Source organism: Westiellopsis prolifica IICB1, from assembly GCF_004323185.1.
Lineage (GTDB): Bacteria > Cyanobacteriota > Cyanobacteriia > Cyanobacteriales > Nostocaceae > Pelatocladus > Pelatocladus prolificus_A.
Genome location: NZ_NAPS01000001.1, coordinates 3,175,921 through 3,233,591 on the forward strand (window position 1 = coordinate 3,175,921; position 57,671 = coordinate 3,233,591).

Here is a 57,671-nt window from a genome sequence, read left to right on the forward strand (position 1 = left end):
TTCCACCAACGATAGCAGCAGAGTCAACTTCAGAAACTTCGATCATTTCGACGTTGATGTCAGAGATTGTAATTTTAGACATGATGTAATTCCTCTTGAGTTCAAGTTAAGTGTTTTGTTTTGGACTCAACTTTTGTTCGCTTCATCCATGTCTTTATTCTGCTATTTAAAACCATGAAACACAAGGGTTCAGCATGAAGGCTTTAGACAAAGTCACTGGAATTTTGTCTCAAAATTTTATTAAAGTAAATCAGCTAATTTTTGAAGATATTGTTAATAGTATTTATGAAGTAAAGATTAAGTAGAGCAATCAAAGACCTTTTATCTTAATAGCTTTTTTGAGATGTTTTGCCAGCAGTCAAATCAACCAAAATATTTAAAAATCAACCTATCTATTTATGTAGTAGTTTTTTAAGCAAATTTGAAGTAGCTGTAAAGCATGATTTTCAACTTAGACAAGATAAAATTAGGAGTTACTTATCCTTTTTTCATAGTTTATGATTTCAAATGCCAGGTCAAGTTTTTCTGAAGAAGTTTAAAGACAAAATTGCAGGAATTTTGTCTTGAGAAGTTGACTAATGGATCTGGTTTACCCGAAACCAGCGATCGCCGTATGCTTCTAATGGGATGGAAGAGAAATCACTATTGAGGGGTTCATATTGGCGATCGCTCGCTTGATGCATAAACTCGACAAAATCTCCCAACGTCCCTAGTCGCGGATCAACGTTGTAATTATCAAAATTGAGGTAATTTACATAGATCCCCGACTTTTTTAAAAAGTCGGGGATCTGAACAACTACAACTCGTCAATAATTAATGGGACAGACCACTAATTCAGAAATACCTGACCATTACTTTGAATTCTCAACGCACTCTTGCTGTTAGAGAAGTTAGCAGTTTCATCTAATGAAACTGTTAGTGTTCCATCTTCAGATGTAGATGTCGGTATAGCATTCATAAAACCTCCATCTTCACGTACCATTGTGATAGTCACAGGTGTTGGTAGATTTTGCAGAACGATTTCTTCTCTACCTGAAAGAATTCGAGGTTGGGTATAACCGATCGCTTGGTAAGAAATAGAAGTGTTCATGTTATTTTGTAATTTCACACTTACCTTACCTGCTGTTGGTGTAATAGTAGCGATTGGACTCTGTCTGCTTTCTGGTAAAGGTGGCTGTATAGGATTTACACCTCTGACGTTAGGTCTAACATTAGGATTAATGGGAACAACCACGCCGTTTTGTCCCCCAGATATTTGACCTTGCTGTCTGAGAGTTGCAGCATTCGGTGGACATCCCTGGGGAACCAAAACTTGATTATTGTGAGGTTCTTCGTAGAAAATGCTAGGACAGGGATTGATCGCAGAAGAAGAAGGGACTGCTGATGCAACAAGGGGAATAGCCGACAGACCTACTAATAAACTGCCAAAAATACTTCCCAATAACCCAGCTTTGTTTTTGCGATTCTGATTTGGTAGATTCATAGATGCCTCCACTAATGCAATATTAAATTTTTGAAAAATTAAAATTGAGTATGATTTTTCTCATCGTTCAATAATTGATTGAATAGTAGTAATAATCAATATTTCGTTGTTCAAAAACTATAGCTAGCGAACATAATTTTGAATAAATTTGAAAAAATTTGAACGGCTCAACTATTAGAGGAGTATTAAAAAACGTCTTTGATTTCAGCTTAATTTACAATTGTGGAAAAAACGTGAAGATTTTCAGTATTTTTTTTAAATTACTACTTACGAAATAGAATTGATCCGATTATGAGATTTTATCTTCTTCTTCTGATGGATAAGAAACTAAATCTATAGACTGATGAAAATATATGCTTGGAGAGAGAAGCTAAATAAAAATGTACCTAAACAAAACAAAGTTGTAATTTTTTTAGGAGACAAAAATGGTAATCCAACAACATAAGCGTGCAGTTGGTACATTCCCTAACCGCCGAACAGCAGAAGACGCGCTGAATAAACTCAGAGACTCAGGTTTCTCTATGAATCGAGTTTCTGTATTAGCAAAAGACACAGATCGCAATGAGCAAATAGGTGGAGCTACTGTCACAGATAAATCTGACATTAGAGATCGTGGTGACAATGAGGCTCAAGAAGGTGCTGGTATTGGTGCAGTCACAGGTACGGTTTTGGGTGGTCTTGGTGGTTTGCTCGTCGGTTTAGAAGCTTTAATCGTTCCCGGAGTGGGGCCTTTTTTGGCTGCTGGGACAATAGCGACGACCTTAGCTGGTGCGGGTATTGGTGCAGCAGCAGGTGGTTTAGTAGGAGCGCTGACTGGTTTGGGTATTCCTGAAGAAGAAGCCAGAGCTTATAGCCAAAGAGTATCCCAAGGTGAATTTTTGGTGATTGTAGATGGTAATGAGAATGAAATTGAGCGTGCTGCATCAATTTTGAGAAATCAGGATATTCAGAATTGGGCTGTATACGATGTATCTAGTGATGTAGCTTCTGCTGATATGTCTGGTATGAATAACATGGATCGGACTACCCAGAGGTATACAGGAACTACTACTGATGAGAGTGTAGTGGAAATTGTTGATCAGCGCGATGAGCAATCGCGCTAGATATCATTGAGCGATCGCATAATTTGGAGCGATCGCACTCCCTACAATTTAATTGTCAAGTTTTACCATTGCTGTCACCTTCTGGGGAATTCTCACCGTAAAAGTTGTTCCGACGCCTACCTCACTTTCTACAGAAATTTCTCCCTGATGTAGTTCCAGGCATTTTTTCACCACAGCCAGTCCGAGTCCAGTGCCAACAATTTTACCCACGTTATTACCACGATGAAAAGGCTCAAATAAATGCTGCTGAGATTCTAAAGGAATACCGATTCCACAGTCTTGAACTTGGAAAATTATCGTCTCTGGTGTACAACTAAGAATTAATGAAATTATTCCTTTTTGAGGTGAATATTTAATAGCATTTGAAAGTAAATTGCTGAGAATTGAATAGAGCAAATTTTCATCCAATCTGGCGTGAGTACAATTACTTTTACTGATAAATTTAATACTATGTTGTGGTTGAGTTGAAAACTGAAGATCTTCAATCAAATTAATACAAAATGCTTCTAAATCAATCAGAATTGGATGAAATTCAAGTTTACCTGCTTCTGCTCTTGTCAAAGTCAGAATATCCGTCAGCAATTGATTCATAGACCTAGCTGAAGATTGAATCCGATGTAGATTTTTGAGCTTCTTTTCTTTTGTCCATTGCTGTTCACTTTGAGCTAACAATTGAGCCGATCCCAAGATAATACTTAAAGGTGTACGAAATTCATGAGATACCATTGAAAAAAAGCGCAGTTTTAATTCGCTGAGTTCTTTTTCTTGAGCTAAAGTGCGTTGAACAGCTTCCGCTTGCTGACGCTTAACTAATTGTTGATAAAGCAAAGCATAAACACCTAACAAAATACTAAAACTCAGGAAAGCACCGAGGAATTCAATCAACATTCGGTTGCGGATATTGTCCTGGGAATGTCTGACTGAAATTTCCAGTAACTGTTCTTCCCTAGTTTGCATTTGCGCTAGTGTTTCGCGGATTTCACTACGATTTTGGTTACTTTGATTAACTAAAGATGCTTGAACAGCAAAAGTCAATTTACCTTGCTGCAAAATATTAATCGACTGCTGAGACAGTTCAACTCTTTGAGCAATTAGGAATTTTAGCCTTGTCAGCTGCTGCTGTTGAGAAGGGTCATTAGCTAATTGTTGTTGTAACTTTTTGACTTTGGCATCTAAACTTTGTATTGCCTGATTGTAACGTTTGAGTTCTGAACGCTCTCCATACAGAATATAGCCCCTGCGTCCTGATTCTGCATCAGTCAGTGTTGCAAAAATATCAATCAAGCTTTTCATTATCTCATGGGTGTGCTTGACTTTATTGCCACTCTCAATTAAATGAGTAGCATTTTGGTAAGAAATAAAGCTGACAATACCCATTAATAACAAAGACAAACCAAAGCCAGAGGCGATCCATTTCCCTTCCAGCGACCATTTCATAGCAAAATAATTTTAGTTATGATTTTGAAGTCAGCAGCTTTTGTTAGAAAAAAACCTTATACCAATTTAATTTGAAGCCACACTAAATAAATTATGAGCGCGTCTATGGCGGTTAATTTTTTAAGATTCTGTGCATCTTCATAAATAATTGGTATTACATTTAAAGTGAATTCAAAAATGTTCTAATCATGCGTATCTTGGTAGTTGAAGATGATGTCCAGCTAGCAGAGATGCTGATGGAAGCCCTCAGCGATCGCCAATATGTGGTGGATATAGCCCAAGATGGAGAAGAAGCATGGGATTTTGTGAGTGCGTTGGAATATGACTTAGTAGTGCTGGATATTACCTTACCCAAATTAGACGGTGTAAGTTTTTGCCAACGCTTGCGATCGCCTACAATGCGGCGTAGCCCATCGCGCAATACTACACTGCCTGTTCTTATGTTAACAGCGCGCGATACCCTAACTGACAAAGTTACCGGATTGGATGCTGGGGCTGATGATTATATGGTAAAACCTTTTGAAATGCCAGAGTTAATGGCTCGTATTCGTGCGTTGTTGCGTCGCAATAGTACCACAACATCTTTGTCTGATCTCAGTTGGGGAGGTCTGCATTTAAATCTCACCACTTATGAAGTCACCTATGTTGACCAACCCCTACACCTAACACCCAAAGAATTTGCTCTCTTGGAATTAATGGTTTCTAGCGGTCGGCGGGTGTTAAGTCGATCTGGAATTATAGAGCGTATCTGGTCACTGGAAGATCCACCTAGCGAAGAAACTGTAAAATCTCACATCAAGAGTTTACGACATAAACTTAAAGATGCAGGTGCTCCTGATGGTTTGATTGAAACAGTTCATGGACTAGGCTATCGCCTCAAGCAGCTTTAAGAAACTACCCGATTTCTACCCTATTTTTGCCCAATATCTCCACAATCTCTTGTTAGACTCCTACTGAAAATAACTTCCTTAACACCAGAATTCTCCAAATCAATTTAATTATTTGGTTTGGAGAATTTTAATTTTGACCGATTTTTACCCGATTCTTACCCGATATTTCGACTTCTAAGTCGTAACATCACCTGTATAGGCAAATTTAAAACATCATTTTACTTTTGGGTGTAATAATTATGTCTCATTTTTCAGTCAATATAGCTAACATCGTTCTTACTACTGAGCAGTATCGCAAACTCAAGTTTTATGCAGAAGCTCATGAAATATCAGTTCATGAAGCAATGCGGTTGATGATTGATTCTCTTCCAGAGTACTCCGAAACGGGCAAAAATTTAAATAAAAACCATCCATTTATATTCTCGCGAAGGTTTTTACATACTTTTTTTAATATGCATTAAACTGAATTTTTAGCAATCAAATCTTGAATAATTATTGGCATTTTATTATTTTGGTCTATCTTTTTTAATTTGCTGGTGGAAATTCAAAAAATGAATAATTTTGCCTATCAGAGTTTAGTTAAATCTCTGGAAAATTCTGCTACAGAAATACAATATTCTCAAACTACTTATGCACTTATTTCGGTTCAGGGTGATCCTACGACTGAAATTGGCATTAACAGAACAGGTGGACAAACATATGTGCGTGAACTAGGATTGGCATTAGCAAAACGAGGTTGTCAGGTTGATATTTTCACCCGACGCGAAGATCCTAATCAAGAGGAAATTGTGCAACTTGCGCCAGGATGTCGCACAATTCGTTTACTCGCAGGACCAACAGAATTAATATCTAGAAATAAATTATTTGAATATTTACCAGAATTTGTAGAAGCTTGGCTCAATTTTCAACAACGAACGAAACGCAACTACGCACTGATTCATACTAATTACTGGCTTTCTGGTTGGGTGGGACTGAAACTTAAAGCCAAGCTGGGTTTACCCCAAATTCATACCTATCATTCTATTGGAGCAGTTAAATACCGCGATGTGCAGAATCCACCCCAGATTGCTTCAATTCGCCATCATGTAGAGAAGGCTATTTTAGAACAAACAGATTGTGTAATCGCTACTACTCCCCAAGAAGCAGAAGATTTGCGTCACCTAATTTCACAATACGGACGTATCAAAATCATTCCTTGCGGTATCAATACCATACACTTTGGTTCTGTAAGTAAAGAAACTGCTCGCCAGCAGTTAGGAATTGCTCCTGATGCTCGAATAATTTTGTATGTAGGACGCTTTGATCCGTGTAAGGGAATTGAAACTTTAGTCAGAGCCTGTACCTATTTGCCTCATCCATTTAAACTCTATTTAGTTGGTGGTAGTCGTGAAGATGAAACAGATTTTCGAGAACAACAACGCATTCAAACTCTGGTAAAAAAACTCGGATTAGCACAAGTTACGGTTTTTACAGGACGGGTTTCTCAAGCGCTGCTACCTGCTTATTATGCCGCAGGGGATGTTTGTGTTGTGCCTAGTTATTACGAACCTTTTGGTTTGGTTGCGATTGAAGCAATGGCAGCACGAACACCTGTAATTGCTAGTGAAGTGGGAGGATTACAACATACAGTAGTGCATGGCGAAACTGGACTGTTGGTTCCTGCTTCCAATTCTAAAGCCTTGGCGATCGCAATTCGGAATATATTAGAAGATCCTATTCTTAGACAATCCAATGGTAATGCTGCATATAATTGGGTTCAATCTCGTTTCAGTATTCAAGCAGTCACAGCCCAAATTTACGAACTCTACCAATCTCTAACCCTTGGTACCTTTGTCCAAGAAATAATTCAAACTAAAAAGTTAACTCCGAACTTGGAAAGACAAATCCAAAATTTATTAAAATCAAAAGCTTTGAAGCCTCATGAAATTAAAGCTCTAGAAAAACTAATTGATTCTTTTTCTAATGGCACTGTGCAGTGGGTAAATGGCTGAATGCACTTTTGAAGTGAGAGGAAGAACTAAACATGAAAATGCTTATAATTATTGACATAGATCATACTTTGGTTGATAACGAGCAAGCTAATGCTGCTTTAAACCAACGGCTGGGAGCGATACACAATCATATTTACTTAGTCTATATTACTAGTAAATCTTATGCTTCTAGCCATGAGCAAATAGCACAGGCAAAGCTTTTCAAACCAGATTACTTAATTACGAGTTTGGGTAGTGAAATTTATCAACAAGGTATTCTTTTAGATCAAGATTGGGCAAATTACATTTCAAAAGACTGGAATCGGGATACCGTTTGGGCAATTGCTAGTCAATTTTCTGCACTCCAACCTAAATCTGAAAGAGAACAAACTCCTTGGAAATTTAGCTTTTGGCTGAATAAGAATGCGTCGCTTGATGTGATCAGTGATTTGCGAGCTTTATTAGAATTTGCTGGATTGAACACTCAAGTAATTTTCAGCAATGGAAGAGATGTTGATATCTTACCCCACAACTGTAATAAGGGAAAAGCTGCTGCCTATTTACAACAATTGCTGCAAATACAACCAGATGCAACCATTATCTGTGGAGGTTCTGGAAGTGACATTAGTTTATTTCAATTATCATCACCTGGGATTATCGTTGGTAATGCCCAAACGGAACTTCTTTGGTGGTATTACAACACACGTTATTCTCGTCATTATCTCACTCATTATCCTTATGCTGTAGGTATTCTCGAAGGTTTTATTTATTTTGATATGTTGCCATTTTCCCAGATAGATACTAGATGAGACAACTGACTATAAAGGCAAATAAATAGTGAATGTAGAGCCTTCATCAACCTTGCTAGTAACAATAATGCTACCGCCGTGTGCTTCGATAATGCGTTTGGCGATCGCCAAGCCTAATCCAACTCCTCGACCTTTACGAGAGCGATCGCCTGTGTAGAATTGCTCAAAAATTCGGGGGAGATCGCTGTCTTTAATCCCTTTACCTTGATCGCGGATTTTGACAACAGCTTGTTTACCTTCTTTGTACCCAGTGATAAATATTTGAGAATTAGAAGCTGAGTGCTTGATGGCGTTATCTAGGAGATTGAGAAGTGCTTGCAACAACCTTTCGGAATCACCCTGTATTTGTAACTCAGCTACATTTACCTGGGTGGAAATTTGCGAATTTTGCATTCGCGTTTCCACGGCTCTGACTGCACGGTTAATTAAACTAGAAAGCTGAAGACGCTGTTTTTCCAGGTGTGTCACTCCAGCTTCCAAGCGTCCTAAATCCAGTAAATCATCAATCAGGCGTGATAGCCGTTTGGTTTCGTCTTCTACAGTCTTCAAAAAGCGATCGCTCACTGCTGGTTCTGCAACAGCACCGTTACGCAAAGCTTCAACCGTCACCAACACATTACTAATGGGAGTACGAAGTTCATGAGACACGTTTGCTAGAAATGCTCGCCGTTCCTGATCCAACGAAGCTAAACGTTCGCTCATGCGATTAAGTTCTATTGCTAGCTGGTCTAATTCGTTACTTTGACGAATCTGGAGTTTATCACCAAAATGCCCACTACCCAGACGAATAGCAAAGTTTTTCATCATTTGAATGGGACGGGAAAGACTGCGCGCTAACCATTGACTGATGAAAGTGCAAACTAAAAGCGTAAATAAAAGTGTACCTAATACGGTCCATATAACTGTGGCGAACTGGCGTTGAAATTGCTGCAAGGTAATAGACATTCGCAACGCACCCAACAACCGACCGTTACGCATGATTGGTTGGGCGATAAATAGTCTATCGTCGTTGGATAAGACTCCTTTTGCTACACCTTGCACTTCTCGTTTTTCTAAAGCTGCATCTATTCCAGGTACTACCAGCCAGTCTTTTATTTGTTGGTCTTGTTGAGGATTAGATGAGGCTATAAGTAGACCCTTATTGTCGAAAACTCTTAATGTGATAGTCTCAGCTGCACCATAACGTTGCACAATCGTCTGTACTTGTTTGCGCTTATCGTCTTCTAGCACCTCAGCAATACTTTCATTAATCGCAGTACTCCAGCTCCGCATTTCTACCTGCCTCGCTTTCATAAAGTAGGCATAGAATGACCAAAGAATGTATCCTGCCATTAGCGAGGTTCCCAAAGCAGTCAGCAACAGGTAAGTAGCTAAAAGCTTGGTATGAATGGAATTCCACTTAATTTTTGCTAACCAACTCATCATTATATATTTACGATTACTTTTCAGCACGACGGCGCAACACTGCTTTAATACGTGCCAAAAGTTCGCGAGTATTAAAAGGTTTTGTCACATAATCATCTGCTCCCGCTTCTAATCCCCATATTTTGTCCACATCTTGGTCTTTTGCGGTCAGCATCACAATTGGCACATCAGAAAATGCACGAATCCGCCAGCAAACTTCCATACCGTCCACTTCTGGCAACATCAAGTCTAACAGAATCACATCTGGCACTTGCTTGTGGAACTGTTTGATTGCGCTTTGACCGTCTGCTGCTGTTGTCACCGTATAGCCTTCTTTTTGCAAACTATAAGAAAGACTTTCTCGCAAAGCTTCTTCATCATCTACTAGTAATACGTGAGGCATAGTTTCTCTGAGATTAATAGTTTCTTCTTATAAAATAACGAATAATATAAGTGTAGGACTTACGCACACTCTACGAATTCTTGGCGTTCTTGGCGTCTTGGCGGTTCAATAAATTAAGCTTTTCGGCAATTTTTGCGTAAGTCCTAAAGTGTTCAAGCGGACGTGATATCAAATGCTAGGATATCAACAAATATTGTGTTTGCCGAAACTCTTGTACTTAGTCGTATATAAGCCATGCAAAGCACAGAAACTCACTTTAATCTGCGTTTGTGGACAGTTCAGGAGTATCACCGTATGGCTGAGACGGGGATTTTAGGTGAAGATGAGCGAGTGGAACTGCTAGAAGGAAAAATTATTTGGATGAGTGCAAAGGGTACGGCGCATTGTTCTGCGGTGGGAAGAACTTATAAATTACTGGAAAAACTATTGGGTAATCAAGCCTGGATATCTATTCAAGACCCCATCGCACTCAACCAACGCTCAGAACCGGAACCAGATATTGCAGTTGTCAAAATAGACTCACTCGACTACGCAGACCACCATCCTACCCCCAACGAGGTTTATTTGATCATTGAAGTCGCCGATACCAGTTTAAAATTTGACTGTGAAACTAAAGGTAAAGCTTACGCACAAGCAGGAATTACAGATTATTGGGTACTCGATGTATTAAATCGTCAATTATATGTACTTCGAGAACCCAATGAAGATGGCTATCAAAGTCAAGTGATTTTGGCTGAGGATGGGACGATTTCACTCAAGCAATTTCCCAATGTGCAGATTAGGATTTTGGAAATGTTACCGCCAGCCCGCAAGTAAACTGCTCTATCGAACTCAAGTGACTTTACAACCTACATCCCCTTGAATCCAACTTTACTTTCAATTTCTCGTAATTTAGTTGTAGAAATTGTTTTGGAATTGGCAACATTATCCAATGATTGCTTGCGTTGAATACCAAATTGACTGACAATTACACCTATTAAAATTACAGTACCACCGATATATTGCGCTAAAGTAGGAACTTCCTGCAAAATTAAATAAGCTGCAACCACCGCCACAACAGGAGCAAACGAGCCAACCAACGATACTTGAGAAACACTAGAAACTCTCAAACCAGCTACCCAAAATGACTGACCAACTACTACAATCACTGGTCCATAAATTAACATCCACTTCCATAAAAATGGTGAAAGTGCATCCATAAAGTGATTTTCACCATAAAGCAGTAAAGCAGTAAAGAAAAATACTATTGTCCCCAAGAGTGTACGAAAAATGCTGTAAAAACCTAGAGGTATTTGAGAGAGTTTTGCTTTACCAATAATTGTTGATGCTGCTAAGATTATGGCTGCTATTGCTGTCAAAATTTCCCCTGTACCTAAACTAAAGTAGTTTTTCATCTCTGTCATGTCTTGGAGAGTAGAAGGCAAAAAAATAGTAAATCCCACGCCGATAAATGAGATGAGCGCGCCAACTATTTCCCAAAGATTTACGCGATCGCGCAACAGCCAGACAGATAATGCTAAAGTTAAAGGAGGTTCTAAGCGTCCAATTAAAACAACATTGTTCACATTCGTTAACGCCAGCGCTTGAAAAATCAAACCAGGTGCTACAGCGCCACCAATAATCGCTAATAATGTCAGATTAAGCCATGTATTTTGGGAAATTTTTTGTAATTTCCAAGACTTAAACTGCTTTCCGTATATAAGTATTAGCACTATCAACGCACAAAGATTACCTACAAATAAAACATTGCACAATGAAATGGGATTGCGACCATCGACAAAGTGTTGAGCGCCGATTTCGGTGAGTTTGCGCGTGACAGAGTTTGCAGCACCAAAGATAATCACAGCAAACCATAAATAAAGTTGTCCTGGTATGCTGTGTACAAGTAAACGACGTTGTAGTCTCATTAATTCTATATAAAAACCGATTTCAGCTTATTTCGTGATATTTGATTCAGGACTTACTTGAATCGTACAAGGCTTTATATTACATTGCAGTTCGTAAAGCTTGTAAACATATTTTTCTTGCCAACCAAGAGGAATTTCCAATAAATCTCGTGTCCCTGTAATTCCTTGTCCAACAAACAATAACAAAGCAACACAATTAAGAATAATGTGAACTATCCGCCAACGATTACTTTTATCCTTATAAATATCTTGGACAATTGCCAAGGAGAAAATCATTAACATTGCGGCGATGATACCATAATAATAATGCGATACGTACCACTCATTACCTCGGCGAAATACCTCTGGTTGACAACCCAAAAGAATTAGCCCTGCTCCTGTTAGTGTTGCAAATGTTGCTCGCCATGTCGGTGTTTTTGCAATGTAAAGAATGAATAGAGAAATCACAGTTGCAATACACATCGCCATCACAAAAACGACCCGGAAGGGTTCTTTTGTCCATACCTGATTTTCCAACATTTTGGACAAAATGGAGAAAACCAGCCCTAAAAGACTAATTCCCACAACTGCACCTGATAGCCAACGTCCCAATCGCAGGTGTTCTTGTCCAACCACAGGTGGTATTTTACTTTTTCCTCCCGTAGTAGTTTGTAGACGACGCTGACGTGTAGACCATGCAAAATTTACGACAATACCAATCAGAGGAAATACGAAAGCAGCAGCGATCGCAGGATGCAACAATAAAAAAAAGTCTTTGAGTTGCATAAAAACCTTTATTGATTCATTTCATTTCGTTGTGATTGAGCATTTCAATACCAAGTAGGTTCATCAACCGTTTTGGTAATTTTTGCTGCATATTCTCCACAAGAGAGCCTATCTTTATGGCTGATAAATTCAAATGATTAGAATCAATTTTCCAGAAAAAGTTAATAAACAGAAATATTAATCAACATTAATATTAACTAGTTCAAATATTACTCACGAAAGATAATTTTGCGTTTGATCCGTGTGATAACACCATCACTTTGTAACTGAGTCAGAGTTCGCGATAGAGCTTCAGGAGTGATACCGATATCATTAGCAATTTCTTTGAGTGGATGCTCTAAAACCAGAATTTTTTCATTTGCAGGAGTAATGACACGCAGGTAATGCAATACTCGTTCACGAGCAGAGCGCATTCCCCGTAACTCTAGTAATAACTTTGTATAATGCAATCGCCGCGCTAGCTGTTCGGTAAAAGTTTTTGATAAGTTGAAATCTTGCTCTAATGTATTTAAAAATACTTCTTTAGGAAAGCAAATGATTCGAGAGGGGAGTTCTGCTACTGCTGTACAAACATAAGTTTCATTAAATAGAGCCACTTCTGCAAAATACTCTCCAGGTCTTACTGAGTAGTGATTAACAGTTTTTCCCACATCTGTGTAGTGAATGAGCTTAATCCGTCCAGAATCAATTGCAAAAATTGCTTGTGAAGGCTCGTTTTGATAAAAAAGTACCTCTCCATGTGCTAAATCTTTGTAGGTAATGGCAGTTTGTAAGCTAGTTGGTAGTTGATCGATTTTGAACGAACTCATAAATCAGGATACATTGATTGATATTCATTGATATCATGTCCTTTGTCAGGGGAGTGTCAATCTTTCCCAACCAGAATAAACATTGAATTTTTTTCCCCGCAAAAATCCGATTAAGGTAACTTCAAATTCTCTGGCTAGAGAAACTGCTAAACTACTAGGAGCGGAAACTGCACAGATAATTGGTACTCCAGCAACTGTACACTTTTGTAAAATCTCAAAACTAGAGCGTCCACTCACCATGACAATATGATTATGCAAAGGTAAGCGATCGCTCAATAAAGCTGAACCAATAAGTTTATCTAGAGCGTTGTGACGTCCAACATCTTCTCGCAAACTGATCAACTGCCCTTGAGTATCGAATAAGGCAGCAGCATGTAAACCACCTGTAGCTTTAAATATACCTTGAGCTGCTCTTAGTTGCTCTGGCAAACTATAGAGAATTTCTGGTGTCACTTTTGGTTCTGGGGGTATGCTTGCAATACCTCGCAAACGCAAAGCTTCCAGACTAGCTTTACCACAAACTCCGCAGGCGCTGGAAGTATAGAAGTGACGTTCCAAAGGCTGTAAATTAGGATGTAAATCTTCTCGTAGTTCGACATTGACAATATTAAGACGTTGTTCGCCATCAATTTCTGTATCTACGCAATAACTCAAACGTTGGATATCCTGTCGGTTGCTAATCACCCCTTCGGTGTAAAGAAAACCAGCAGTTAGTTCAAAATCTGCGCCTGGGGTTCGCATGGTGATTGCAACTGTCTGATGTGGAGACATCAGACGAATTTCTAAAGGTTCTTCTGTGGTGATATAGTCGGAGCGCGATCGCATTTTACCATCTTCCACTACCCAAACTCTAGCTTGAGTTTTACTGCTTTTAGATTTGTTCATGATATTTTGGATTTTGGGTTGGCTACAGCTATCAAAACATATTGGGAGTGTTTCAACCCCTACTCTTTAGAGAGGGGATGAAACACGACTTCTTCGAGATTTATCCCCTTGTTTCCATTTCTAAGTATTCACGAATTGCCTCTCTAATTAAGTCATTAATCGAGCGTTCAGTGTCACTAGATTTCTTTTTTAATCCCTCATATTCTTTGTCAGACAATCTTAGGTTGTATCTTTGCATAATCCCATAAACGCGTTATACTGGGATTAGTTTAACGCCACAGGATGAAAAACTCCAAAAACAAAACGTGTGTGCTAAATAACTGAACCATGACAACTGAAGATATGGGGTTGTGTTGAGAAGTCTTTTTGAGCCTTCAACACGTAAAATCTTGATTCTTTGGAAGATACCAAAGTAACCGCACAGCCAAGAAAGTGGTCGAGGCGGGTAGGACTGTTTGAGCCAGTCAAAGCCCCTTTGGGGCAGAACAACATTGCGTAGTGTGGCTAAAGCCCACGTAGCAATATCAGTTCGGAATCCTGGTTTTTCAAAGCCAGGAGAGTTCAAAAATCCGCTCACTCCCCACATCTCCATTTTTCACCACCAAGGCACAAAGACGCCAAGAAAATTCGTCTGTTAGCTAAAGACTGGTAGGAGAAAAATGTAAATCTTGAGAGAGCCAGATCCTTGACAACTTCTGCAAAATGCGGGATCTTGTTGTTCACTAATGATTTAGGAATGCTATGGTTTTAGAGTTTTTATACCCATTCAAAAAATGTTGGCGATATATAACCTCGCCAAGTAAGATGCAATAAAGCAGTAGAATAGAAATGTGTGGAAATTTGCCGGATGGCAACAATGCCTAATTGAATGAAGCTATAGCGTTGATGAGAATGAAAGCTTTTGAGATTATTTATTTAGCAGGCATCTCTGTATGGAGCAAGGCTTAAGGTTATTACTGCAATTAGTGCTGGAATTTGCACCTGTAATTGCAAGTTTAGTGCAGAAAAATAATGATGCACGCCCTGATGAAACTAAAAATGATTATCCTGCCAAAATTCAAGAGATTATCCAAACCGTTAACAGTGCTAGTGAAAAGCTGACCTTTTTGGGAGGATATGAACAAGAAAAATCGGACGAACAACAGCTAGCTGTTTACTACCATCAGATGCAGTTAGAAATTGCAACCCAAGAACAGGAAACAGCGCTCAAGATTCCAGAGGTGAATAAACTATTTGATAGCTGGCCTTTACGGTTGTATCCTTCGCAGATTTTAGAGTCTGGTACTAGTTATGAACGTAAACCTTTAAAAATTTTTCTGGCTCCTCCGAAAGTAGGATTTGATCAGTTTGATCATCGAGAAGAAGAATTCGCTACTGATATTGAGTTAATGGTGGCGGAGGGATTGCGAGATTTCTTGAGTAAATATTATTCTTTACAGAATACGGTCAGACCAACAGAGTTTTTAGCAGGAGCATGGGATAGTAAACGTTTTCACAGTGAATCTAGTATTAAGGCTCTGTTTGGAATGTTGAAAACAGAGCCGATTTTAATTTTAGAGTCTGAAGCTGATGGAGATTACCTAAATTTCCGAATTGGTTATTGGGGACTGGGACAAGAGCGTTATTACTATAAAACTATATCTCGGATATCTTATAGAGGAATTGTTGAACAGTCCGCAAAAAATCGTGCCTATGAGTGGAAAAGTATCCGAGATGAATTAATCGCGCAAGGAGAAAAAGTAGAGGAGATTAATTATTTAGGTAAAGATAGCGCTAGTAATTTAGCAACCTTAGAAAAAGAAGAAAAATGGCGAGCTAAGGGAGTTGATGTTAGTAAGTTATCCTTGCGATATCAAATTAATCATCAAGATTTGGAGCAACTGAGCCAAGTTTTAATTACCTGTCATTGTCTAGTTGCTGGTTGGATAGCAGATATTTATCACTTGGTTCATCATGATGTACCTCCCCAGCTACCAGATTTACTGCCGAGCTTGCTTAAGAGCCAAATTGACTTCCAATCACTGCAAGCGATCGCTTCTGGCTACAAACAAGTTTATCAAGCTTTAGAAGAAAAACACCGTTACTGGATTCCGGAGTTAGCGTTGCAATTAGCTCAGAGTTTATCGCATCTGAGCGATCGCTCTCTAGCAGAAGAACAATTAGAATACTCCATTGGCACATGGTTAGAATTGCACCAAGTACCACAAGTGCAAGTTAATAATCTAGTTGAGGCGATCCGCAACGCAGCTACCACAGCAGATACACCATATCTGCGAAAACTTAAAGAATATTTTTCAGCAATTGGCGATCGTCAGGGTATTAACGAAGTTGAAGAAATTTTATATGCGATCGCCGACTCCCGATACCCACGTCAGCTAAAAAATGCTTATCTTAGCCACACTTTAACCGGACATACAGGCAAAATTTCATCTGTCGCTATCACTGCGGATGGACAGATTTTAGTCAGTGGGAGTGCAGACAAGACGATTAAAATCTGGAATTTGCATAACAGAAAAGCAATCCGCACCCTGAAAGAGGAATTGGGAGAAGTTTCTTCGGTTGCTGTGAGTCCCGATGGTAATTTCCTAGCTGTTGGCAGTTGCGAACATCCCAGAAGTAATGTTAAAGTCTGGCATCTGTCGAGTGGAAAACTACTGCACAAACTTCTAGGACATCAAAAACCAGTGAACTTTGTGGTGATTAGCCCAGATGGAGAAATTTTAGCTAGCGGTAGTAATAAAATCAAGATTTGGAACCTCCACAAAGGCGATCGCATTTGTACTTTATGGCATTCTTCTCCTGTTCATGGTGCGGCGATCAGTCCCGATGGTAAAATCATCGCCAGTGCTAGTAGCGATAAAAAAATTCGCTTGTGGAACTCCCGCACAGGTGAACCACTACGCACTCTCAACGGACATAAGGGCGACGTGTACTCAGTTACTATCAGTCCAGATGGACAATTTTTGTTTAGCGGTAGTGCTGACAAAACCATCAAAATTTGGGAACTTGAAACCGGGAAGATACTCCATACCTTCACTGATCACACAGATGAAGTTAAATCAGTTGCAATTAGTCCAGATGGACAAACTCTATTTAGCGGTAGTGCTGATAAAACCATCAAAATTTGGTGTTTGCAAACCGGAGAACTCCTACAAACTCTCCACGGACATGCAGGGACTGTAAATTCTATTGCTGTTAGCCCTGATAATCAATTAATAGTAAGTGGTAGTGCAGATAAAACGATTAAAATCTGGCAGATAGGTTAGTCAATGGTCATTGGTCATTGGTCATTGGTCATTGGTCATTGGTCATTGGTGATTGGTCAAATCTCAATGTTCTAGTTTCAAACCTCAAATTTCAAGTTTCAACCTCAAAGATAATTGTAGGTTGGGTTGAGCGATCGCTCAACCCAACAAAGCCTGGAGAATTTTGGGTTACTCTGCGTGACAATACACATGCACAACTGGATTTGGAGTGATTTTATAATTTGTGTATACACCGTAGAAACTCTCACACACAAAATTGAGTAATGGTAAAAATTAAGCAGGTATGGCAGAGTATTTTTTCTAAACCACAGCAGTTAGAACAAACAGGAGATATTGTACAGTCGGGTGCAGAGGTTTCTCAAGCGGTCTTAGAATTTGCGATCGCACTGGGTGTACTAGCAAGTGTCCCAACAGCACCAGTAGTAGCTGCTGCGTTACCATTTGTTGGGATTGCTCGAAAAGGACTAAAACTACTGCATGAACAAACAAATGAAGAGGTAGAGTTAGAAAAATGGGTGGCGCTTGCTTACCCATTAGCTTATCTCAATAGTTTGAATGCTTTGGTACAAAGAAATGTTTGGTTACAAGCAAAGCTTAGTGCAGAGATCACAGAGCAGGAAGTTAAATCTCAGTTTAATCAATTAGGAGAACTGGAATTAACTAATAGTCACGCTGAAGAAGCTGTCAGAAATTTTCCCAACTCAATACTAGGACAAGCATTAAATCAACAGTTATCTACTTACTTACAAACACAAAAAATTGGTCAGGATATAGCTTCTCTTGTCACGGGATGGGTTGCTTGGGATACTTATGAGCATATAAAACAACTTTTTGACTACGAATCAGAAAATGTCGCTCAAGTTTTGAATTTGCTCATAACAGCAGCACAAGAGATTAGAGCAAATGCAAAATACGCCAGTATAGAGTCTTATCTAAGAGAATATATCTCGCCTTCACCAATTAATCCAATACTAATTGAACGATGGAAGGTAATCGGTGAAGATTTTACAATTCCTGAAATTTATGTGTCACTGTCAGTTCAGTTGTTAGATAGCAATGGTAAAACCAAAGGAAAAGAACCTACTGTTAATTTAGAGGATTGGGTAAGAGAGCAACTGTATAAACCCGAAAAAAAACCTCAAGTCATGTTTATTCAAGCAGGACCAGGGCGAGGTAAAAGTGTCTTCTGTAAAATGTTTGCAAATTGGGTAAGAGAAAATCTTCACCCAATTTGGACACCAATATTAATTCGACTCAGAGATATAGATGCTTTTAAAACAAATATTGAAAATACTCTGCGTGCGGCTATCAGAGAAAACTTTACTAATCGTGATGATTGGTTGACTGACAGAAATACTCGATATTTATTTATATTAGACGGTTTTGATGAATTACGTTTTGAAGGAAGAACAGCCAAAGGAATTGAAGATTTTCTTCAGCAGGTAGGAAATTATCAAGCACAAACAGGATGCAAGCATCAGTTTATAGTCACTGGTAGAGAATCGGCTTTACATGGAATTGAAAATCGCATACCAACTAACTTAAATAGGTTAGAAATTGCCTTAATGGATGACGAACTCCAAAACCAATGGTTAAAAAAGTGGAGTAAATTATTTGGACAAGATAAAGCAGAAGCATTTCAGAAGTTTATAAAAGCAGATAATTGTCCTGAGCGTGTTAAAGAATTAGCGCGAGAACCACTGTTGCTATATCTTTTAGCAGCTATGCACCGAGATAATGAATTAACTATTGAAATGTTTGATGGTGCTAATGCTGCTCAGGCGAAAATCATCATTTATCAAACAACACTAGATTGGGTTTTAACAAAACAACGTCCTGAAACGCTTAATCAGCAACTTACAGAATTTGATACAGAAGACTTGCGACTTATTTTAACTGAAGCCGGATTATGTGTTACCCAATCTGGGAGAGAATGGACTGCAATTAAAACTATCGAGGAACGTCTCAAAAATGAAAAATCAGCAAAAGAGATGTTGGAGAAAGCTCAACAACATCTTGGTGAAAATCCCTTAAGGAATGCGCTAGCAGCATTTTATCTTCGACCAGCAAAAGCATCTGAATCAATAGAGGGTGCTGTAGAGTTTATTCATAAGAGTTTTGGCGAATTTTTGTGCGCTCAAAAAATAGTAGAAACTTTGAAAAAATGGGTAAGATTAGACCCTGAAAGTAGACGAGATACATTTTTCATTGATGATCACAAGCTATCAGAAGAAATCTATGATTTACTCGGCTATGGTGGATTGACATTAGAGATCGTAAAATATGTGATGGCTCTACTTGCTTCAGAAAAGCAATTTAAATATCTAAAATTATTTGAGCGTTTGGAAGATTTTTATCTGGATTGGTGTCGAGGAAAATTTATTAGTGGATACCCGAAAAATCTACCTCTAAATCAAATGCAAAAATTCCAAGAAGCAAAAATATCGCTGGATTTGAGAGAAGTAGATATTTATGCTGGGTTAAATATTATGATTTTACTTTTAGAATTACATTGCTATGCCCAAGCTAAAAATGAGTTAAAGGATAAAATAGTCTTTTATCCTTGTGGTAAAAAGAATAGTGATAATTTTGATGATCTGCGATTGCTTCGGATTATTGGATACAGCGACAGTGTTACGATAGGTGCTTTTTCATCAACTATTAGTTATTTTCTCTCAGGCGCTAACCTCTCAGGCACTAACCTCTCAGGCGCTAACCTCTCAGGCATTAGCCTCTCAGGCACTAACCTCTCAGGCGCTTACCTCTCAGGCGCTAACCTCTCAGGCACTAACCTCTCAGGCGCTAACCTCTCAGATGCTAATCTCTCAAGTACTAATCTCGAAGGTGCTTACCTCTATAGCGCTTACCTCTATGGTACTTACCTCTCACGCGCTAATCTTGATGGCGCTAACCTCTCACGCGCTAACCTCTCACGCGCTAATCTCGAAGGTGCTAACCTCGATGGCGCTAATCTCTCACAGGCTAATCTTCATGGCACTTACCTCTCACGTGCTAATCTCAATGGCGCTTACCTCTCACAGGCTAATCTCGAAGATGCTAATCTCAATGGTGCTTATCTCTCACGCGCTAATCTCAATGGCGCTTACCTCTCAGGCACTAACCTCATAAATATTATTTGGGATGAGCATACAAACTGGAAGAATGTGCGAGGATTGGATAAAGCACGAAACGTACCTGAAGGTTTGCTTAATCAAGCAAACTCATCTGCTCAACCTCCTCTCCCTCCAAATACTACGCCTTCCGCTTGAAGAAACAGATAACATCAGCGAGTTTCGCAGTTGCTCAAACCAATAACTTGAAATTGAGTCTGGAGTAAGTTGGGGAGCTAAACTCTGCGATTCTCACAAATCATATAGGATTGCCATATCACAAATAGCAACTGATAACTGAAAAGAGGAGTGAGTAACATGAGTCGTCGGTTACTAATAACTGGTGGTGCGGGATTTATTGGCTCGAATTTTGTGCATCATTGGTGTGAAAATTATCCTGATGATCGGGTGGTAGTTTTAGATGCTTTGACTTATGCAGGAAATATTGCCAACTTAGCAGGGTTGGAGAAGCAAGAGAATTTTCGTTTTGTCCAAGGAAATATATGCGATCGCTCGTTGCTCGATCAACTACTAGAAACAGAACATATTGATACTATTGCTCATTTTGCTGCCGAGTCTCATGTCGATCGCTCAATTTTAGGCCCCGGTGCTTTTGTCGAAACTAATGTAGTAGGTACATACACCCTGTTAGAAGCTTTTCGTCAACACTGGCAAGCAAATTCTTTACCTACAAACTATCGCTTTCTGCATGTTTCTACTGATGAAGTTTACGGTAGTCTAAATCCCAATGATCCGCCTTTTAGTGAAACTACTCCCTATAGTCCCAATAGTCCCTACTCTGCATCAAAAGCCGGTAGCGATCACTTAGTTCGTGCTTATCACCATACCTATGGGCTACCAACAATTATCACGAATTGCTCTAATAATTATGGCCCCTATCAGTTTCCCGAAAAACTAATTCCCCTGATGTGTATTAATACTTTAATTGGTAAGGAATTACCCGTTTACGGTGACGGGAAAAATGTCCGAGATTGGCTTTACGTGGGCGATCATTGTAGTGCTTTAGATGTGGTAATTCATCGTGGTATACCAGGGGAAACTTACAATATCGGCGGTAATAATGAAGTAGAAAATATCAATTTGGTGCAGATGTTATGTCAGCTGATGGATGAATTAGCCCCTGATTTACCCGTGCGTCCAGCTGCGAACTTAATTACTTTTGTCAAAGATAGACTCGGACACGATCGCAGATATGCTATTAATGCTACTAAAATTCAAACTCAGTTAGGTTGGACACCTTCAGTGACTGTTGCAGAAGGTTTGCGTCTGACAGTTGCATGGTATCTCAACCATAAAAACTGGTGGAAACCTCTGTTATCACAAGAGTATCAGGCATATTACCAAAAAAATTATGTTTTTCGAGCAAATTAAATAGGTGTTTATCAAAGACGTTTGATGTTAATAAAATGAGTAACGAAAGTTATACCAATTTGAAAAAAGAATGGGACAAATAGACCATCTGTAGAGACGCGATAAATCGCGTCTTTACTACGGAATCCCAGATCCCCGACTTCGCAAGAGAAGTCGGGGATCTCGCCTCTCACGAATGATTTAGGATTGCTATAGTTATAGCTAAATTAGAAGAGCTAGGCTGATGAGAAAGCAGGTTACAAATGCTGCAAGTAGAACAAATATTACAGAATCGTTACCAACTCCAACGTCAACTAGGTAATAACGGAGTTCGCCAAACTTGGTTAGCAACTGATTTACAATTTTCTGCTCAGGAAAACTCGCAAGTGATCGTCAAACTCCTGGCCTTCGGTGGTAATGTGCAGTGGGATGATCTCAAACTGTTTGAGCGAGAAGCCCAAATTCTTCAACATCTTCATCACCCTCGGATTCCCCAATATATTGATCATTTTTGTATTGATGACCGCACACTCTGGTTTGGCTTGGTACAAAAATATATTCCCGGCGAGTCTGTTAAAGAAAAACTTGCTCAGAGACAAAGATTTACAGAAAAGCAAGTCCGCAAGATTGCTGTTGAGGTTTTAAAGATTCTCATCATGTTGCATGAGTTAAATCCAGCAGTGCTACATCGTGATATCAAACCGAGTAATTTAATTTGGGGAGAAGATAATCATATTTATTTAGTTGATTTTGGTGCAGTTCAAGATAAAGCAGCCAAAGAAGGAGTTACCTTCACCATAGTCGGAACTTATGGTTACGCACCGATGGAACAGTATGGAGGAAGGGCGATCCCCCCGTCTGATCTTTATGCATTAGGAGCAACTTTAATTCATTTATTGACGGGTACTCCTCCAGCTGAGTTACCTCAATCGGATCTGCGAATTCAATTTGCTGATCAAGTGACTGCTAGCCCCAGTTTTGTCTGTTGGTTGCAAAAGATGATAGAACCAGTACCAGAACAAAGGTTTACTACTGCCAGACAAGCGCTAGATTATTTAAAATCTGGTCAAATTTTGCATCAGTCGGTGAAAAATAACGGAGTGGGACTAGCGCGTACAGAACCAATCAACAATTCGGGCTGCGGTATTAATAATACAAAAGAGCCAGTTCCTGATGAAATTATTGGTTGGAATTGGGGTGCATTTTTAATGCCTTGGTTGTGGTTATGGAGTAATAAAGTTTGGGTAGGATTGTTATGTTTGTTCCCATCAATTGGTTGGATAATGACAATTATCCTTGGTGCGAAAGCTAATGAATGGGCTTGGAAAAGCAGACGTTGGCGCAGTATCCAACACTTCAAAGAACATCAAAGAGGTTGGGCGATCGCTGGTCTACTGATTGGCGCACCTGTTAGTATTATTTTGTGGGTAGCTGCGATCGCATTTCTCACATCTTTTTTGTGATAGCTGTCTTGAAAAGAGAAATTGGGGATCCGGGATTTTAGTTTGAAAATGGTTTAGGGGTGTAGTGGAGTCATATTTTCATTCCTTGGTTGTGTGATTGAACTTTGGGTGTTGAGATTTGTAAAATTATCTCCAGCAAGCAAGGAGCAAAACGCTGACACCAAACTGCTAAATAGCTTTGCCATCCAACCAAAATTTCCGATGAGTCTTTTTGTAATCCGCATACAAATGCTTGAGCTACTCGTTCAGGAGTTATCGGCATTATCCACCGAAATAACTCTAAATCGCGCACCATGTCGGTATCTGTCAGAGTTGGTAATAATGCTATGACTCGAATCTTGTATTGAGCAAGTTCGCGGCGTAAAGCTTGGGTAAAACCTAAAAGTGCAAACTTAGTAGCTGAGTAAGTCGCCATCGTCGGTGCAGCAACTTTTCCCATTAAGCTGGAGACATTAACTATTGTTCCTTCTTCTCGATTTGCCATACGTCTGGCCATCATATGAGTCAGCGTATAAGTCCCCAATAAATTCAGAGAAAGTTCCTCTTGAACTTGGGGTAATTTCGATTGCAAAAATGAGTTTTGGTAGGCTACACCTGCACAATTGACTAGCAAGTGAATCGGGCCATAACTACGCCAAAGTTGGGCAACAGCAACATTTACAAAAGTTGGTTTCGTCAAATCTAACGCCATGATTATAGCTTCTGAACCCATTGCTTCAATTTCTTGAGCAACCTCTGCTAACTTTTGGCGATCGCGTGCCACTAAAATCAGCCGTTTCATACCTTTTTGCGCTAATTCCAGAGCAATAGCACGTCCAATACCACGGGAAGCTCCAGTAATAAGAGCAACCTTGCCTTGAATATTCATGGATTTTATCCTCCAAATTCTGGTCTTACTCCACCTGAACCATAGGATCACCTTCACAACTTCTCTGCATCACGGTACAGGGTAAGACAAAGTTAATTCTTGAATTGCACTAACAATCCAAAGCCGAAAATCAACTCTTGATGCGATCGGCAGAATGGATATGGCTCATAGTTTACTCCTGTGATTGTTACTAGGATTACCAATTTTATTGCCAATACACACTTTAACAATTACCTCAATTACTAGCAATATTTTTTTATAAGAATTGCTAAACAATTCTTAATCATTAAATAATTTTCGGGAGTATCCCAAATGTTAAAAAACCCGCCTGCGATTGAAATCGCAGTCTCATAGTTCAAGACTAGTTCTGAACACAAATGTGTAGAAATTAAGTTACAGTTTCTACCCCTTTTTTCTCTGCGTCCTCTGCGTCTCTGTGGTTTAAAAGTCTTTTATTTAACCACAGAGGCACAGAGAACACAGAGTCAAGAGGTTAGAGAGGAGTCCTTGAAAGGGCTAGATTGTTATACCAAATTTAAGATTCAACTAATCCCACAGGACAAGCAACATTTGTTCCTCCTAAACCGCAATAACCACCAGGGTTTTTACCCAAGTATTGCTGATGGTAGTCTTCGGCGTAGTAAAATTCTGGCGCACTGAGGATTTCTGTAGTGATGTTACCGTAACCTGCGCTACTGAGGGCTTTTTGATACTGATCCCGCGAAGCTTCAGCTAGCTTTTTTTGTTCCTCAGAGTACACATAAATTCCAGAGCGATACTGTGTACCGACATCGTTACCTTGGCGCATTCCTTGGGTGGGATCATGGTTTTCCCAAAAGGTTTTAAGTAAATCGGTGTAACTAATCACTTTCGGATCATAAACAACCAACACTACTTCGTTGTGACCAGTCATACCGCTACAAACTTCTTTATAGGTGGGGTTGGGAGTGATACCAGCAGCATAACCAACAGCGGTAGTATAAACACCAGGAAGTTGCCAAAACTTACGTTCTGCACCCCAAAAACATCCCATCCCAAAAATTGCCATTTCCATGCGTTCTGGAAATGGAGATTGGATAGGATTACCTAGTATATAGTGACGGTTATTTACTGACATCGATTCTGCCCGTCCTGGTAAAGCTTCTTGAGGGCTAGGCAATGTTAATTTTTTACCAAATCCAAATAGCACCATTGACTTTTACTCTAATATGTGAGACTTATTTTTACTTTACTTAATATTTTCAAGATTATAACGATCGCTTGCATCATGTTATTACTACAAGTTTTCCAACAACCAACTCTAAGAAATGCGATCGCTATTAGTTTAGGAGCCATAGCAGGCGCTTTGAGCCGATACTATCTAACAGTGTGGTTTACCCAACGTTTTGGTATAAGTTTCCCCTATGGCACATTTGTGATTAATCTCAGTGGCTGCTTTTTTATGGGATTCTTCACTACCTTAACTTTGTATAAAGCAGATATTATCTCTCCAGAAGTACGTTTCTTGGTAGCAACAGGATTTTTAGGAGCTTACACAACTTTCTCAACTTATGGGCTAGATACTATTAACCTATTAAATAGTGGTAATTGGGCAAAAACGCTTTTTTATTGGGCTGGGAGTGCAATCTTGGGAATTATCAGCATCCAAGTAGGGGTGATTTTGGCTAGATTTTGGAGATAAAGTGTTTAAGTCTTGATTTGTTCTTTTTGAATAACACCAGATTCAGAGAAGAAATTATCAAGATTATTCAGTATTGGTATCAATAGCAAAAGCATCACAGCAGAAAACATATCGCCACCCCAACTATCATGTAGCCAATGGAAAGCAGCTTCGTTACTTGTACCATGAAAGTAGGTTAGTAAGGTATTGCGAATAATATTGCCGCTAATACTAATTAACATTGCTATCAAGAAAAATGAAACTGTCTTACGACAAAATGATAAATCACCTGTCCAATAAAGTAATATCAAGCCAATATAAAGAGTAGTAAATAACATTTTTAATCCTGCACAGTATGGGGCTACTTCTACTATTCTTCCTCCCACATATATATTGATATCATTGACAATGACTGTCATTCCAAACTGATTTAGAATAAAACCCGCAGTCCCAGCAATAAAACTTTGTAAAGGGAAGGTATAGGGAGAAATTAAATAGGGTAGTGGTGTTGGTGTTGCCAGAAAAACTAATAGCAAAGGAAATTTTTGTAATTTAAACCCAGGAATACCTTTTAACCATAAACACAATCCTAAAATTATAGCTGGTAAGGAAAGATTAACCCATTCGCTAATACCGCTTAGATAGAAAATTCCTCCTATTAATAATAGAACAACACCCAAGGGATGTTGATGATTTGGTAGTCTTTGCCATAGTTTACGTTTGAGCCAAGCTATATATACAGCAAAAGGTAAACCAATCATACCGTGACTAAAATATTCGTGTTCTGTACTGATATTTTTATGCAACCAACCATCAAGCCAATGTAGTAATAGAGGTGCATAAAGCAATCCTAAAATACCTAGAATTGCTAAACTCAAAAACTTCGGTAAAATTATGTTTTGTTTGGTCATTGGTCAATTGTCATTGGTCATTAGTTATTATTTATTCTTTTCATCTACCTTTTAAGTAAATAGCAAAGTTTATTTGGGAGAATTAACTGTTAAAATCTGGGATATAGCATCCGTAATTTTTTGAGTTTTGCTGTTGCTTAAACCTGGATACATGGGTAATGATAAGATTTGATTTGCTAATATTTCCGCTTGCGGGAAATCACCAATTTGATAGCCTAAATTTGAGAATCCTGGTTGTAGATGACAAGGAATTGGATAATGAATTGCTGTTTGAATTCCCATTGCTGCAAGTTGTTCTTGAATGACACATCGATCTAGGGTGCAAAATTCACAAACTCTAATCACATACAAGTGGTATACATGACCTTCACCACTCTGATTTTGAATAGGAATAATACCTTTTGTGGCGAAGGGTGCTAGTTCTGCATCGTAAATTTTGGCAATGTTAAGGCGATCGCCATTCCAATTTTTGAGGTATGGTAATTTTTGGTGCAGTACAGCAGCTTGGATGGTATCTAAGCGGCTATTGGTTCCAATTTCTGTGTGAAAATACTTGCGCGATGCACCATAATTTCGCAACTTTACCATTTTTTCAGCTACTTGTTGATCTCGCGTTAAGAGTATTCCCCCATCTCCAAATGCTCCTAAATTTTTGCTGGGATAAAAACTAAAAGCTGCTGCTATACCTACTGAACCAGCGCGATATCCTTCTCGTTCAGCTAAATGTGCTTGAGCAGCGTCTTCAAAAATGAGGATTTTGTAGGTATCAGCCAAGTCTAATAACTGTTTTGGTGATACCATTTGACCATAAAGGTGTACGGGAATTATTGCTTTTGTTTTTGATGTAATTGCTTTTGCTGCTGCTTCTAAATCAATTAAAGCTGTATGAGGATCGCAATCTACTAAAATTGGTTTTGCCCCTGTACGTAACACACCAATTAGTGTGGCGATAAAAGTATTAGCTGGTAAAATAACCTCATCGCCAGCACCGATATTACAAGCTTGTAAACCGAGAGCGATCGCATCAGTTCCAGATGCAACACCAATTCCATATTTTGTACCAGAAGCAACAGCAAAAGCTGCTTCAAAATCAGAAAGCGTTTTTCCTAAAACAAAATCTCCCTGTTCTAATACTGCTTGAATTGCTTGTTGCAATTGATTTTGAATCGGTTGGTGTTGTAAATTCAGATCTACAAAAGGGATTGTTATTGGTATATTCATTTTCACTAACACTCAAAAAATTTTTCCAAATCAAATAGTTATTTTTCTTTCTTGTTCTCCATTCTCGTTAGTGTTATGTTACCCATGTAGAATCGGATTCTAACTGAGAAGTCCGGGGATCGGAGATCCGAAATTAGGGATTTAAGGTGTCAGTTTTAAATCTGTCTTATAGATTCTTAAGAATTTATGTCATCTCGTTGAGTCAGGAATTTATAACGGTAAGTTAAGAGAATCACCAGCCCTATGTGGCATGGTAAAAAACTGTCAATCACTTGTTATTGCAGACCAGTGCAAAGTCATTCAAACCCAGAATTTAACCATAGTGTCACAGTGGATCGTAATCGCGGTTTGCAAAAAGTACTTGAGCGCCTAATTGGAACAATGGAGCGGGACGCGTTAGTTATAGAAACGACAAACCGTCTCCGAGAAACGCTTCAAGTCGATCGCGTGGTTTTGTATTACTTTTACTATCAGTGGCACGGACAAGTGACTTTTGAAGCTTTGAGTTCTGATGAATTTTCTATCTTAGGTTCAACAGGACCTGATGGTTGTTTTAATGATGAGTATGCTGCACTATATTTGGCAGGAAGGGTCAGAGCAATTCCTGACATTGAATCAGAAGCAATTGCTACTTGTCACCGAGATTTTCTGCGCCAATTGAAGGTTCGTGCAAACTTAGTTGTACCTATCTTGACTCCCAAAGGATTATGGGGACTATTAGTGGCGCATCACTGTCAAGCCCCTCGTCAGTGGTTACAATCAGATATTGAACTGATGCTAACAGAGGCGCAAATTTTGGCAACAGCACCTTGTATTCACCAGAGTTAGTCCCAATTTGACTGATCGTGTTGTCAGCTACAGTTCGATTCTTGAGAATCAGGCAAAAATTTAAATAATATTTAGTTTTACATATGCAGCTTTTCTGCACATCATGCTGCTAATTCATGAAACCTCGAATAATTGTCTGTGGTTTAGGACGCACTGGATATAAAGTTTTTCGTTTGCTGAGACAACAAGGGGCCTTAGTCATCGGCATTCATCATAAACCAGTTCCAGGCGAGAGAGCAGGAGATGTCATTGTCGGCGATCTGCACGCAGCTAGCACCCTCAAAGCAGCTGGAATTCAGCAGGCGCACACCTTGGTGATCGCTGGAGGTGACGATGCACTCAATTTACGAATTATGATGCAAGCGCGGGTACTAAATCCGCGCATTCGGATTATCAATCGCTTTTTTAACACCAGTTTAGGGGAACGCCTGGATCATGCGGTTCCAGAACATTTAACTATGAGTGTTGCGGGATTAGCAGCACCTGTATTTACTTTTGCGGCGTTGGGAAGTGAAGCAATCGGACAAATCAAGCTGTTTCAGCAAACTTGGCCAATTCACGAAGAATATATAGATGAAGATCACCCGTGGCGCGATCGCAAACTCAGCGAATTGTGGAATGATCAGACACGGATGCTGATTTACTATATGCCAGCAGAAGGCGAGGTGGATTTAGTATCTGCCGTAGTTACGGGACATAAATTAAAAGTAGGCGATCGCTTAATTGTGGGAACTCAACCCCGCGTGCGTAGCATTCGCAGATCAATGATTGCCAAACTGCTGAAAGTGTTTACCAGTTTGCGACAGTTTCAGAAACATGCTCAAGCGGTGGTAATGATGTCTTTGGTGTTGCTGGTGATTATTGCGATCGCCACACTCATCTACACTTCCACTGAAAGAACTGTTTCTATTGTTGATGCTCTTTATTTTGCTGTCGGTATGATTACGGGGGCGGGCGGTAATGATCAAGTTATCGAACAGGCTCCCACGAGTGTGAGATTATTTACCGTGTTGATGATGCTGGTAGGAGCTGCGGTAATTGGTCTTTTCTATGCTTTACTGAACGATTTTGTTTTGGGTAGTCGCTTCAAACAATTCTTAGACGCAGCCCGTATTCCCCATCGCCATCATTATATTGTCTGTGGTTTGGGAGGAATTGGAATTAAAATTGTTCAGCAACTCCACAGTAGTGGACACGAGGTTATAGTTATTGAGCGCGATACCAACAACAGATTTGTCAACACTGCGCGAGGATTGGGTATTCCCGTCATTCATGGTGATGGTAGCTTTGCCGAAATTCTCAAAGTGAGTAACTTAGAAAATGCATCTGCACTCATCGCTGTCACCAACGACGACGCCACAAACATGGAAATTGCTCTCAAAGCCAAAGCCATCACGGCCAAAGTACCAGTGATTGTCCATTACGCCGATCCAGACTTTGCCCGGATGGCACAACAGGTATTTGACTTTGAAGCTGTTCTTAGTCCCGCCGAACTCGCCGCTCCGGCTTTTGCTGCTGCTGCTTTAGGCGGACGCATCCTTGGCAATGGGATCACCGCCGATAGTCTGTGGGTAGCCTTTGCAACATTAATTACACCCTCTCATCCCTTTTGTGGGCAACGGGTGAAAGATGCAGCGATGGATGCGGACTTTGTGCCGTTATATGTGGAGACAAATAACCAAGAAATTCACGGCTGGGATTTACTGGAAATCAATCTCAGTGCTAGCGATATTTTATACTTAACAATGCCAGCAAATCGTTTGCATCAGTTGTGGCGTTATACACCTTCACAGGTGATGGCGAGTTGAAAATTTATCACCTTTCTGGTATTAGTGGAATAGATTCGTTAAATCTAATCTTTTCTACGCCTTCAATCATCTCTAAAGCAAACTCGGCGGATGTAAATGAGTTGTTTATGTTTAATTTAGCTTTAATATTTGCTGCAAATTGATTGATGTTGATCGCTCTGATAGTTACATCGTTATTTTTCCAACTTATATTGTCCATCAATATATTTATTTCTTGACCATTTAAATCTTTTAATTTTTTTGAAAACGTTTTGTTTTTACTATCAAAATCTAGTCCAAAATGTAATGTTTCTGGTTTTTGGTGAATATCAACTGTTTTTACTTCTCCTTTAAATAAGCAAATCAATACATTCGCTGAAAGGCGCTCTTTTCGCAGTAAGGGAAGTTTATTTTCATCAGAAATAGGGGAATCATTATCGATCACCTGATTGTAACCATCAATGATTAAACCAGGCCAACCTGCTACTACATCAGATCGTAGTAAAAAGCCAGTGACGATTTCATGAGGGTTAGCAGCAGGACTATTATTATTTTCTTTATGGCTACTATCATGACTATGATCTGATGAAGTTACTCGTCCAATACTGAATGCTCCATCTAATAAGCATTCTATCCATAGGGGATCGATCCAGAAAAAGCGGATGGATTCTATAGGTAACAGATTTTCATCGGGGACAAGATAATTAAAGGGAACACCTTTGAGAAGACTTAAGTTTGTAAACCAGGATGCGATCGCATCAGGTAGTTCAGTATTAGGTTGATTATTATAAAACGGTAAATGGTTTTCCGTATTTTGAATAATCTGTCCTTGTTTGTGAATGCGTTTCCAGTTGTAGAGACTGACAGAAAAACTTTTACTCTGCAAAGCTAGTAATCGTCCTAATTCCCAAGCGGAAGCATAGGAAATATCGAACATACCGTTATTGGAATTGTAGCGTACTAGCTCATCGGCTGTACGAATTGGTAAGGTGATATTATCAGTAGGATTGCTCCCGGTTGTTAAAGGACTATGATACCAGGAAAAAGTCTTGCTTCCTTCTCGTAAAAAATGCGGTAGGGGAACATAACCCATTGACAGATATTTTTCGGCTTCAGTATTATCAACTTTAGGTAATCTTAAGGTGCTAGGCTCACGGTTGAGATTTGTTAATAGTGCCTGGAAACTTTGCTTATCATCTATACAGGAAAAACTCCAACTTTTGAGACTAACTAAACGAATATTATCGTTATCTCCCGCACCTTGAAAATTAAAGCCATTATCGTTATAGCGTCCTTCTAAAGAAACAAGATGGACTGTGTTTCTCGCACTTTTTTTAGGGAGTCTGTTACAAATAATGACGGCTAGGGCTAATTCATCCTCAACTAAATTGCCTTGATTATCTGTTCCTTGACGTACATGAGCGAGATATACTAAATCTTCTTTAGTTGGTAATATTTTTGCTAATAATTGTTTCTTGACGTCAATAACCGTTACCTTGTCATCATCAAGTTGTCCACTTTCTAGGATAAAATTCGGAAATTTAGCAGCATAACTATTAATATCTTTTAAGGCTTTGAGAGTTATAATTTTGGGTTCTGTTACCTCTCCTTCTTCAAATAATAGAAGCGCTAACCAAGGGATATTGATACTATTATTATCAGCTTGACGTTCCCAAGGAAGGGTACTACGATTCAGAATAATATGGGGTAAAACTTTGGAATGTTCCCCTAAGCTATTATTAGGTGGGAATACAGCATGGATATCTGCGGGTTTTAAATTAAAGCGTTCTCCTGATACAGAAAAGGTTTTGGTGATGGTAAAAGAGTCATTGATTTGTTCGGTGCTAATTTTCTGTTGAATAGTAATTTTATAGTTACCGTCTTTTAAGGCTGGCTGATGATACTGAATAAATTCAAGTTTTGTGGGTTCGTTTGTGGTAGTTTCTGCCATTTTTTCATCCTAGAATACTAATTATTTGACTAACTCTGCAATTTTTGGTGAGATGAAGAAATCATCGGCAATTGTTTTGCTTATATCAATTTCTTCTATATTTAAATTGAGTCCTCTCAATAAATTTTCTCTAGTCGTTTTTACGGTATTGTCTACGATACTCTCACTAATTATTTGCTTGCTTGCATTATTATTTTCTTCTTCTGTTTTCTTGTCATCAAATGGAATTGATTTAAATGCTTCGATATTTCCCCATTTGTAAGCATTATTAATTAACTCAGTCGTGAATTGTAAATTTGTGCGCTCAATAGCATGGGTTTTTCCAGCTTTGTGTTGTTCTTTCGGCTTTATTTCCAACCCTGATAAGGCATTTTCAATGAATTGCGCTCCATTCAAATCAGGAGTTAACGATTCTCCCCATAGTCCAACGGGTACTTTTTTTAGTATCGGTGTGCAGGCAAATTCTTCTGCAAATTCCTCCGCCTTTATCGCTATCTCATTTCTTGTTATATTAATAATTAAATCTGAAGTTAATTTATCTGAACTTACTCCCATTGAACCGACACCGAATTTAGCATTAATTCCATCGGTTTTTATATTTGATGCAGTAGATGTCTGGGTTTCTTGATAAACAGCTTTTTTCGCCGGAATCACTGAATTAGTCACTAAGCAGAAGTTTTTGGCATTAATCACCCCTAAATCTGATTTCTTATTTTGATTGACTTTCGTCACTAATCCATCTTTCACTGCAATGCTACAAATATCATTATTGGCTGGCAGGAAGGAAGTTTTGAAGGTTGACCAATCAATCGGGGTTGGTGCTTGCGAAGCATCGCTACCAAAGCGAACATCAAACGAGATAATCCAAAGATGAATTTGGGCAAGACCGGAAAATTCTGGACCCCAGATGTGTAAATCTGCACCTAACTCTACGGTAATGTGTTGAGTACCAAAGAATTCAAAAGTGTAGGAAACTCCCATGTCTATATAAATAGAAATATCGTAGTGATACGGTTTCCATGACATGAGAAAGTCTGCGCCAGCGTTAAACCAAGCACTTAGAGAACCACTATTCCAAGTAGCTTGCAGATGTCCCCCCGCCATGATAGCGGAAGCAGTGAGGGCAAAGTAGGCATCGGCTTTGATCTGAAGTTCATCGTTAACTTGCCAGTTCAGGGTGAGGGGAGGAACTGTAGGGTAATGTTCAGGAACTTGAAAGCGGGGATGGTAGCCTCCCAAGGTAAGGACAAAATCTCCCTCATGTTCGTTAGGGGCAAACCAACTATAAAAGGCAAAGCCCCCAGTTAAGTGACAGGCTTTAGAAAGGATATAGGAGTTGGGGGTGAGTTGGGCGCTGATTCCGAGGAAACCTTCTTCTGGGAGAAAACTGGCTTTGAGTGCCAATTGTACTTCAGCAACAGGGGTTGCGCCTGCTTCTGGAGGGGCAATGAGGGTAGATAAGCCCAGGATATTGAGTTCAAAACGATTGCCAAAGGCGACGGTGAGGAGAACAAAGGAGTCAATGGTTTTAAAGGAAGTGAATTTGACTCCAACTGCAAGGAAGATTTGTCCGGTTTCGGGGGGAATATATTCTCGGAGTTTTTCTAGTTCTTGGGTGAGTTGTGTGGCTTTGTCTAAGTTGGAGTCACTGGATTGAGGAGGGCTAATCGCTTCAGCAACCAGGGGGAAGGTAGCAACTTGTTCAATGGTGGGGACTTTCAGGGCGCGGTTGTAACCGAAACCTGCGGCGAGTCCGGTGACGAAGAAGAAGGAGGGACCACCAATGGGATAGTTGAGTAGGGCGTAGATGAAGAGGGAAGGGTGTCCTTCGATGTAGCTATAGGAACCAATAGCAGAAAGGTTTAGGGCTTTGCCTTTGACATTAAATTTAATGACAGCAGCACCATCGTATTCATCGTAAGTTATGCCGTTTTTGGTAACTTGTTGTCTTAAAAATGCGCCGCCTATTTCTAAGGTGTCTCCACCTTTGTAATCGATGCCTAACCCTTTGAGGTCAAATTGGGGTTCAAATGTGGTGAGGGGAGAGTTGACAGAGAGTCCATCCAGGGAGAGGCTAAGTCCAGCGAGGGAGAAACCAGCATCTAGCAAAACCCAGATTCTTGAATCTTTGTAGTTTAAACCGATTCTTTCAAAGTGGACGGAGCCAAAGCTTTTTTGCAGTGTAAACCATTGGGTCGTATCCTGGGAAGATGGGGCATTAATGTTGGGTGTGGTTGTCTGTAGTTGACCAGTTGTTTGATTGATGGCGACGGGTAATTGCAATTGTTGGGTTTCGTTGCCCAGTTGCATTAAGGTGGCAAGGCTGAGTCTGCTGGTAATCGCTTGGTCTTGGGGTAAGCTAATTCCACCTTCAGGGTAAAGTTTGTTAAGGTTTTTAATCTCGTCTGTGGTGAAGTCTGACTTAGAAACTAAGACTTGAAATGACAATTTAATAGTTTGATTTGGCGGGAATTCTTGACCGACTAACGGGAGGTTAGAGAGGTTGATTCCACTACCAATATTTAAGCCAAAGAGAAAATTAGTTAGTGTTGGTTGTTTAGAATAGGCAAACAGGGCATCTTTCAGGCTAATTTCTAGCCCTTCGGGAATCTCATTTTGGAGATTTGGATAAATATAACCAATCAGTTCTTTAACACTGATAGTTTGTTCATCGTGGTAAGCAGCAAGGAAGGTGGTGGAGGTTTGATCTGTATCGAAAATAAGAGCAAATTTTAAGCTGCCAATGGTGATATAACCGTCAAAGTGTTTTTTATAAGAACCGTCTTGTTGTTGGATGATATTAATATTTACTGTAATATCTACTTCTTGAGTATCGATTGGAAATTTAGACTTGCAGGTAAAAGTAAAATTTTTACTATTAGTATTAAATGAAACATGAAAATTAATTATTTTCAACTCTACAAGTGCTGTTGGCAAGGTGACTTCCCCAAACAGTTGAACCAACTTTTCAATCAGTTCACCAATGGGCATTTCTTTATTATCTTCCGTGCTAGAATAAAATTCCCAGCCACCTCCAATTTCTAAATATTCAGCACTTGTATATAATTCTACTCCCGCTAACTCAAGTACCCCCCCAATTGAGCCAGTTACTCCCTCTATTTGTTTTGTGATCTGAAGGTCAAATTCTTTAAAAATGAGATTAATATCTCCAATTTTTAAAGTCCAGTTGCTCATAATTGAGGCATATAAACTGTATTTTCCTATTCCTGGCTGCGCCCCAATACTAAGAACATTAATATCAATCTCAGGAAAAGTATCAGTAACAATAAAATACTTATTTATTAAAGCTTTTAGATGAATAGGACTATTAGGAGAAAGACGACCATGAAATTCAAAATTAGGTAAGTAAGCCTCAATGTTGAAAGTTATCTCTTCAACCGTAATATGACCGTGTATAGCAACTGATCGCAAGGTTGCTGCTTTCAAATCCACCTTTAGATAGACCCCATCAATGGCGATCGCTCCCAACCCTAGTGTTTTCAAACCACTTTCAACACTTTTCTGTAAGGCCTCGCCTCCGATTAAGTCAGCTAAGGTGGCTAATCCAGGCAGTACATTACCATCAGCTGGAATGACGCCAATTTCCCAGTTATACTGTCCTTGCAGTGCTAAAGAGACTGCAAATTCTTGCTCAATTAATAGATAGGCGTGGATATTGCCACCGACTCTGGACTGAAAGCCTGCTCCAGATCTAAAAGTGTGTTCAGAAGTAAGCGTAATGCCAACTCTTTCTAAAGAGGCAAGTTTGTCAACGATTTTCCAAGAAGCATTCAGATCGGAAGTAAAGATAAAGCGAGTAGCGGCAGATCGAGAAAAGCCGAATGAAAAATCGAGTGCGGTCAGTGGCACTTGACCCGTGAACAGATCCACTTCGGTAGGTAAATCGGCTGCTAAGTAGTTATGACTGATGAAATTCGCAATTTCTATTAATCCTATAGTGTTAACTGACTGTGGTTGCTTGATCTGACACCTAATTTGATTGTTACCTTCAAGCAAGCCAGTCACGATCAAAGAGGCTCGACCTACCGTTAAAGTGCCTTCAACATTTAAGATGGTCTCAAATATCCCACCAACTTGAGTATAAATTAGACTGACTTGGTAAATATGAAGGCTTTCATTAGCGGTTCCGAGAATAAGCCAATCTTCATCAGCACCGCCCGCAATCGTCAGGATTTGAGCAGTATCGTTAATGGTCGAGCTAACATTAGATAAAACAATTTGTTGGTTAGGTAGAGTTGCCAAAAACTGGGTGAGATGTTGTGAGGCGCTGTTATCCGTTTTTAACGAGAGATTGCCATTTTGGGTTTCTTGATCAAGTCGCTGCTTGAGTGTGGTTAAAGATGTAATGCCTTCCATAATATCCTAGATGTTATTAAATATGAAGAAAGTTCTCGTTTTCAGTGACCCCGTTATTACCTCTGTATCGAAACCGAATGTTAAACAAATCAGCAGCAGGAATGGTGGCTGCTTTCAGGGCAGCATTAGCTGTATACACAGCTAATAGACCAGCAAAATTAGCTTCCATGAGAGCGTACTTAACGCCGTTGTATACGTAATTGAGAGCTCCTTCCCAGTAGGAAGCACTTGCTACAGATCCAGCAAGTGCCGCTTGTCCTGCGGGCATATTAGCAGCCATTGCCGCCCTAGTGGTTACCCTTGCTGTAGTTTCACCATCAACAACGGCCACAGTTGCAGCAATGGCAGCAGCGATCGCCGCCCCTTGAGCAACAGTCGCCCCTCCTGCAACTGCACCAAAAGCAGCAGCAACGGTATAACCTGCATCATCAGCCCCCATATTTGGGGTATTCAGGACAATACTAGCTGCAACTGCTGCTGCATAACCCGCAGCAGCAGTTGCCCCTGCTCTAGTTGCTGCATTGCTTATAGCAATAAAGTTATCATCTATAGCAGTTGCGCTATCGCGAGTCATCGCTGCTCCAATCGCAGCAGCAGCACCACGTCCCACCTGATTCACTCGGTTTCCTCGGTCTACCCTTGTAGCAGCATCGCTTACCGCCTTTGCATCGCCACCTCCATTGAGCCTGTTAAAAGCTGCTTCAATAACGCCAAGACCGCCAGCAAGGCCAACCCAGGCGGTAGCTTCCAGTGCTTGAGTTGCTGCTGCTATAGGTGCACCAACCGCAACAGCCACAGCAACGGCGGCTCCATAGACAGCTCCTTTATCCGCAATATCGTCAATTGCTGCTGGTGTCAAATTTATACCAACAGCTTGAGCAGTATGTTGAGTGGCTGCCTTCACCCCTCGAAAAATTTGTCCTTCCCTAGGTCGGAGTGATTGCTGCTCTGAGACTGTTAACTTGATATGCCCCGGAACATTTAAAGCTGGGTTGCCTGCTGTTATTGAAGCATCGCCCCCAAATCCTGTAGGTGGATTATCATCTGGATTTTGGTATCCAGTTAGATAGTAGCGGACAGGGCGTTGGGGGGGTGGCGGTGGCTGTGGCGGATGTTCTAAATCATTATTGATATCTCCGAGAACAGGCTGCTCTGGATAGCCATCAAGAATATTAACGGCACGCTGTGATGGATGGCTATACTGTCGATTGGGCTTTGAGACAGAGAGGATTGCCGCACTGGGTCGCAACTGGTTAATGAAAATTCGAGACGAAGCGGTATTCGCTCCATGATGGCTTGTCTTCATCGCTAGAATTCGCCCTGCCATGTTATTTGCATTGTTTACTCTGTCTTTTACACCTGACTGGAAAGGTGTGCCAATAGCGTTACGATTTATGTAACCATCCTCTTGAACTTGTTCAAGATCCCCAGCGACATAGTATCGAAAATTGTTAAATTCAATTAAAAGTCCAAGACTCTTAGGATTATCGTTGGGTCTAGGGTAACCATTCTCATACTTAGCAATATCAGCATCACTCATCCTAGGACCATTGAAAATGTTCAAATCCGAGACATAGCGAAGAGTGTTATCATGTTGTAAAACGTACTTATTAGCAGCAATACAGGTAATTGTTGGAGCACCAGCAGGAACCACAGAAGCAAAAGCTGGATGAGGAGCAATTCCATCACTTCCATTTCCCCACATTAGTTCTTTGTTAATCAACCAATGTGGTTGCAGAAAATTAGGATAAAGACCAGGAGGATATGGAATTGTGGCTAGATTATTAGCATCATAATCAACAAGGTCAAAGCTATTCACATTTTGTGTAGTTCGCGTTATGTGTGGCTTTGCAGCAATGGCGTCTATATATTTTGAATAGTCAACAGCAGGGATGGAATTTCCATCGCGATCTCTTTTTCTTGAGAAATATTCTCTGCGGTTAGGAGGTCGGCCGGGATCGTAAATAATTGCATTGTCATAAATATTAGTGCCTCTACGATTCAGTAAAGATATAATGCCAGCAAAGTGATCTTCATCAAAGTGAGTAACGATAATAACGTTAACTTGATTGACTCCTATCGTGTTAGTCAAGTAGGTATGAACAATATCTGCTGATCTGGCTTTTCCACCATCAATTAATACTGTTTTACGAATAATGTTATTCTCGCGAGCAACTACGACAGTTGAGTCTCCTGAAGTACCAAGATCGATGTGATGAATTTCTAAACTCCAAGGCATAGTTGTTTTCTCCTTTTTAACTAGCTTAAAACTGCTGTCGCTCTGTCAATTCATCTTGACAGTACGGTGGAAAAATCATAACCAGTTTGCAAACACAAAAATCCTCAAATTATCATCTCTTCAAGCAAGTTTTAAAACACGCCCTAATTTAAAAAGTGTGAGGATTCACCTCTTCTATTTTGCTGTTATGATCGCTCCAGTTTTATTTCACTCATTGTCTACATCTCCTTTTTGTAATCAGTGAGAATTGATTGAGCGATCGCTTTTCCGGTTCTATGTATCTATGTATCTGAATTAAGGTTGAGATAGAGTGCGATCGCTTTCCAATTTTGATTACTTCTACCCTATATAATGAAGGGTTAATTAAGAGTGGTTACTCTTGTTAAAATCACTTTTTGATAATATAGGCCAAAGTATAGTAAGGCGGACGATTTTCATGGGCCTTACCTCCACCTGATTTATCAGTTGTAAATGAATGACTATGAGGTATACCAACTTCGCCCTCGCGGTTTACCCTTGCTAAAGAGTTAGCACCTCCCAGTCCCGCCCCCAAGAGCAAATTAAATTGCTGAGTATCTGTTTTGCCTGAATGCGAATGAGAAGGAATTTGGCTTTCAGTTAAAGTAACACTTTCAGCACCTCCGGCATTGCCTATTTTTCCATAGGATGTATCGTCTTTTTTGTAACCAACTATGAATTTACCAGATAAATCAGGTGTATTGTTCTTGCCATCACATAAAGCCCAACCAGTAGGAATCTGGTCAACGCTTCCACTCCACATAATAATCATGCCGGTTACAAAAGCACCTTCACCGACAAACTTTGTCGCTGTCACCGTACCTTCTACTAAAAGACTGTTAGCATCAGCAGTTCTACTTCCCGCATAAGTATTTCCAACGACAGCACCACCTTTAACATCTAATTTGTTTTTTGGATTTGAAATACCAATACCTACGTTATTACCAATGGGATTGATCGCTAATGGCTTGCTTCCATGAGATTGAATCCAGCTATAATCTTGGTGGTATCCTAATCGCAGGTTAGATTGATCCTTTGGACCAAGAATTAAGGTAGTGCCATTAGCAGCATCTTGATTGGTATTAATAACCTGCAACTTTGCCCCTGGACTTGAAATCCCAATACCAACGTTACCATCTACTAAAAGACCATTGACAGGAGCAGTTGTAGTTCCAGCATAGGTATTTCCAATGACAGCACCACCGTTAACATCTAATTTGTTTTTTGGATTTGAAATGCCAATACCAACGTTACCATTTTGAGCAAACAAAACAGGTGATTTTTCGATGGTACAAACAAAAGTTCCATCCCAATAACCTGGAATATTTTCGTAACGCAGATAGAGATTAGTTTGACCCAACACACTAGAAAAAGACTGAATATTTAAAGTAATTTGGATAGTATGTCCTGCCGCTAATCTTGGTTCTGTTACATTTTGATGGGTTAACACCCAATAAGGAGCTGATAGTCCTTCAACTGCTACAGTTGGTACTGTCTGTGTTTCGAGATGTATATCCCAGTCTTGTTCGACTTGTCCTCCTGGCTGCCAATCTTTAACTGTAATTCCTATATTTTGCACCTGAGATTTAGTTCCCAAACCCCAATCTGTATCAACATCAAAGTAGAGAATTAACCGAGAAGGATTTGGGCTATTTTTAGGATTGAAATCAATGATTTCACCCTTTAAGACGTTATTAATTTGGAGTGTTAATGTCTGTTCTTTGCCATCATTTAAAATGCGATTAGATCCTATAAAACCTACATGAAGCGGGATATTTTTCTTGCCCCGATGGTTAATAATACTGAGAGACTTTTCCCGATAGTAGTTACTCAGGTTTTCGCCCTGATAGCTAAATTGTGGACACAGTAATTCTGCTCTGGTTGTTCTTGCACCTCCATCTGCTGCACCATTAATCTGTTGAAGGGTTAAAGTTACGGTTTGATTCGCCACTAAAGCTTGATTATTAGTTGTTAGGAAATATAGAGAAACTGTACCATCAGCTTGAGAAACAGGAGAACTCATACTCCAATTCTCTTTCTGAGCTAAAACTAATTCCTGTAAAGATGTAGGAGATAAAGTATCTGGTCTAAATCTCAATTCAAAATGATAATTATCTCTCCCTACTACTCCACTTTTTGAAGGCAAATTAATTGATTGCCCTGAATTATTGCAGATTTCAAAGACCAGTTCTTGTCCCTTTGTACCATTTTCAATAAAGATGACTGGCTCTTTATTTTCTCCCTCATACAAATTAAAATCAAGGGGATGGGTTTTGTTAAAAGAAGCGATCGCACTTAAATCATTATCCATATCCCTTTGAATATCTTCAGGGGATAAAGCTTTATTGTAGATACGAACATTGGCAATTTTGCCTGGGAAATGACCATATTGTCCACCTCCAATGGCAGCAGAAGGATAAATACTTGTTTGTTGACTGGTTAAGCCAGTCTTCATCAGTTTGCCATTGACATACAAAGATGGTTGTTTATTGGTATAGACTACTGCAATATGGCTCCAGTCGCTAGAACTCAAATTGCCATTGCCTTGCCACACTAATAAAGGCGGGAGATAGGAGTTTGCGTGTTCATAGACATTCACTCCATTCGTCCCCACAGAAATCCCTGTGCCTGCGGCTCCTTGACCATAGGTATTTGTCCCATGATTAGGATAAATAGCATACCTTTGTCCGCTTACCCCTGTTGTACCTGTTGTTGCTTGGGTAGCGTTACCGATAGTTGTGTTCGGCATTACCCACATACTCATGGTAAAGGTATTAGTTACTGTGGCAAATTTTGAAGGAGCGACCACAACCTCACCATTCACGCCATCAAAATAAAGACAACTGCCAAATGTGTCATCAGGAATAAGTCTAACTCCTCCTGTGACTGTTGCATTGTTTTGAGAATTAGAACTGTCGAGGGCTTGATTATTGACAATTTCATCTAACTTGAGATGCAGAATTAAATTATCGTTACCATTGCTCATGATTTTTACGTCTTAATTTTGTTGATTGATTTAGCTTTCTGAACTAATTTAACTATTTTGGCTATTTGAATCTAAATCAGCTTTTGTTCGGCTTAATTTCAGCCAACCTTCTCGAATTACCTGTTTTCCAGAGAATACTGCATTAGGCTCTGGTTGGGCAATATTTTCAGAAGATACTACTAGCCATTCCTCTTTTTCTTTTTCTAACCAAGACCATTCATAACCTTCTTCGTCTGGTAAAGGTAGAGATATTTTCTTATCCAAACTAGTTGTATCCCGCAAATTTTTCAGAGGGTTAAGAATAGGACTAGAGAGGAAACTAATTTCTATCTTTGCCAAAGCATCCTTATATTTATCCGGGGGAATATCAATGGCTTTCGTGGGCAAGATTCCGCAGGTAGCATGAACTTTTCCTCTGGGGTCAATCAGCATAGTAAACGTTTGGGCGGGAGCTTGTACATTAATATCAATATGCCAAGCGTTGTCTGGAACATGCAATTTAATTCCAGAATTATCAACACCATCTGCATCACTTTCGCAAGCGTAAAACACCTGACTTAAAGTATCTTGTTCCTCTAACCAATAGCCCAATAAACCATCGTTTAATTGCTTATATTCTCCCAGACGGACGGGAATTTGAACTTGGTCAAAATCATCTGTTGTTCTAGTATTTCGTCTCAAGTCATGCCAAAATACATCCCAATCTTGATTAATTCTAGGAAGCCCTTGTAATTCCAGCTTAAGAGAAGCTCGAACTACTGCGATCGGTCGTCCCATTAACAGTGCTAAATCTTGATGTTGGGCAAAATTTTCCGGTTCAATATTCTCTAAACCGTTATCTAAAGCACTAATAAAACTTTGGAGAAAATCTCTATTTCCATCGTTATTACTAGAGATAATATGGTTGACTAATTGCCTTAAATGTGTGTTTTCAATATCAGCAACTGCTAAAGGCAAATCCTCTCCTGGTGCAGACTCCCATTTAGCCTGCTGACTAACATTATTAATCGAACCCAACGCTTTACCTTGGTGATCGTAAATAGCAAGGCTATTATCCAAGTAATTTGCAAGTATCCAGCCACAAATAGGAGTCGTCACTGGATGAGTATTCATTTCTTGTTCACCTTGATTTGCTGACAACCAACGAAAATTTAAACGAGTCGGTTGGACGAAACGCAGAGGTAAAGATACTAGATAGGAACTTCCTGGAGTCGTCATTTGTTCGGTGGTGATAATCTCACTCACATCTAAATCTTGCACTTGTCCAAAAGTATCCACTAACCGCAAGCGCAGAATTTTCATCGCCCCGGAACGAATCGGATTAAAATCATTTAAAGGTTCCGGCGCACTACGAATACTATTTTTGACAGCGTTTCTGATCGCTTCCGTAAACGGTTGGTAGTCCGCAAATCCCAAGGGGTCAGCAATGGGTAATTGTAAGGTTTGTTTGTGCATTAACAAAGCTTCATTAAAGCCACCTAAAGATTGAGCTAAACAATAAAAGTCTTGAAGAGTTGAATAAGCTCGAATTGCTGTATAAATGGGGTCTTTAGCTTGTTCTGACGCAGATAAGTTAGAAAAAGAAAAATTAGAGTTATCTATTTTATAGACTGGCTTATTTCTATACCATTGTTGGATTTGCTGAATTTCTCCTTTGATTTCTTCACTCTTGTCTAAGACAGGTGAACGTGGCTTATTCTCATATACTTTCTTAAGTTTCTGATCTAAAGCAGGTGAAGGGGGCTTGTTGTGATACCAGTCCTGAAGTTTTTTGAAATAATCTTCTTTTCCTGTCTGTGACTGTTTCAGTTCCCAATAGTCATCCAGTAATTCTTTTTTGAAATAAACCTCTAACTGTTCGTTAAGCTTAATCCCTGCATCGGGTGTTAAAATACTGCGACCACTATAAACGTTAGCCACTTTCACAATAGCTCCCTTTCCTGACTGTAAAGAAAGGTCGGGTTCATTTTCCTTGAGAATATAACTATTGGTTATATACTGAGCGTCGTATTTATTGTCGCTAGTGATGTGATTACTTCCCTCGCGGATGGGAAAGACTTCCACTTCCCATTCCAGTAAAAAAGGATGCCAAGGTTGTTCTTCCCAGGTACTAAAAGCAATATGCTCCCCGGTTTGGTTCTTTTCTATCTCATCAATTGCCTTGCTTATAGCCACAAAGCTATCTCTACCAATTAAGGTAGTCACATTCTGTAAAATTTGGCATTCTAGTAAACCATCCTCCCGCAATCGTCCATCCTGTCCATGTCTGGGAGACGGTTTCACTCCTTCACCCGTCATCAACAAAACAGGCTCTTTGGGTTGCCAGTAACGCGGACTTGATATTTGCTTGAGGGTGTAAGTTACCTTAGCTTCTTTTATCTCTTTTTTTTGATTGAGATCTGTTATTTTTTGGAGTAACTGATTAATTGCTGTAGCTAAGATAGAAGCTATAGAGGTAGAGGAAGACTCCCCAGCAGAAGCACTTGTAATCTCGCCGGAATTATTCCCTGACAACAGCAGATTTCCTGTCTCTGTCAGTTTTGCCTGCAAAGGTATAATTCCCTTCACCTGAATAAAATGTTTGACTAAATCAATGTCGGGATATTGATCCGAGCTTCCTTCCGGCGGATAGGCACTCAGCATATACTTGTACCAATCTGCAAAAAGTTGCCGACGCATTGACTCAATTTCGTACAGCGCGCCATCATATTTTTGCTGAGAGAGGTTAAGCTCATCAAGTCCGTTGGCTATGTCATCAGGTAAGGTCAGCTGCGTCTGATTATGAGCATCCTCAGCATTAGCCGTTGTTGTCCCTACAGTTTCTGAGCGAATTGTCCACAGCGTGCCTGTACCAATACTATTAAAGCCTTTCTCGTGTCGCGCCTCTTTTAACTTGTAAGTCATATCTAACCGACTATTTTCAAGGCGAGAAGACAAGAGCAAGGCTTCTAACTGATCTTCGATGATGGATTTGCGATCGCGATCAATGTATTTAGCTAGATACGCCGATAATGCCTCTGTACCCGTATTACCAACAGTAACCTTTACAGAATTTGTCTGGTTATCGTTATTGTTTACGATGTTAAATTTTAAGCGGGCGTAGCAAATAAAACCAATGGATTCTGGAAATTTCTGATTTGCGTCAAGATTTACTTTCCACTTAAATTGTTGTTCTATGAATTTTTGATCGATACTGGGGGTTTGATGTCCCTGCTGAGAGAGAGTATTTCTCAGTGTTTCTAGAAAAGCTTGTAAATAAGTTTCTTGTGCGTCACTATACCAACCAATAACTTCGTACTCTAGTCCATCAGGAATTGCGGCAGTATAGTCATCATCATGAAACCCAAAAACACTATGACAATTAGGATAAAAAGCTGCAAAAGTTGGTTCTCCATAACCAACTGCTGTCAGTGGCTTTCCTGTTATTGAATCTAAATAATTAGAGCTTAATTTATCCTCATTTAACCAACTTTCCAGGGGTAATTTGCGCCCTAAGTAGCGAAAAGGTTGAGCTTTGGCTACTGGATAGGCAATACTGCCCACTTGTCTTCCTTCATCTTCAGGATAAACGTAATCACTCTCTACAACCCATTGCTTTTCAATCTGATTATTACTAGTGCGAGTGACAAGCCAACGATTGGGAACTGCTGGAAAGACTGTTTTTGTAACACTCTGAGGTTCTTGAGAACCATCTCTATCTTTAGTTTGAATCCCTTTTGTCAAAGCATCTGGTAAAGACCAATGCAAGTGAATCCCTGCTTTGAGATACAGATTCTGATTTTGAAAAGGCGGAGAAACAATTTCCTCGCTGATATTGGCAATAGAATTTATATCGCGCTTATTCTTATCTAAATAAGGGAGGCGGCTAAAATCTGCCATAGCCTCTACCACCAGGCGATCATTTTTCAGATACAAGGCATCCAAATGGATGGGAACCATTAAAGAATTTTTCACTAATTTGCACCTGTCAACTGTGATTTTTTCTTAAAAAGAGTATTTGGCACTTACTCATAACAAAAATTATTGCTGAACCTCATATCTGCAATATTTATTCAACAAAAAATAAATTAATAGTTAAAGCCATTAACTAAATTTCGTATTTATGCAATGCCTATTACCAATAGAAAATATAGAGATTAAAAAACTGAACTTAAGCCTTATCTAAAGCAGCTTTATTAATTGTTGGCTGCATAATTTTTTTATTTATATAGTGAATATTGCACTAAGGTGAGATTAAATCTAGAAAATTCATAATTATTTTAGATTTATAGGACTTCCAATAAATAAAGAAATTAATCAATAAAAACCAATAAGTTATGTGAAATCAATAATAGTAATCATTTTTATAAGAGCAGAAAGGTGTTGCCGACGCCAACACCTTTCTCCTGGTTAAATATTCATGAAAAGCTTTGCACTCAGAGTAAAATTCAAGTGCATGGTAATAATTAAATAGTCAAGATATTGTAGCTCTGGTAAACTCTCCTCACAGCTAGTTCTTATGTACTAAATATGTCGGTTTCATTCAGATGTGACAGTTCTGGGTGCGGAAGGTGGGTATCTGGCGATTGGGCTTTTAGCTTTTGCATAATATTTTCAAAGGCTGCACCCAATCACTTAGTTTATTGACTAAGAATAGGGCGATCGCTCCCGCGATTAATGGTTCCATATGCTACTTCGGTAAGCAACTACACAATATGCTACCAAGTTTCATTGTTAAATTCCGGAAACAGATTACTGTGTGTGGAAGTATGTAGTGATGAAGTGAGGATGTTTACACAAAAAACGGGTTTTAATCATATGGTTAAAACCCGCTTTCTTGGCTAATATTGCAAAATTTTTCAAACTAGCTTCATAAATACTAATTGCGTTATTGGGTTTCCATCCACGCAATACATTTGTGCATTTCTTTTTTCATGGTTTCTGCGTCTGCGTGATATCTCCGTCCATGACCTGGAAGCACCCACTCAAAAGTATAATTAGCCAACTTCCGCATTGATTTCATTAATTCTGACCAAGAGTACCAACAATAATTACGGAAAGCAATTAACCGGTTAATATCATCATCCCAAGCCAGATGATCCCCAGTAAAGAGAAACTTATTTTTGTATAGCAAGACAGTATGTCCTTTACTGGTCACCATTAATATTTTGGGGGCGACGCAGATTTAAATTAGCCATATTAAGCCAGTTAATTTATATAAAAGGTAATTCAGCCTATATGACTACACTAACAAATGCGATCGCTATTAAGTTTCAATCTTCTGATATAGTCTCTCTGAGAGATTAACAACTTCTGACTCAACAGTCAGCAATGTATTGTATGAGTACAGCTTTATCGGTGTACATCTGTGTTAATCTGTATAAGTTTTTTTCTGATAATTTTATGCACAACAACCAATACGAACAACAATACAAACAACAAGTAATTGATTTTTTTAACAGCAGAACTAGTTACGACAATGATTACACTATTCGTCGCACTCTACCTTTATTAGAGTTAGTTAAATTAAAAAAGGGACAAAAAGTATTAGATATAGCAACTGGTACAGGTATCATTGCTATCCCTATTGCTCAAATTGTTGGTTGTGAAGGAAAAGTAATTGGAGTAGATTTTTCTTCAGGAATGCTTGAACAAGCCCAACGTAAAATAGATGAGTTAGGCTTGCAAAATATAGAACTAATTGCAGCCGATGCAGAGTATATAAACTTTGATGATGAAAGCTTTGATGTCATTCTTTGTTCTACAGCAATAGTCTACTTTATAGATATTTCTGCTGCTTTACACAAATGGTATCGTTTTCTGAAACAAGGCGGTATTGTTGGTTTTTCTGCTTGCTCTCAGGAATCATGTGAAGCACCACTCATCATTGAAGTTTGTGCTAAACATGGTATTTCACTGACAAACATTAACGAGCCAACAGGAACTCCCCAAAGGTGTCAAAATTTGCTCCGAGAAGCTGGTTTTAAAGATATTCAAGTCAAAAGCGAACAATTTGGTTTTTATCGGAGTCTTGAGAAAGCTCAAGAATGGAATGGAGGATGGTTTCATCCTAGAGAAAATCCCTTATTACAGGTTTCTGCGGAGCAAATGCAAAAATTACAAGTAGAGTATCGTCAACAAATAGAAGCAATGGCAACAGAGCAAGGTGTTTGGTATGAAAATCTGACCATTTTCGCAACTGGTCGTAAATGATTAATTGGGTTAACACGAGCAATATTGCGCCAAGAAATACAGGCTTTAATTAACTTTCCAATTGATTCAACCAATCAGCCAAATCAGTTTCATTAGAAAAATCAAATAAAGCTTCGCCTAAATTTTGTAATTGGGCAAATGATAATGCTTGAATTTGGGTTTGTAATTCAGAGCTAATTGCACCAAATCGACGACGTAATTGACGCATCAGTAAATTTAATGCTTCTTGTCTTCCGTGTTCAATACCTTCTTGGAGAATTTCTTTATAAATGACAGACTCTCTCATTTCTTGTCTCCTAAAAAGTTGATGAATTTGTTCTGGCTCGAATACTAATCCTGCGAGCAGTTGTGTACATGCGGAGATGCTTTGCTTAATCGCTGTTTCTTCTATCATACTCACCTGAAGTGCAACCTGTTCAAGTAAGGTTTGAGGCGAATTTGTTTTGGCTAAAGTTGCTAATGGTAATAAACCAGGAGATGCTAACAATGGCTCTGGGTCTTGCTCCCACATGCGGATGACGCGGTAGCGGTGGGAAGTATTGGGAGCGGTAAAAGGTATTATCGTAAGCCACTTGATGAATATTAATGTGTATCAAAATACATTATTCATTAAAACCGCATTTGAAAATTGAAGATTTTGTATAATTTGTTCTTATTTTTATAAACAAAATTAATGGATAATTATATTAATGTCAGCCCTATTAAATCTAGCTAGAGGATTCAAGATGAGTATTTTACGTCAAATGGCGTTGAGTGCTTTTTTTGCTCTTTTCTTAGCAGCTATTCTTGGTGTCGTGAAGAATCAACCTTCTTTGGCGGCTTCGGCGGGTATAGCTGCTGGTGTGTGTGGACGCGCTCTTTCTGCAATTAAATAATTTAAATAAAAACCGGGTTTTTCACAACCCGGTCTAATTCCAGTGAGCTACATTTCAGTTCACTAAATGTAACTGACTGACCACAAAACTAATTGCATGATGGGTAAGAGGAAGACTATCAATTACCATACCCAGACACAACAGCATCATGTAAGAAATGGAAAAGAGAAATAATCCTCTGGCTAAATTACGATCGCTTGGATTATGCAACAATTGCCAAGCTTTGTAAATAAATACTCCACCTAAATATAGCGCGCTCGCACCATAAACAAATCCTGTTTGCTGCAAAGGATAAATTAGCATCAGTGTGGCTACGACTGTGATTAAGGTATACCACCAAATCTGACGCACAGTCGCCTGATTTCCAGCAACTACTGGTAGCATTGGTACACCAACTTTTGCGTAATCCTCGCTAATCATCAAGGCTAAAGCCCAGAAGTGAGGCGGTGTCCATAAAAAGACAATTGCAAATAATAACCATGCTGTCCAGCTTAAACTACCAGTAACAGCCGCCCAACCTACCAGTGTCGGAATCGCTCCTGCGGCTCCACCAATGACGATATTGAGGGTGCTATGACGCTTTAGCCAATGAGTATAAACTAAAACATAAAAAACTATGCCAGCCATAGCTAGGGAAGCAGCTAACAAGTTGGCAAATACTGACAATAGGCTAAAGGAAAGAACAGCTAGAGCGATCGCAAAAATTAGAGCATCACGTGACTGTATCCTACCAGAAGGGATGGGACGATGACGGGTGCGCTCCATCTCATAATCTATATCCCGGTCATAAATACAGTTAATTGTCTGGGCGCTAGCAGCGGCTAAAGTGCCACCAAACAGAGTTACTAGCAACAGCAGTGGATCTACTTGTCCCTTGGCTGCGATCCACATACTGCCAGCTGTGGTAATTAACAGCAATGGGATAATTCTGGGTTTGGTTAGTTGGTAATAGCTTTGCAGAACCTGTAAAAACGATTCATGCTGCTTCGAGACATTAGTCTCAATCATCTTGGCACTAATTCCTTAATGTTCAATAATTTGTATGCTGTTGCTATTAGTCAGTTATCAGTAGCTCTTTTTGATAACTGATAACTGTTAACTGTTAACTGATTAACTTGGAAGTGGATTGGCAGTTTCAGTATTTGTGTCAACGTTCATACTGCGGCTTACTGCCCAATCGCGTAATGACAGAACAGTGAAAACCACCAGAATTCCTAGTAAAATTGCCCCTATAGCTTGGTGAGAGACAGTTAGTGGTTCGACTTGGAGATGTAATCGAAAAGTAGCAAATCCTACAACTAGTTGTAAAAGCAATAATCCACCAGCCATGTTTGCTAGTTTGCGTAGGGCTGGGTTGAGTGCTGGTGTACGCCAAGCCATAAATACCAGTACCAATATTGCCAGTGTTGGCGGGATCAAGCCAAAGATGTGACTATACATCACATTACAAAGTTCGTAACCTCCAAAACATTGGTGTAGCGCCCAGCGAGAACCGACTAAAGCGCCGAGAAGACTCTGTACGTAAATCAGAATAGTGGCAATTAAACCTATCCAAGGCAATTTACCAACAGTTCCGGTGGCTTGATAGGGAGTGAGTGCAGTACCAATCACTAATAGAGTACAGAAAAATACTAAAGCTGTTCCCAAGTGAGCAGTCACTATATCAAACCGTAACAGTTCAGTAACAGTGAGTCCACCTAACACGCCTTGGAAGATAATTAAAAATAGAGCAAATATGGATGCCCAAGGTAGCCACTTGGGTAAAGAGCGACGATTCCACCAAGATACACCCACGAGTGCGATCGCGCTGATCCCAATTAATGACGCATCCAATCTATGAAACCATTCCAGAAACACCTGGAAATTCATTTGCTTGGTTGGTACTAGTTTACCGTAGCACAAAGGCCAGTCTGGACAAGCCAATCCTGCATTCATGACGCGGGTGGCGCTGCCGATCGCCATCAAAATCAAAGTGGCTACACACATTCTCCACACCCAGCGCCGAATTCGATCCTTGGGATTTTGCTGTTGTTCTACGGTCTCTACATTTTGTTGTTCCAGAACAAATTCGCTCATGAAAGATACCTTTGACTTGCTCTTCGTGAGCCACAAAATTTCAAACGTTTACCAGCCGATTTGGACTTTATAGAGATTGTCCATGCCATCCATCCAGAGGCTTGGGGATTTTGAATTATCGATACAGGAGTTGTGACTTGGTTGAAACGTCGTTCCCAAAATCTAAAATCCAAAATCTAAAATCCAAAATCCAAAATCTAAAATTCACATCTCCACCCTAGCTTATGAAAATTGGGGTGAAAGTTCGGCTCTCACTTATACTTTGAAGCACCTTGGTTACTTTGCGCCTAAGCTTTAGGTATTTTTCAAGTTGTTGACAACAGACTCCTAGAGATACTTCTAGCTTCAGAAAAGTTTTCTGTTAATTTGCATCTAACCTCCGACATATCCAACCAATACATTCTGTTGAGGATTGAAAAATCAGCTTAAAAATTAATAATGATTTTACTTTCTAGGACTCTATCTCCTGTAGGCTGGACTACCGTAGTAAGTGAGCAGTTCCGTCTAAGTAGTAAAGTCATTAACTTTATCAACCGTGAAAATTCCAAGTTCAATCTGGACATTACTTATTGGCATCGTCCTGACACTGGCCAGCCTCTGGTATGGTCAAAATCATGGTCTATTACCTACCCAGGCTTCCGATGAAGCTGTTTTAGTGGATGGCCTGTTCAATGCAATGATGATCGTATCTACAGGTATATTTTTAATTGTAGAGGGTGTTTTAATATACGCAGCCTTCAAATATCGCCGACGTGCAGGTGATGATACAGATGGTCTGCCAGTGCATGGCAATGTGCCACTAGAGATTCTCTGGACAGCGATCCCCGCGATTATTGTCATCGGTATCTCTGTTTACAGCTTTGATGTCTACAATGAGATGGGTGGCTTTGATCCCCATGCCATTCACGACGCACCCATGACCCCCCAAGCAATGAACATGCCAGGGGCAGCCATAGCAGCAACATTGACCGATACACCTGGCAGTGATCAACCCAACCTCAATCAACAAAAATCTGATGAGGCAATGCAAGATCCAGCCACCGCAGCAGTTCGCAATGCTGACCAAATTCCGCAAAAACAGGATGCTCCCGGTGTTGGCAGTGTTGCCCCCACGATTGGTGCTAGTCGGGAAAACCAAGGCAAACCACCAGAACTTGTGATTAATGTCACAGGTTTACAGTATGCTTTTATTTTCACTTACCCGGATACAGGAATTACTTCTGGTGAGTTACACGTTCCCATTGGGCGGGAAGTGAAACTAAATATGACGGCTAATGACGTCATCCATGCCTTCTGGGTGCCAGAATTTCGCCTCAAGCAAGACGTGATCCCCGGTCGGCAAACAGAAATTCGGTTTACACCCAAGACAGAAGGCGATTATGCTGTAATCTGTGCAGAACTATGTGGCCCTTACCACGGTGCAATGAGGACACAAGTCATAGTAGAAAAACCAGAAGCCTTTGAAAAATGGGTACAAGAACAGCAGGTTGCTAGTGTCGAAACTCTCAACCAAGCAGTTGCTGTTAACCCAAGCGAACTATCCGCAGCTGAATATCTTGCCCCATACACTCAAGACATGGGAGTTCAGCCAGAAATGTTACATCAACTTCACAAATAGTCAAGAGTCCATTGTCAAAAGTCCATTGTCAAGAGTTATTTACCATTGACCATTAACCATTGACTATTGACCATTGACCATTGACCAAAAAACTTATGACACAAGCACAGATACAAGAAACAGCTAATATCCCTGCTGAGGCAGACGAACCAGGGATCAGAAAATGGTGGGAATTCTTTACCTTTAACACCGATCACAAAGTCATTGGTATTCAATACCTAGTCAGCACTTTCATCTTCTACTGTATTGGTGGGGTGATGGCTGATTTGGTACGTACCGAACTCCGAACTCCCGAAGTAGATTTTGTGACTCCCGAAGTCTACAACAGTTTGTTTACTCTGCACGCCACAATTATGATTTTCTTGTGGATTGTGCCTGCGGGTGCAGGTTTTGCCAACTACGTGATGCCACTGATGATTGGGGCAAAAGATATGGCATTTCCTCGCCTCAATGCTCTAGCTTTCTGGATGATTCCCCCAGCAGGTTTGATGCTGATCGCCAGTTTAGCTGTAGGTGATGCTCCAGATGCAGGTTGGACTTCTTACCCTCCTCTGAGTTTGGTAACAGGCCAAGTGGGTGAGGGAATCTGGATTATGAGTATTTTGCTGTTGGGTACATCGTCGATTTTGGGGGCGATTAATTTCCTCGTCACCCTCTTGAAAATGCGTACCCCTGGGATGGGTTTCCATCAAATGCCCTTGTTCTGCTGGGCAATGTTGGCAACTTCAGCCTTAGTACTGGTATCTACACCTGTGTTAGCAGCAGGCTTAATTTTGCTGGCTTTTGATTTATTCGCAGGGACAACATTTTTTAATCCTACTGGCGGTGGTGATCCGGTTGTTTACCAGCACATGTTCTGGTTCTACTCTCACCCAGCTGTTTACATCATGATTTTGCCCTTCTTTGGGGTGATTTCTGAGGTGATCCCCGTTCACTCCCGGAAACCGATTTTTGGTTATAAAGCGATCGCCTACTCTTCTTTGGCAATTAGCTTTCTGGGTTTAATTGTGTGGGCGCACCACATGTTTACCAGTGGTATCCCTGGTTGGTTGCGGATGTTTTTCATGATCACAACAATGATCATCGCCGTACCCACAGGTATTAAAATTTTTAGTTGGCTAGGAACTATGTGGGGTGGTAAACTCCGCGTTGATCGTAGCGCTTTACTGTTTGCGATCGGCTTTGTGGGAACTTTTGTGATTGGTGGTATCAGTGGCGTCATGTTGGCAGCAGTACCTTTTGATATCCACGTTCACGACACCTATTTTGTAGTTGCCCACCTGCATTACGTTCTGTTCGGTGGTAGTGTTTTGGGTATCTATGCTGCTTTCTACCACTGGTTCCCAAAAATGACGGGACGGATGCTCAACGAATTTTGGGGTCAAGTTCATTTTGCTTTTACCATCATTGGTTTGAATATGACTTTCTTACCCATGCACAAACTCGGATTAATGGGTATGAATCGTCGTGTTGCTCAGTATGATCCCAAATTTGCCTTGATCAACGAAATCTGCACCTATGGTTCTTACATACTCGCAGTTTCGACTTTACCTTTTATTGTCAATGTGATTTGGAGTTGGATGTATGGCCCCAAGGCTGGTAACAATCCTTGGAAAGCTCTAACTTTAGAGTGGATGACTGCTTCACCTCCAGCATTTGAGAATTTTGACAAACCTCCAGTATTGGCTACTGGCCCCTACGACTACGGTTTGGAAAAAGCTCAAGAAGGCGTACCTTTATCTAGTTCTGATCCAACTTTGTCAGCAGGCCCAAACTCAGTTTTACGCGCCAATCCCGACGAACCCTATCCATCGATCGCAGCTGAAAAAGGCGAAATTTAAGTTTAATAATGAATTATGAATGATGAATCCTGAATTCATTGTTCATAATTCATAATTCACAATTCATAATTTAAAAAAGATTCATGAGTCAAACTATTGACCCAGCAAAAACAGCCCTAAATTATCATCACGCAGCAGAAACTGCTCACCACGAAGAACATCATGACTATCGCCTGTTTGGACTAATTGTATTTCTAATCGCCGAAGGGATGATTTTCATGGGCTTGTTCGGAGCCTATTTAGCTTTTCGTTCGACATTACCTGCTTGGCCACCGGAAGGTACGCCAGAATTAGAACTATTGCTTCCCGGTATCAACACCATAAATCTAATTGCAAGCAGTTTTGTCATTCATAATGCTGATACCGCTATTAAAAAGAATGATGTCCGCGGTATGCAAATGTGGTTTGCAATTACCGCGATTATGGGGATCATTTTCTTGGCGGGACAAATGTATGAATACTTCCACCTGGAATTTGGTCTGACAACTAATTTGTTCGCCAGTGCATTTTATGTTTTGACTGGTTTCCACGGTTTGCACGTGACGATTGGTGTTTTAGCAATATTGGCAGTGTTGTGGCGATCGCGCAAAAAAGAACACTACAGTAGTGAAAAGCACTTTGGGATTGAAGCTGCTGAAATTTATTGGCACTTCGTAGACGTGATTTGGATAATCTTATTCGGATTATTGTATATACTGTGAGTATTACTTTTTACTCCATTACTTTGATGACCTTAACCCCCGATTGGGGGTTTTTTATTTCAGGTGGTTTCATACAAAGAAATAAAAATTAATTAGTCCCTTCCCACCCAGGGATATTTATGTTAACGAACCACATAAACGCCCTAGCGTTTTCCCGTAAGGGTAGGACACAAAGGACGCAAAGAGTTTAAGAAGTTGATAGGGATTGGTAATTTTGATTCCATCACTTGAAATCTCAAGTTGATTTCATCTATCGGATTTGTGAAATTAATGTTCAAAATTAAAGTTTTTTGGGAACTATATAACTACAGGTCTTTCGTCTATGGTAAATCGTGATCAATCAAAAACTTTACGGAAAGATTCTTAAGAATCTTCAACTTTACCGGGAAGCACAAGAAATTGGCTTCGACTACATTGTTAACCCAGTAAGTGGTGAACTACATCGTGTTAGTCTTAATAGGTTTTGGGGTTCTCATAAAATTCAATATTCAAACTTGGATGATTTCATCGGTATTGTGAATTTGGGAGTCTTACCAATTCACAATTTACCCAGTGGAACAGAAGTTCCGATTTTTGATCTAAATACTGGTGATTATATTGGGACATTTATTCTCAATAAATGCGGACATTGCTTTCCAGATTAATTCAGAAGGCACTTATGCTGAGGGCAGAGGGCAGAAGGAACCCACGTTTAAAAACGTGGGATTGAAGCAAGGACGCCGTTTTTCCTCGCGCTATGCGTCTCGAAAAACATCTTTTTTTAAATGGGCTTTAAACCCATAACTAAAGTTTTTTTTCAGAGGGCAGGAGACAGAATGCCTTCAGCATAAGTGCCTCCTGCCCTCTGCCTTTCTTTGTAATAAACCGCCACTAACTAAACTAATAATCTTGATTAGCTGTAGATACCAAAGCTTTTATTTAGATAAAGTGATAGTTTTTTCTGCCTTTAAAATATTTAATTTTCCGTATTGTAATACTGAATGGAAGGAGCAGAATAGCAATAAATAATACAGACTAAATTTCTCTTATTCTAAGTGATGACGAAACTCTTAACCTCTTCACTCTACGGGATATAAACTAAGCATTTTGTAAATATTATCTAGGAAAAAGTTATATATGGAAGTACTCAAAAATATTCAGGCTTTTCTCAAAGTATTAACGAAATCTGATATTGTTAATGATGCTGTAACTTTAAGTCAATATATATGGAATCACTTTACGAAGGACTATGATTCCAGCTACTCTGACAATAATCCAGATGTAATTGCCAAAACGCTGCACAGAATGAATAATGGTTCTGCTCCTCGAATTGCATTAGTTGGTATGACATCGGCTGGAAAGTCTAGTTTAATAAATGCACTTTTTGGTCAATCAATCGCGGAAGTTAGGCGAACTGCTGACACTACAAGTTGCGTTATTAAAGCAGAATTCCCTAGTGGTTTAATTATTTATGATACACCTGGAATTGGAGGCAATGAGGAGTTTGGATATGAAAACATTACTAGGTTATTTTTAGGAATATCTCAAGAAGAAGATGCGAAAGAATTTGAATTTGTACCCTTTCAAGAGACATTAAATGAAATAGTTGAATTGTCTACTGAACAATTGAGACAATCGCCACTATTAGATGCTGTTATTTTAGTAATAAATATATCACGAACTTTAAACAAATATGAAAAAAAGGCATTTAAGTCTTTCTTTTTTGAGCTTAAAGATCGGTATCAGGCACGTATTATCGTAGCTGGTACTCATATTGACGAACTAAATAAACTAACCAATCAGGAAAAACGAGAACAGCTAGAAAGTTATAACAGAATCTTTGACAATCAGATCATCCCAATTTCATCTGTTTCTGGAGAGGGATTAGCAGAAATGGTTATTAATCTCTTTCGCATAATGCCTCACAAAGTTTCGCCCGCAAAGCTCCAGGAATCATTAACAAATATTAGAAAGTTAAATCGTCTTCAGTTTGTAATTGCTGAATCAAGTAATTTACTAGCAGAAATCATATTACTCAGAGGAGATCAAGAAGATGATATTAAGGCATCATATTTATGGCTGTTTGCATATAAGTGCAAACAATACTCTGTTGACGAAGAAACATGGTTAAAGTGTAATGGAGATGCTTTTAAAATAGGAGATAAGGCTAAACAAAAAGGAACTGAACTACGCAAAATTCCCTATACTCCTAAGAACTTTTTGCACATAATACAATCATTTTTTGGAAAGAAATTTGAAAGAGAGGTTTTAATACATAAACGTATAGGAGTAGATGGACTTCGAGAACTAATGCCAGGCGTGTACAAACTTTTATATGGATTTGCTGAGATTGATAGTCTGGAACTATCCAATGAGGCAATCCAATTGAAAATAAATAATAAAGCTATAAAAATTAAATATCTTGTACAAGAAAATAAAGTAGAAGAGATTGCTGACCAAGTTGCAGA

The 57,671-nt window shown here is 39.6% G+C and carries 40 protein-coding genes and 1 pseudogene (1 of these 41 running past the window's edge); 19 read left to right on the forward strand and 22 right to left on the reverse strand.

Annotated elements, in window-relative coordinates:
- Positions 1–829 precede the first annotated feature (829 nt).
- Positions 830–1,483 carry a hypothetical protein gene (locus tag B4U84_RS13030; protein ID WP_131118363.1) on the reverse strand — a complete coding sequence of 218 codons (654 nt, stop codon included), beginning with the start codon at positions 1,481–1,483 and terminating at the stop codon, positions 830–832.
- 425 nt (positions 1,484–1,908) lie between these two features.
- On the opposite strand from B4U84_RS13030, the gene B4U84_RS13035 reads away from it, so the two are divergent.
- Positions 1,909–2,586 (forward strand): general stress protein, encoded by a 678-nt coding sequence (locus B4U84_RS13035; RefSeq protein WP_131118365.1) that lies wholly within the window; start codon positions 1,909–1,911, stop codon positions 2,584–2,586.
- Positions 2,587–2,634: 48 nt separating this feature from the next.
- Here the strand turns inward: B4U84_RS13035 and B4U84_RS13040 are convergent, their stop codons facing one another.
- Positions 2,635–4,023 carry a sensor histidine kinase gene (locus tag B4U84_RS13040; RefSeq protein ID WP_131118367.1) on the reverse strand — a complete coding sequence of 463 codons (1,389 nt, stop codon included), beginning with the start codon at positions 4,021–4,023 and terminating at the stop codon, positions 2,635–2,637.
- Between the two features lie 188 nt (positions 4,024–4,211).
- Between B4U84_RS13040 and B4U84_RS13045 the strand changes: the two genes are divergently transcribed.
- From B4U84_RS13045 to B4U84_RS13055, 3 genes are all read left to right on the forward strand, one after another.
- Positions 4,212–4,913: a response regulator transcription factor gene (locus B4U84_RS13045; RefSeq protein ID WP_017312886.1), complete on the forward strand. Its 702-nt coding sequence runs from the start codon at positions 4,212–4,214 to the stop codon at positions 4,911–4,913.
- Positions 4,914–5,464: 551 nt separating this feature from the next.
- Complete coding sequence (locus tag B4U84_RS13050) at positions 5,465–6,904, forward strand: glycosyltransferase (protein ID WP_131118369.1); 1,440 nt, start codon at positions 5,465–5,467, stop codon at positions 6,902–6,904.
- 32 nt (positions 6,905–6,936) lie between these two features.
- Positions 6,937–7,692, forward strand: coding sequence for a sucrose-phosphate phosphatase (locus B4U84_RS13055; RefSeq protein WP_131118371.1), 756 nt, complete (start codon positions 6,937–6,939; stop codon positions 7,690–7,692).
- Positions 7,693–7,701: 9 nt separating this feature from the next.
- Here B4U84_RS13055 and B4U84_RS13060 read toward each other — a convergent pair whose 3' ends face one another.
- Together B4U84_RS13060 and B4U84_RS13065 are read right to left on the reverse strand one after the other, a co-directional pair.
- Positions 7,702–9,114 (reverse strand): sensor histidine kinase, encoded by a 1,413-nt coding sequence (locus B4U84_RS13060; protein WP_131118942.1) that lies wholly within the window; start codon positions 9,112–9,114, stop codon positions 7,702–7,704.
- A 16-nt stretch (positions 9,115–9,130) separates the two neighbouring features.
- On the reverse strand, positions 9,131–9,499 hold the full coding sequence (locus B4U84_RS13065; protein WP_017312882.1) for a response regulator transcription factor: 369 nt from the start codon (positions 9,497–9,499) through the stop codon (positions 9,131–9,133).
- A 234-nt stretch (positions 9,500–9,733) separates the two neighbouring features.
- Between B4U84_RS13065 and B4U84_RS13070 the strand changes: the two genes are divergently transcribed.
- Positions 9,734–10,315: a Uma2 family endonuclease gene (locus tag B4U84_RS13070; RefSeq protein WP_044451188.1), complete on the forward strand. Its 582-nt coding sequence runs from the start codon at positions 9,734–9,736 to the stop codon at positions 10,313–10,315.
- A gap of 32 nt (positions 10,316–10,347) precedes the next feature.
- Here the strand turns inward: B4U84_RS13070 and B4U84_RS13075 are convergent, their stop codons facing one another.
- The 5 genes from B4U84_RS13075 to B4U84_RS32120 form a co-directional block, all read right to left on the reverse strand.
- Positions 10,348–11,406, reverse strand: coding sequence for a DMT family transporter (locus B4U84_RS13075; RefSeq protein ID WP_131118373.1), 1,059 nt, complete (start codon positions 11,404–11,406; stop codon positions 10,348–10,350).
- Positions 11,407–11,433: 27 nt separating this feature from the next.
- Positions 11,434–12,171 (reverse strand): DUF4079 domain-containing protein, encoded by a 738-nt coding sequence (locus B4U84_RS13080; protein WP_131118375.1) that lies wholly within the window; start codon positions 12,169–12,171, stop codon positions 11,434–11,436.
- Positions 12,172–12,380: 209 nt separating this feature from the next.
- The gene (locus B4U84_RS13085; RefSeq protein WP_017312879.1) at positions 12,381–12,980 is read right to left on the reverse strand and encodes a Crp/Fnr family transcriptional regulator; all 600 of its coding nucleotides are present in this window, start codon (positions 12,978–12,980) and stop codon (positions 12,381–12,383) included.
- Positions 12,981–13,025: 45 nt separating this feature from the next.
- Positions 13,026–13,865 (reverse strand): formate dehydrogenase accessory sulfurtransferase FdhD, encoded by an 840-nt coding sequence (fdhD, locus tag B4U84_RS13090; RefSeq protein ID WP_044451185.1) that lies wholly within the window; start codon positions 13,863–13,865, stop codon positions 13,026–13,028.
- Positions 13,866–13,965: 100 nt separating this feature from the next.
- Entirely contained in the window at positions 13,966–14,103 is a 138-nt protein-coding gene (locus tag B4U84_RS32120; RefSeq protein ID WP_082068519.1) for a ribbon-helix-helix domain-containing protein, read from the reverse strand.
- A 694-nt stretch (positions 14,104–14,797) separates the two neighbouring features.
- Here B4U84_RS32120 and B4U84_RS13100 point away from each other — a divergent pair.
- The 4 genes from B4U84_RS13100 (at position 14,798) to B4U84_RS13115 (ending at position 23,075) form a co-directional block, all read left to right on the forward strand.
- Entirely contained in the window at positions 14,798–17,131 is a 2,334-nt protein-coding gene (locus tag B4U84_RS13100; RefSeq protein WP_044451184.1) for a WD40 repeat domain-containing protein, read from the forward strand.
- Positions 17,132–17,394: 263 nt separating this feature from the next.
- A complete protein-coding gene (locus B4U84_RS13105) occupies positions 17,395–20,400 on the forward strand; it encodes a pentapeptide repeat-containing protein (RefSeq protein ID WP_242677618.1) in 3,006 nt (1,001 codons plus the stop codon).
- A 159-nt stretch (positions 20,401–20,559) separates the two neighbouring features.
- Complete coding sequence (gene rfbB / locus B4U84_RS13110; protein WP_131118377.1) at positions 20,560–21,633, forward strand: dTDP-glucose 4,6-dehydratase; 1,074 nt, start codon at positions 20,560–20,562, stop codon at positions 21,631–21,633.
- Between the two features lie 242 nt (positions 21,634–21,875).
- A complete protein-coding gene (locus tag B4U84_RS13115; protein ID WP_131118379.1) occupies positions 21,876–23,075 on the forward strand; it encodes a serine/threonine protein kinase in 1,200 nt (399 codons plus the stop codon).
- 70 nt (positions 23,076–23,145) lie between these two features.
- Here B4U84_RS13115 and B4U84_RS13120 read toward each other — a convergent pair whose 3' ends face one another.
- Entirely contained in the window at positions 23,146–23,943 is a 798-nt protein-coding gene (locus B4U84_RS13120) for an SDR family NAD(P)-dependent oxidoreductase (RefSeq protein WP_044451181.1), read from the reverse strand.
- A gap of 535 nt (positions 23,944–24,478) precedes the next feature.
- Complete coding sequence (msrA, locus tag B4U84_RS13125; RefSeq protein WP_131118381.1) at positions 24,479–25,135, reverse strand: peptide-methionine (S)-S-oxide reductase MsrA; 657 nt, start codon at positions 25,133–25,135, stop codon at positions 24,479–24,481.
- Between the two features lie 75 nt (positions 25,136–25,210).
- On the opposite strand from msrA, the gene crcB reads away from it, so the two are divergent.
- Positions 25,211–25,624: a fluoride efflux transporter CrcB gene (gene crcB / locus B4U84_RS13130; RefSeq protein WP_131118383.1), complete on the forward strand. Its 414-nt coding sequence runs from the start codon at positions 25,211–25,213 to the stop codon at positions 25,622–25,624.
- Positions 25,625–25,629: 5 nt separating this feature from the next.
- On the opposite strand, the gene crtB is transcribed toward crcB, so the two are convergent.
- Complete coding sequence (gene crtB / locus B4U84_RS13135) at positions 25,630–26,514, reverse strand: cyanoexosortase B (protein WP_131118385.1); 885 nt, start codon at positions 26,512–26,514, stop codon at positions 25,630–25,632.
- 69 nt (positions 26,515–26,583) lie between these two features.
- Positions 26,584–27,735, reverse strand: a complete 1,152-nt coding sequence (locus B4U84_RS13140; RefSeq protein WP_131118387.1) for a DegT/DnrJ/EryC1/StrS family aminotransferase — start codon at positions 27,733–27,735, stop codon at positions 26,584–26,586.
- A 288-nt stretch (positions 27,736–28,023) separates the two neighbouring features.
- On the opposite strand from B4U84_RS13140, the gene B4U84_RS13145 reads away from it, so the two are divergent.
- Both B4U84_RS13145 and B4U84_RS13150 read left to right on the forward strand, forming a co-directional pair.
- Positions 28,024–28,563: a GAF domain-containing protein gene (locus tag B4U84_RS13145; RefSeq protein ID WP_131118389.1), complete on the forward strand. Its 540-nt coding sequence runs from the start codon at positions 28,024–28,026 to the stop codon at positions 28,561–28,563.
- A 116-nt stretch (positions 28,564–28,679) separates the two neighbouring features.
- Entirely contained in the window at positions 28,680–30,371 is a 1,692-nt protein-coding gene (locus B4U84_RS13150) for a potassium channel family protein (RefSeq protein ID WP_131118391.1), read from the forward strand.
- A 7-nt stretch (positions 30,372–30,378) separates the two neighbouring features.
- On the opposite strand, the gene B4U84_RS13155 is transcribed toward B4U84_RS13150, so the two are convergent.
- From B4U84_RS13155 to B4U84_RS13180, 6 genes and pseudogenes are all read right to left on the reverse strand, one after another.
- The gene (locus tag B4U84_RS13155; RefSeq protein WP_131118393.1) at positions 30,379–32,301 is read right to left on the reverse strand and encodes a hypothetical protein; all 1,923 of its coding nucleotides are present in this window, start codon (positions 32,299–32,301) and stop codon (positions 30,379–30,381) included.
- 21 nt (positions 32,302–32,322) lie between these two features.
- Complete coding sequence (locus tag B4U84_RS13160) at positions 32,323–36,678, reverse strand: DUF6603 domain-containing protein (protein ID WP_131118395.1); 4,356 nt, start codon at positions 36,676–36,678, stop codon at positions 32,323–32,325.
- Positions 36,679–36,694: 16 nt separating this feature from the next.
- Positions 36,695–38,917, reverse strand: coding sequence for a ComEC/Rec2 family competence protein (locus B4U84_RS13165; protein ID WP_131118397.1), 2,223 nt, complete (start codon positions 38,915–38,917; stop codon positions 36,695–36,697).
- Between the two features lie 388 nt (positions 38,918–39,305).
- Entirely contained in the window at positions 39,306–41,921 is a 2,616-nt protein-coding gene (locus tag B4U84_RS13170) for a LamG-like jellyroll fold domain-containing protein (protein ID WP_131118399.1), read from the reverse strand.
- Positions 41,922–41,969: 48 nt separating this feature from the next.
- Complete coding sequence (locus B4U84_RS13175) at positions 41,970–45,875, reverse strand: hypothetical protein (RefSeq protein ID WP_242677619.1); 3,906 nt, start codon at positions 45,873–45,875, stop codon at positions 41,970–41,972.
- A 913-nt stretch (positions 45,876–46,788) separates the two neighbouring features.
- Positions 46,789–47,052 (reverse strand): annotated as a pseudogene (locus tag B4U84_RS13180) (MBL fold metallo-hydrolase); the annotation flags it as partial.
- Positions 47,053–47,303: 251 nt separating this feature from the next.
- On the opposite strand from B4U84_RS13180, the gene B4U84_RS13185 reads away from it, so the two are divergent.
- Positions 47,304–48,113: a class I SAM-dependent methyltransferase gene (locus B4U84_RS13185; RefSeq protein WP_131118401.1), complete on the forward strand. Its 810-nt coding sequence runs from the start codon at positions 47,304–47,306 to the stop codon at positions 48,111–48,113.
- A gap of 49 nt (positions 48,114–48,162) precedes the next feature.
- On the opposite strand, the gene B4U84_RS13190 is transcribed toward B4U84_RS13185, so the two are convergent.
- Positions 48,163–48,624 carry a DUF4351 domain-containing protein gene (locus B4U84_RS13190; protein ID WP_242677620.1) on the reverse strand — a complete coding sequence of 154 codons (462 nt, stop codon included), beginning with the start codon at positions 48,622–48,624 and terminating at the stop codon, positions 48,163–48,165.
- A 214-nt stretch (positions 48,625–48,838) separates the two neighbouring features.
- On the opposite strand from B4U84_RS13190, the gene B4U84_RS30595 reads away from it, so the two are divergent.
- On the forward strand, positions 48,839–48,988 hold the full coding sequence (locus tag B4U84_RS30595; protein ID WP_017312855.1) for a hypothetical protein: 150 nt from the start codon (positions 48,839–48,841) through the stop codon (positions 48,986–48,988).
- Positions 48,989–49,042: 54 nt separating this feature from the next.
- Here the strand turns inward: B4U84_RS30595 and B4U84_RS13195 are convergent, their stop codons facing one another.
- On the reverse strand, positions 49,043–49,996 hold the full coding sequence (locus B4U84_RS13195) for a heme o synthase (RefSeq protein WP_131118403.1): 954 nt from the start codon (positions 49,994–49,996) through the stop codon (positions 49,043–49,045).
- Positions 49,997–50,098: 102 nt separating this feature from the next.
- Positions 50,099–51,064, reverse strand: a complete 966-nt coding sequence (locus B4U84_RS13200) for a COX15/CtaA family protein (RefSeq protein WP_131118405.1) — start codon at positions 51,062–51,064, stop codon at positions 50,099–50,101.
- A gap of 535 nt (positions 51,065–51,599) precedes the next feature.
- On the opposite strand from B4U84_RS13200, the gene B4U84_RS13205 reads away from it, so the two are divergent.
- The 5 genes from B4U84_RS13205 to B4U84_RS13225 all read left to right on the forward strand — a co-directional run.
- The gene (locus B4U84_RS13205) at positions 51,600–52,682 is read left to right on the forward strand and encodes a cytochrome c oxidase subunit II (RefSeq protein ID WP_131118407.1); all 1,083 of its coding nucleotides are present in this window, start codon (positions 51,600–51,602) and stop codon (positions 52,680–52,682) included.
- A gap of 95 nt (positions 52,683–52,777) precedes the next feature.
- Positions 52,778–54,523 (forward strand): cytochrome c oxidase subunit I, encoded by a 1,746-nt coding sequence (ctaD, locus tag B4U84_RS13210; RefSeq protein WP_131118408.1) that lies wholly within the window; start codon positions 52,778–52,780, stop codon positions 54,521–54,523.
- 83 nt (positions 54,524–54,606) lie between these two features.
- Positions 54,607–55,224 (forward strand): cytochrome c oxidase subunit 3, encoded by a 618-nt coding sequence (locus tag B4U84_RS13215; protein ID WP_131118410.1) that lies wholly within the window; start codon positions 54,607–54,609, stop codon positions 55,222–55,224.
- A 332-nt stretch (positions 55,225–55,556) separates the two neighbouring features.
- Positions 55,557–55,868 (forward strand): hypothetical protein, encoded by a 312-nt coding sequence (locus tag B4U84_RS13220; protein ID WP_131118412.1) that lies wholly within the window; start codon positions 55,557–55,559, stop codon positions 55,866–55,868.
- A gap of 472 nt (positions 55,869–56,340) precedes the next feature.
- Positions 56,341–57,671 carry the 5' portion of a GTPase family protein gene (locus tag B4U84_RS13225; protein WP_131118414.1) on the forward strand. It continues 37 nt past the right edge of the window, so the window shows 1,331 of its 1,368 coding nt (coding positions 1–1,331); it begins with the start codon at positions 56,341–56,343; the stop codon falls past the right edge of the window.

Bases quoted from the DNA above. Each gene is read 5' to 3' on its own strand.
- B4U84_RS13030 (WP_131118363.1), bottom strand. From the start codon at position 1,483: ATGAATCTACCAAATCAGAATCGCAAAAACAAAGCTGGGTTATTGGGA.
- B4U84_RS13035 (WP_131118365.1), top strand. From the start codon at position 1,909: ATGGTAATCCAACAACATAAGCGTGCAGTTGGTACATTCCCTAACCGC.
- B4U84_RS13040 (WP_131118367.1), bottom strand. From the start codon at position 4,023: ATGAAATGGTCGCTGGAAGGGAAATGGATCGCCTCTGGCTTTGGTTTG.
- B4U84_RS13045 (WP_017312886.1), top strand. From the start codon at position 4,212: ATGCGTATCTTGGTAGTTGAAGATGATGTCCAGCTAGCAGAGATGCTG.
- B4U84_RS13050 (WP_131118369.1), top strand. From the start codon at position 5,465: ATGAATAATTTTGCCTATCAGAGTTTAGTTAAATCTCTGGAAAATTCT.
- B4U84_RS13055 (WP_131118371.1), top strand. From the start codon at position 6,937: ATGAAAATGCTTATAATTATTGACATAGATCATACTTTGGTTGATAAC.
- B4U84_RS13060 (WP_131118942.1), bottom strand. From the start codon at position 9,114: ATGAGTTGGTTAGCAAAAATTAAGTGGAATTCCATTCATACCAAGCTT.
- B4U84_RS13065 (WP_017312882.1), bottom strand. From the start codon at position 9,499: ATGCCTCACGTATTACTAGTAGATGATGAAGAAGCTTTGCGAGAAAGT.
- B4U84_RS13070 (WP_044451188.1), top strand. From the start codon at position 9,734: ATGCAAAGCACAGAAACTCACTTTAATCTGCGTTTGTGGACAGTTCAG.
- B4U84_RS13075 (WP_131118373.1), bottom strand. From the start codon at position 11,406: ATGAGACTACAACGTCGTTTACTTGTACACAGCATACCAGGACAACTT.
- B4U84_RS13080 (WP_131118375.1), bottom strand. From the start codon at position 12,171: ATGCAACTCAAAGACTTTTTTTTATTGTTGCATCCTGCGATCGCTGCT.
- B4U84_RS13085 (WP_017312879.1), bottom strand. From the start codon at position 12,980: ATGAGTTCGTTCAAAATCGATCAACTACCAACTAGCTTACAAACTGCC.
- fdhD (WP_044451185.1), bottom strand. From the start codon at position 13,865: ATGAACAAATCTAAAAGCAGTAAAACTCAAGCTAGAGTTTGGGTAGTG.
- B4U84_RS32120 (WP_082068519.1), bottom strand. From the start codon at position 14,103: ATGCAAAGATACAACCTAAGATTGTCTGACAAAGAATATGAGGGATTA.
- B4U84_RS13100 (WP_044451184.1), top strand. From the start codon at position 14,798: ATGGAGCAAGGCTTAAGGTTATTACTGCAATTAGTGCTGGAATTTGCA.
- B4U84_RS13105 (WP_242677618.1), top strand. From the start codon at position 17,395: ATGGTAAAAATTAAGCAGGTATGGCAGAGTATTTTTTCTAAACCACAG.
- rfbB (WP_131118377.1), top strand. From the start codon at position 20,560: ATGAGTCGTCGGTTACTAATAACTGGTGGTGCGGGATTTATTGGCTCG.
- B4U84_RS13115 (WP_131118379.1), top strand. From the start codon at position 21,876: ATGCTGCAAGTAGAACAAATATTACAGAATCGTTACCAACTCCAACGT.
- B4U84_RS13120 (WP_044451181.1), bottom strand. From the start codon at position 23,943: ATGAATATTCAAGGCAAGGTTGCTCTTATTACTGGAGCTTCCCGTGGT.
- msrA (WP_131118381.1), bottom strand. From the start codon at position 25,135: ATGGTGCTATTTGGATTTGGTAAAAAATTAACATTGCCTAGCCCTCAA.
- crcB (WP_131118383.1), top strand. From the start codon at position 25,211: ATGTTATTACTACAAGTTTTCCAACAACCAACTCTAAGAAATGCGATC.
- crtB (WP_131118385.1), bottom strand. From the start codon at position 26,514: ATGACCAAACAAAACATAATTTTACCGAAGTTTTTGAGTTTAGCAATT.
- B4U84_RS13140 (WP_131118387.1), bottom strand. From the start codon at position 27,735: ATGAATATACCAATAACAATCCCTTTTGTAGATCTGAATTTACAACAC.
- B4U84_RS13150 (WP_131118391.1), top strand. From the start codon at position 28,680: ATGAAACCTCGAATAATTGTCTGTGGTTTAGGACGCACTGGATATAAA.
- B4U84_RS13155 (WP_131118393.1), bottom strand. From the start codon at position 32,301: ATGGCAGAAACTACCACAAACGAACCCACAAAACTTGAATTTATTCAG.
- B4U84_RS13160 (WP_131118395.1), bottom strand. From the start codon at position 36,678: ATGGAAGGCATTACATCTTTAACCACACTCAAGCAGCGACTTGATCAA.
- B4U84_RS13165 (WP_131118397.1), bottom strand. From the start codon at position 38,917: ATGCCTTGGAGTTTAGAAATTCATCACATCGATCTTGGTACTTCAGGA.
- B4U84_RS13170 (WP_131118399.1), bottom strand. From the start codon at position 41,921: ATGAGCAATGGTAACGATAATTTAATTCTGCATCTCAAGTTAGATGAA.
- B4U84_RS13185 (WP_131118401.1), top strand. From the start codon at position 47,304: ATGCACAACAACCAATACGAACAACAATACAAACAACAAGTAATTGAT.
- B4U84_RS13190 (WP_242677620.1), bottom strand. From the start codon at position 48,624: ATGTGGGAGCAAGACCCAGAGCCATTGTTAGCATCTCCTGGTTTATTA.
- B4U84_RS30595 (WP_017312855.1), top strand. From the start codon at position 48,839: ATGAGTATTTTACGTCAAATGGCGTTGAGTGCTTTTTTTGCTCTTTTC.
- B4U84_RS13195 (WP_131118403.1), bottom strand. From the start codon at position 49,996: ATGATTGAGACTAATGTCTCGAAGCAGCATGAATCGTTTTTACAGGTT.
- B4U84_RS13200 (WP_131118405.1), bottom strand. From the start codon at position 51,064: ATGAGCGAATTTGTTCTGGAACAACAAAATGTAGAGACCGTAGAACAA.
- ctaD (WP_131118408.1), top strand. From the start codon at position 52,778: ATGACACAAGCACAGATACAAGAAACAGCTAATATCCCTGCTGAGGCA.
- B4U84_RS13215 (WP_131118410.1), top strand. From the start codon at position 54,607: ATGAGTCAAACTATTGACCCAGCAAAAACAGCCCTAAATTATCATCAC.